Annotated in this window: 47 protein-coding genes and 1 other RNA gene; 26 read left to right on the plus strand and 22 right to left on the minus strand. The window is 69.1% G+C overall.

The window, feature by feature from the left end:
• Positions 1 to 352 precede the first annotated feature (352 nt).
• Entirely contained in the window at positions 353 to 820 is a 468-nt protein-coding gene (locus tag FFS72_RS22380; protein WP_137876007.1) for a hypothetical protein, read from the plus strand.
• A gap of 39 nt (positions 821 to 859) precedes the next feature.
• Here FFS72_RS22380 and FFS72_RS22385 read toward each other — a convergent pair whose 3' ends face one another.
• Both FFS72_RS22385 and FFS72_RS22390 read right to left on the minus strand, forming a co-directional pair.
• Positions 860 to 1,336 (minus strand): SRPBCC domain-containing protein, encoded by a 477-nt coding sequence (locus FFS72_RS22385; protein WP_137876008.1) that lies wholly within the window; start codon positions 1,334 to 1,336, stop codon positions 860 to 862.
• A 58-nt stretch (positions 1,337 to 1,394) separates the two neighbouring features.
• Positions 1,395 to 2,348, minus strand: coding sequence for a GlxA family transcriptional regulator (locus FFS72_RS22390; protein WP_137876009.1), 954 nt, complete (start codon positions 2,346 to 2,348; stop codon positions 1,395 to 1,397).
• A 71-nt stretch (positions 2,349 to 2,419) separates the two neighbouring features.
• Here FFS72_RS22390 and FFS72_RS22395 point away from each other — a divergent pair, with 71 nt between their 5' ends.
• Positions 2,420 to 3,721, plus strand: coding sequence for an MFS transporter (locus tag FFS72_RS22395; RefSeq protein WP_171018787.1), 1,302 nt, complete (start codon positions 2,420 to 2,422; stop codon positions 3,719 to 3,721).
• A 3-nt stretch (positions 3,722 to 3,724) separates the two neighbouring features.
• Here the strand turns inward: FFS72_RS22395 and FFS72_RS22400 are convergent, their stop codons facing one another.
• Together FFS72_RS22400 and FFS72_RS22405 are read right to left on the minus strand one after the other, a co-directional pair.
• Positions 3,725 to 4,324 carry a CueP family metal-binding protein gene (locus tag FFS72_RS22400; RefSeq protein WP_137876011.1) on the minus strand — a complete coding sequence of 200 codons (600 nt, stop codon included), beginning with the start codon at positions 4,322 to 4,324 and terminating at the stop codon, positions 3,725 to 3,727.
• Positions 4,325 to 4,764: 440 nt separating this feature from the next.
• The gene (locus FFS72_RS22405) at positions 4,765 to 5,577 is read right to left on the minus strand and encodes an alpha/beta hydrolase (protein WP_137876012.1); all 813 of its coding nucleotides are present in this window, start codon (positions 5,575 to 5,577) and stop codon (positions 4,765 to 4,767) included.
• Between the two features lie 62 nt (positions 5,578 to 5,639).
• On the opposite strand from FFS72_RS22405, the gene FFS72_RS22410 reads away from it, so the two are divergent.
• Positions 5,640 to 6,125, plus strand: coding sequence for an acyltransferase (locus FFS72_RS22410; protein WP_137876013.1), 486 nt, complete (start codon positions 5,640 to 5,642; stop codon positions 6,123 to 6,125).
• 7 nt (positions 6,126 to 6,132) lie between these two features.
• Here FFS72_RS22410 and FFS72_RS22415 read toward each other — a convergent pair whose 3' ends face one another.
• On the minus strand, positions 6,133 to 6,471 hold the full coding sequence (locus tag FFS72_RS22415) for a type II toxin-antitoxin system Phd/YefM family antitoxin (protein ID WP_249353466.1): 339 nt from the start codon (positions 6,469 to 6,471) through the stop codon (positions 6,133 to 6,135).
• 127 nt (positions 6,472 to 6,598) lie between these two features.
• Between FFS72_RS22415 and FFS72_RS22420 the strand changes: the two genes are divergently transcribed.
• The gene (locus FFS72_RS22420) at positions 6,599 to 7,558 is read left to right on the plus strand and encodes a cobalamin biosynthesis protein (protein ID WP_137876015.1); all 960 of its coding nucleotides are present in this window, start codon (positions 6,599 to 6,601) and stop codon (positions 7,556 to 7,558) included.
• On the opposite strand, the gene FFS72_RS22425 is transcribed toward FFS72_RS22420, so the two are convergent.
• The 3 genes from FFS72_RS22425 to FFS72_RS22435 form a co-directional block, all read right to left on the minus strand.
• Positions 7,540 to 8,466, minus strand: coding sequence for an SURF1 family cytochrome oxidase biogenesis protein (locus FFS72_RS22425; protein WP_137876016.1), 927 nt, complete (start codon positions 8,464 to 8,466; stop codon positions 7,540 to 7,542). The genes FFS72_RS22420 and FFS72_RS22425 overlap by 19 nt on opposite strands.
• 66 nt (positions 8,467 to 8,532) lie before the next feature.
• Positions 8,533 to 9,006, minus strand: coding sequence for a low molecular weight protein-tyrosine-phosphatase (locus FFS72_RS22430; RefSeq protein WP_137876017.1), 474 nt, complete (start codon positions 9,004 to 9,006; stop codon positions 8,533 to 8,535).
• Entirely contained in the window at positions 8,996 to 9,655 is a 660-nt protein-coding gene (locus FFS72_RS22435; RefSeq protein WP_249353467.1) for an HAD-IA family hydrolase, read from the minus strand. Before FFS72_RS22435 ends, FFS72_RS22430 begins: the two co-directional genes overlap by 11 nt.
• Positions 9,656 to 9,711: 56 nt before the next feature.
• On the opposite strand from FFS72_RS22435, the gene cobC reads away from it, so the two are divergent.
• The 6 genes from cobC to FFS72_RS22465 all read left to right on the plus strand — a co-directional run bounded on the left by cobC (position 9,712) and on the right by FFS72_RS22465 (position 16,575).
• Positions 9,712 to 10,773, plus strand: a complete 1,062-nt coding sequence (cobC, locus tag FFS72_RS22440; protein ID WP_137876019.1) for an Rv2231c family histidinol phosphate aminotransferase CobC — start codon at positions 9,712 to 9,714, stop codon at positions 10,771 to 10,773.
• Positions 10,770 to 11,897 carry a Nif3-like dinuclear metal center hexameric protein gene (locus FFS72_RS22445; protein WP_137876020.1) on the plus strand — a complete coding sequence of 376 codons (1,128 nt, stop codon included), beginning with the start codon at positions 10,770 to 10,772 and terminating at the stop codon, positions 11,895 to 11,897. The genes cobC and FFS72_RS22445 overlap by 4 nt, the downstream gene beginning before the upstream one ends.
• A gap of 142 nt (positions 11,898 to 12,039) precedes the next feature.
• A complete protein-coding gene (locus tag FFS72_RS22450; RefSeq protein WP_050064945.1) occupies positions 12,040 to 12,777 on the plus strand; it encodes a zinc ribbon domain-containing protein in 738 nt (245 codons plus the stop codon).
• Positions 12,774 to 13,982, plus strand: coding sequence for a bifunctional RNase H/acid phosphatase (locus FFS72_RS22455; RefSeq protein WP_249353468.1), 1,209 nt, complete (start codon positions 12,774 to 12,776; stop codon positions 13,980 to 13,982). Before FFS72_RS22450 ends, FFS72_RS22455 begins: the two co-directional genes overlap by 4 nt.
• Before the next feature lie 177 nt (positions 13,983 to 14,159).
• A complete protein-coding gene (locus FFS72_RS22460) occupies positions 14,160 to 14,897 on the plus strand; it encodes an SDR family oxidoreductase (RefSeq protein WP_137876047.1) in 738 nt (245 codons plus the stop codon).
• Positions 14,898 to 15,174: 277 nt separating this feature from the next.
• On the plus strand, positions 15,175 to 16,575 hold the full coding sequence (locus tag FFS72_RS22465) for a dicarboxylate/amino acid:cation symporter (protein WP_137876022.1): 1,401 nt from the start codon (positions 15,175 to 15,177) through the stop codon (positions 16,573 to 16,575).
• Between the two features lie 43 nt (positions 16,576 to 16,618).
• Here FFS72_RS22465 and FFS72_RS22470 read toward each other — a convergent pair whose 3' ends face one another.
• A complete protein-coding gene (locus FFS72_RS22470) occupies positions 16,619 to 17,149 on the minus strand; it encodes a DUF1697 domain-containing protein (protein WP_137876023.1) in 531 nt (176 codons plus the stop codon).
• Between the two features lie 37 nt (positions 17,150 to 17,186).
• Between FFS72_RS22470 and rnpB the strand changes: the two genes are divergently transcribed.
• The 3 genes from rnpB (at position 17,187) to FFS72_RS22485 (ending at position 19,627) form a co-directional block, all read left to right on the plus strand.
• Positions 17,187 to 17,597, plus strand: an RNA gene (gene rnpB, locus FFS72_RS22475) — RNase P RNA component class A.
• A 395-nt stretch (positions 17,598 to 17,992) separates the two neighbouring features.
• The gene (locus FFS72_RS22480; protein ID WP_137876024.1) at positions 17,993 to 18,175 is read left to right on the plus strand and encodes a hypothetical protein; all 183 of its coding nucleotides are present in this window, start codon (positions 17,993 to 17,995) and stop codon (positions 18,173 to 18,175) included.
• 48 nt (positions 18,176 to 18,223) lie between these two features.
• Positions 18,224 to 19,627, plus strand: a complete 1,404-nt coding sequence (locus tag FFS72_RS22485) for an RNB domain-containing ribonuclease (protein WP_249353469.1) — start codon at positions 18,224 to 18,226, stop codon at positions 19,625 to 19,627.
• Between the two features lie 3 nt (positions 19,628 to 19,630).
• Here the strand turns inward: FFS72_RS22485 and FFS72_RS22490 are convergent, their stop codons facing one another.
• The 4 genes from FFS72_RS22490 to panB all read right to left on the minus strand — a co-directional run bounded on the left by FFS72_RS22490 (position 19,631) and on the right by panB (position 23,000).
• Positions 19,631 to 20,458: a CHAD domain-containing protein gene (locus FFS72_RS22490; protein WP_171018788.1), complete on the minus strand. Its 828-nt coding sequence runs from the start codon at positions 20,456 to 20,458 to the stop codon at positions 19,631 to 19,633.
• 75 nt (positions 20,459 to 20,533) lie between these two features.
• Positions 20,534 to 21,499 carry a prolyl aminopeptidase gene (gene pip / locus FFS72_RS22495; protein ID WP_137876026.1) on the minus strand — a complete coding sequence of 322 codons (966 nt, stop codon included), beginning with the start codon at positions 21,497 to 21,499 and terminating at the stop codon, positions 20,534 to 20,536.
• On the minus strand, positions 21,500 to 21,949 hold the full coding sequence (locus tag FFS72_RS22500) for a hypothetical protein (RefSeq protein ID WP_137876027.1): 450 nt from the start codon (positions 21,947 to 21,949) through the stop codon (positions 21,500 to 21,502).
• A gap of 169 nt (positions 21,950 to 22,118) precedes the next feature.
• Positions 22,119 to 23,000 carry a 3-methyl-2-oxobutanoate hydroxymethyltransferase gene (gene panB / locus FFS72_RS22505; protein ID WP_137876028.1) on the minus strand — a complete coding sequence of 294 codons (882 nt, stop codon included), beginning with the start codon at positions 22,998 to 23,000 and terminating at the stop codon, positions 22,119 to 22,121.
• A 203-nt stretch (positions 23,001 to 23,203) separates the two neighbouring features.
• On the opposite strand from panB, the gene FFS72_RS22510 reads away from it, so the two are divergent.
• From FFS72_RS22510 to FFS72_RS22530, 5 genes are all read left to right on the plus strand, one after another.
• Positions 23,204 to 24,754: an alpha/beta hydrolase gene (locus FFS72_RS22510; protein WP_137876029.1), complete on the plus strand. Its 1,551-nt coding sequence runs from the start codon at positions 23,204 to 23,206 to the stop codon at positions 24,752 to 24,754.
• 52 nt (positions 24,755 to 24,806) lie between these two features.
• Positions 24,807 to 26,147 carry a type I glutamate--ammonia ligase gene (gene glnA / locus FFS72_RS22515; RefSeq protein WP_137876030.1) on the plus strand — a complete coding sequence of 447 codons (1,341 nt, stop codon included), beginning with the start codon at positions 24,807 to 24,809 and terminating at the stop codon, positions 26,145 to 26,147.
• Between the two features lie 7 nt (positions 26,148 to 26,154).
• Positions 26,155 to 29,172 carry a bifunctional [glutamine synthetase] adenylyltransferase/[glutamine synthetase]-adenylyl-L-tyrosine phosphorylase gene (locus FFS72_RS22520; protein ID WP_137876031.1) on the plus strand — a complete coding sequence of 1,006 codons (3,018 nt, stop codon included), beginning with the start codon at positions 26,155 to 26,157 and terminating at the stop codon, positions 29,170 to 29,172.
• A gap of 169 nt (positions 29,173 to 29,341) precedes the next feature.
• The gene (locus tag FFS72_RS22525; RefSeq protein WP_137876032.1) at positions 29,342 to 29,881 is read left to right on the plus strand and encodes a C40 family peptidase; all 540 of its coding nucleotides are present in this window, start codon (positions 29,342 to 29,344) and stop codon (positions 29,879 to 29,881) included.
• A 62-nt stretch (positions 29,882 to 29,943) separates the two neighbouring features.
• A complete protein-coding gene (locus FFS72_RS22530; RefSeq protein WP_050064959.1) occupies positions 29,944 to 30,378 on the plus strand; it encodes a nitroreductase/quinone reductase family protein in 435 nt (144 codons plus the stop codon).
• Here the strand turns inward: FFS72_RS22530 and FFS72_RS22535 are convergent.
• Positions 30,375 to 31,055, minus strand: coding sequence for a GntR family transcriptional regulator (locus FFS72_RS22535; protein WP_137876033.1), 681 nt, complete (start codon positions 31,053 to 31,055; stop codon positions 30,375 to 30,377). The genes FFS72_RS22530 and FFS72_RS22535 overlap by 4 nt on opposite strands.
• Before the next feature lie 127 nt (positions 31,056 to 31,182).
• Between FFS72_RS22535 and FFS72_RS22540 the strand changes: the two genes are divergently transcribed.
• From FFS72_RS22540 to FFS72_RS22550, 3 genes are all read left to right on the plus strand, one after another.
• Positions 31,183 to 32,070: a sulfurtransferase gene (locus tag FFS72_RS22540; protein ID WP_249353470.1), complete on the plus strand. Its 888-nt coding sequence runs from the start codon at positions 31,183 to 31,185 to the stop codon at positions 32,068 to 32,070.
• A gap of 63 nt (positions 32,071 to 32,133) precedes the next feature.
• Positions 32,134 to 32,967 carry a hydroxyethylthiazole kinase gene (gene thiM / locus FFS72_RS22545; RefSeq protein WP_137876035.1) on the plus strand — a complete coding sequence of 278 codons (834 nt, stop codon included), beginning with the start codon at positions 32,134 to 32,136 and terminating at the stop codon, positions 32,965 to 32,967.
• Complete coding sequence (locus FFS72_RS22550; RefSeq protein WP_137876036.1) at positions 32,964 to 34,064, plus strand: LLM class flavin-dependent oxidoreductase; 1,101 nt, start codon at positions 32,964 to 32,966, stop codon at positions 34,062 to 34,064. The genes thiM and FFS72_RS22550 overlap by 4 nt, the downstream gene beginning before the upstream one ends.
• A gap of 68 nt (positions 34,065 to 34,132) precedes the next feature.
• Here the strand turns inward: FFS72_RS22550 and FFS72_RS22555 are convergent, their stop codons facing one another.
• The gene (locus FFS72_RS22555) at positions 34,133 to 36,259 is read right to left on the minus strand and encodes an oxidoreductase (protein WP_137876037.1); all 2,127 of its coding nucleotides are present in this window, start codon (positions 36,257 to 36,259) and stop codon (positions 34,133 to 34,135) included.
• A 235-nt stretch (positions 36,260 to 36,494) separates the two neighbouring features.
• On the opposite strand from FFS72_RS22555, the gene FFS72_RS22560 reads away from it, so the two are divergent.
• The gene (locus tag FFS72_RS22560; RefSeq protein ID WP_137876038.1) at positions 36,495 to 37,478 is read left to right on the plus strand and encodes an exonuclease/endonuclease/phosphatase family protein; all 984 of its coding nucleotides are present in this window, start codon (positions 36,495 to 36,497) and stop codon (positions 37,476 to 37,478) included.
• Between the two features lie 46 nt (positions 37,479 to 37,524).
• Here the strand turns inward: FFS72_RS22560 and FFS72_RS22565 are convergent, their stop codons facing one another.
• Positions 37,525 to 38,541, minus strand: a complete 1,017-nt coding sequence (locus tag FFS72_RS22565) for a helix-turn-helix transcriptional regulator (protein ID WP_171018789.1) — start codon at positions 38,539 to 38,541, stop codon at positions 37,525 to 37,527.
• Positions 38,542 to 38,681: 140 nt separating this feature from the next.
• On the opposite strand from FFS72_RS22565, the gene FFS72_RS22570 reads away from it, so the two are divergent.
• Together FFS72_RS22570 and FFS72_RS22575 are read left to right on the plus strand one after the other, a co-directional pair.
• Positions 38,682 to 40,115: an amidase gene (locus FFS72_RS22570; protein WP_137876040.1), complete on the plus strand. Its 1,434-nt coding sequence runs from the start codon at positions 38,682 to 38,684 to the stop codon at positions 40,113 to 40,115.
• A gap of 305 nt (positions 40,116 to 40,420) precedes the next feature.
• Positions 40,421 to 40,711, plus strand: a complete 291-nt coding sequence (locus FFS72_RS22575) for an excisionase family DNA-binding protein (RefSeq protein ID WP_137876041.1) — start codon at positions 40,421 to 40,423, stop codon at positions 40,709 to 40,711.
• A 220-nt stretch (positions 40,712 to 40,931) separates the two neighbouring features.
• Here the strand turns inward: FFS72_RS22575 and FFS72_RS22580 are convergent, their stop codons facing one another.
• Complete coding sequence (locus FFS72_RS22580; protein ID WP_137876042.1) at positions 40,932 to 41,627, minus strand: hypothetical protein; 696 nt, start codon at positions 41,625 to 41,627, stop codon at positions 40,932 to 40,934.
• A 409-nt stretch (positions 41,628 to 42,036) separates the two neighbouring features.
• Between FFS72_RS22580 and FFS72_RS22585 the strand changes: the two genes are divergently transcribed.
• Positions 42,037 to 42,276, plus strand: a complete 240-nt coding sequence (locus FFS72_RS22585) for a tyrosine-type recombinase/integrase (protein ID WP_502704147.1) — start codon at positions 42,037 to 42,039, stop codon at positions 42,274 to 42,276.
• 57 nt (positions 42,277 to 42,333) lie between these two features.
• Here the strand turns inward: FFS72_RS22585 and glnA (FFS72_RS22590) are convergent, their stop codons facing one another.
• Positions 42,334 to 43,770 carry a type I glutamate--ammonia ligase gene (gene glnA / locus FFS72_RS22590; protein ID WP_050064968.1) on the minus strand — a complete coding sequence of 479 codons (1,437 nt, stop codon included), beginning with the start codon at positions 43,768 to 43,770 and terminating at the stop codon, positions 42,334 to 42,336.
• A gap of 190 nt (positions 43,771 to 43,960) precedes the next feature.
• Between glnA (FFS72_RS22590) and FFS72_RS22595 the strand changes: the two genes are divergently transcribed.
• Complete coding sequence (locus tag FFS72_RS22595) at positions 43,961 to 44,434, plus strand: RDD family protein (RefSeq protein WP_137876043.1); 474 nt, start codon at positions 43,961 to 43,963, stop codon at positions 44,432 to 44,434.
• A gap of 183 nt (positions 44,435 to 44,617) precedes the next feature.
• Here FFS72_RS22595 and FFS72_RS22600 read toward each other — a convergent pair whose 3' ends face one another.
• The 4 genes from FFS72_RS22600 to sucB form a co-directional block, all read right to left on the minus strand.
• Positions 44,618 to 45,373, minus strand: coding sequence for a DUF4191 domain-containing protein (locus tag FFS72_RS22600; protein ID WP_137876044.1), 756 nt, complete (start codon positions 45,371 to 45,373; stop codon positions 44,618 to 44,620).
• A 56-nt stretch (positions 45,374 to 45,429) separates the two neighbouring features.
• A complete protein-coding gene (gene lipA / locus FFS72_RS22605) occupies positions 45,430 to 46,461 on the minus strand; it encodes a lipoyl synthase (protein WP_502704148.1) in 1,032 nt (343 codons plus the stop codon).
• Between the two features lie 44 nt (positions 46,462 to 46,505).
• A complete protein-coding gene (lipB, locus tag FFS72_RS22610; RefSeq protein WP_137876045.1) occupies positions 46,506 to 47,270 on the minus strand; it encodes a lipoyl(octanoyl) transferase LipB in 765 nt (254 codons plus the stop codon).
• Between the two features lie 136 nt (positions 47,271 to 47,406).
• Positions 47,407 to 48,476 (minus strand): 2-oxoglutarate dehydrogenase, E2 component, dihydrolipoamide succinyltransferase (sucB, locus tag FFS72_RS22615; protein WP_137876046.1); only part of this gene is annotated, 1,070 nt, incomplete at its 5' end.

A 48,476-nucleotide genomic window follows, 5' to 3' on the forward strand; every position in this document is an offset into this window, starting at 1 on the left:
GGGCCGGGGGGTGCCGCTCGATGGGACCGCGGATGGCGGTTCGGGCCAACGTCGCGGGGTCGCGGGAGCGTCCGCGTCCCGACGCTGGGGGCTCCGGCTGTCGCCGAGTCGTATCCTCATCAGTCCTCGACGGCGGTGGTACAAGGCCAGAAACCGGATCTGGCAGGCTCGCCGTGGCATCGATTTTAGATGGTGTACGAGAGTGCGAATTCCGGTGGCCGGGGGTCGATTCCCTCGTGGATGGAGTGCGACCCGCTCGCGGCCCGATGTCCGTCTCCGGCATGACGCGGCGGGAGAAGAATCATCCTGCCGTGCGACGCGAGTGGCGCACCGTCGCTCGTAGGTTGAGGTAGTGATCAACACCAAGCGAATCAAAGGCAGCATCGCCGCATCGTCCCTGCTCCTCGGCGTGATGCTCGCGGCGACAGCATGCAACGTCGACCGCTTCGACGACAGCAAGGCATACAAGAAGACGGAGACCCACTCCTTCTCCACCGCCACCGACGGACGGCAAGTCCTGCCCGACTGGGTACCCCCCAACGCGACCGCCATCGACGAGATCGTCAGAACCACGGGTGACGAACGGATCCTCAGGATGAAGAGCAGTACCGAGGCCCTGGACCACCCGGGGTGCGCCGAGATCGACGGCTCCGATGTCCGCCCGCCGTCACTGTCGGCAAGTTGGTGGCAGTCCGGAGTCGAATCCGCCAGCACGGTGAAGTGCGGTGACTGGTACGTCGCACAGGCAGGTGAGTACCTGTTCGCCCACAAGCCGGAGGCGGTTCAGTTCATCCTGGACCAGCTCGAGGCGGACCAGTAAGCGCCTGCGGCCCTTCGTCGTTCCACCCTTCGGCCGGGTTCACTTGTAGAAGCCGTCCCGCAGGTTGATGCCGTGCTCGACCCACACCTTGAGTGCGGCGAGCATCCCGGTCCATCCCTGGCAGTTGCCGAAGGCGCTCGTCGCGCCCTCGTTGGTCGGCTGCCAGGACGACTCGGTGATGGTGACCCGGGTCCGGGTGTCATCGTCGACGGGCTCGAACTCGAACGTGGTGGTGGTCGTGCCGGACTCGGATGTGGTTGCGGTTCCCGCCCATTCGATGACGATGCGGTGCGGCTGTTCCGCGGCGACCACCGTCACGGGGAAGGCGCCCGGGAAGTCCGCGAAGTCCCAGGTGACGTCCGCGCCCGATTCGAGGCGTCCGCGCGCGCCGCCGGTGGTGAAGTACTGCGACAACTGATCGGGGTCGGCGACCGCCTCGTAGGTCTCTGCTGTGGGTCGCGAAACGTGGCCCGAGACGGTGAACGAGAGCTCGGTGAGGGTGCTGTGGTCCGACATGGTTCCAGGATTCACCTCCGAGGGCGCGGTGACCAGCCCCGTCCGACCGTGTCTCACGTCAGGCGCGAAAGGTCTTGCGGTAGGCGGACGGCGGCACACCGAGCTGCGTCGCCATGTGCTGCCGCAGGGAGGTCGCCGTGCCGAAACCGACATCGGCGGCGATGATGTCGATGGACAGGTCGGTGGTCTCGAGGAGTTGCCGGGCGCGGTCGACGCGGCGAGTGATGAGCCACTGGGTCGGCGTCGTCCCGACCTCGTCGGCGAACCGGCGCGTGAACGTCCGCACACTCATGTTGGCATGTCGGGCGAGACGGGAAAGCTGCAGCGGCTCGTCGAGTCGCTGCAGTGCCCAGTCGCGGGTCGCCGCAGTCGAATCCGAGGCATGTACCGGGACCGGGCGTTCGATGAACTGCGCCTGCCCGCCGTCCCGCCACGCCGGGACGACCGACCGCTTGGCGACCCGGGTCGCGACGTCGGCGCCGTGGTCACGGCGGACGAGGTGCAGGCAGAGGTCGAGTCCGGCGGCGACGCCCGCCGAGGTGACGACGTGACCCTCGTCGACGAACAACACGTCCGGGTCGACCTGCACCGCAGGGAACGTGCGCTGGAAGTGGTCGGTGTGCCGCCAGTGCGTGGTGGCGCGCAGCCCGTCGAGCAGGCCCGCGGCCGCGAGCACGTACGACGCGATGCAGATCGAGACGTAGCGGGCGCCGGGGCGGACGAACCCCAGAGCCTTCTCCATCTCCGGGGGCAGGTGCCCGTCCCGGGTGGAGCCGAGTTGGTATGTCGCGGGGATGACCACGGTGTCCGCGGTGGCGAGCAGTTCGGGGCCGTGGTCGACCGAGATCGTGAAGTCGGCTTCCGTGCGGACCGGTCCGCCGTCGACGGTGCAGGTCAGCACCTCGTACAGGGGCTCACCCGCCGTGTCCTCGGCCATGCCGAAGATGCGAGACGGAATGCCGAGTTCGAAGGGCACCACCCCGTCGAGTGCCAGGACCACCACACGATGCATGGCTCGATTCTTTCACACATTGACATTCAAGCCATTGGTTCGCGTCGGTCACGACCCACACACTGATTCCCGTGACCTCCGAGCTCGTGCCTCCACGCCCCACCTTCGCCCCGACTTCCCGGCGCCCGCACCCCGCCTGGTCGGTCGCCGCGGTCGCGTTCCTCGCGCTCGTCGGCGCGGCCGGATTCCGTGCGGCCCCGTCGATCCTCATCGACCCGCTGCACCAGGACTTCGGCTGGTCGCGGGCATCGATCTCCTCGGCGGTGTCGATCAACCTCGTCCTGTACGGCCTCACGTCGCCCTTCGCGGCGGCCCTGATGGAACGCTTCGGTATGCGCCGGGTCGTGACCGCGGCGCTGCTCCTGGTGTCGGCGGGCAGCGGGCTGACGGTGTTCATGACCGCGCAGTGGCAGCTGGTGCTGCTGTGGGGTGTCCTCGTCGGTCTCGGCACCGGATCCATGGCACTGGCATTCGTCGCGACCGTCGTCGACCGCTGGTTCGTCGCCCGGAAGGGTCTCGTCACCGGAATCCTCACCGCGGGTGGCGCGGCCGGACAGCTGGTGTTCCTGCCCGTGCTCGCAATGATCTCCGAGAGGCACTCGTGGCAGGTGGTGGCGTTGACCGTCGCATTCGCTGCACTCGCGGTGGTCCCGCTGGTGTTGCTGTTCCTGCGGAACCGGCCCTCCGACATCGGCGCCGTCCCGTACGGCGCCGGCCCCGACTTCGTCGCGCCCGAGGTGCAAGCGGCGTCCGGCGGCGCGGTGCGTCGCGCGTTGTCGGTGCTGGCGTCGGCGGCGCGGACCCGGGTGTTCTGGCTGCTGGCAGGCACATTCGCGATCTGCGGCGCCAGCACCAACGGACTCGTCGGCACCCACTTCGTGCCCGCCGCCCACGACCACGGCATGCCCACCACCGCCGCGGCGAGCCTGCTCGCGGTGATCGGCATCTTCGACGTGCTCGGGACCATCGCGTCGGGCTGGTTCACCGACCGCTTCGACGCGCGCAAGCTTCTCGGGACCTACTACCTGCTCCGCGGGATCTCGCTGGTGTTCCTGCCGATCCTGTTCGCGGAGTCGGTGCACCCGCCGATGATCGCGTTCGTCATCTTCTACGGCCTCGACTGGGTGGCCACCGTGCCGCCGACGGTTGCGCTGTGCCGTCAGCACTTCGGTGCCGACAGCCCGATCGTGTTCGGGTGGGTCCTGGCGTCGCACCAGATCGGTGCGGGCATCGTCGCGTTCCTCGCGGGTCTGGTCCGGGACCGGTTCGGCGGCTACGACGCCGCGTTCTTCGTCGCGGGTGGACTGTGTGCGATCGCGGCGGTGATGTCTCTCGCGATCGTCGGCCGAAGGCGGGAAGCCGTCGCGCAGTGAGGCTTACGCGAGGGCGACGGTGGTGATGCAGGTCGGGTCGTCCGGGCCGGTGCCGACGGTGGTCCGGCCGGTGCGCCCCTCGTACTCGACCACCACGTCGGCCTCGATGCCGCGGGGCAGCCACAGGCCGACGAAGCCGTTGTCGTAGGTGCGACTCGTCAGGTCCGCCAGCAGGGCACCGTCGGCAACGTTCGTGGCGGTCACCCGGATCGGCTGGTCCCGCAGTTCACCGAGACAGGTGGTGAGGCTGTGGAAGTAGCAGTCGTGGGTGTCGTTCACGTAGGGGGCGATCGAGAGGTAGAACTCGTCGTCGGGGAGCGCGACGGACGTTTCGGGGCCGTCGTTCTCGGAGAGGAGGACCTCGTCCGGCCGCACCGACGCGACGAGGCCGTCGGGCCGCTCCGCCACGGGAAGGGTGTCGAGTCGTTCGATCAACTCCTTTCCGCTCAGGTCGTCGAGTCTATTCGCCGCAAGCACATTCGTGGCCGGCGAGGTGGAGGCGGGCGAATCCGCAGGGGTGGACGAGCATGCCGTCAGAGCCAGTGCGCCGACGGTGGCGACAGCAGCGATCAGGGCCTTCGAGCGCAACGGTGAACGAGCCATGACCACACGCTAGCCGCGTGTCCGCTTTGTCTGTTGTCGGGGTGTGCCGCGAACTCCGCCTCGGGCCCGCGGATCATCTCGAACGAGACGTGGATCACTTGTGACCTGGGAGAAGTGCGGGATGTCACAAGATCAGTTCACGCTGCATTCACCGGCGGCGGCCCTCGATTCACTACCTTCGTGTGAAGGGGGTTCGCAGAGCAGCAGCCGCCCGAGGCTCCGGCCGACCCGTCCGAGATCGTCCGTCTTCTGCCCATGGAGGTGCCCATGACGCTCCTCGCAGTACTGACGTTGATCTTTGCCCCGGTGTGTGTGCTCGCTGCCTACGCGACCGTGTGCGCCGTGTTCCTGGTGGAACTGCGCCGCCGCGACCGTGAGCAACAGACCGAGCAGGCCCCGATCCGGACGACGCAGGACATCTCGCTGCGGTCGCGTCGCCGTCAGCCCTTCTCGGCTCCCAGGTCGTGGCGCTCCAGGAAGTCCAGCGCCAGGTCCGCGACCTCGCGCCACCCGTCGTCCGCGGCCAGCGAATGCCCGCGGTCCGGCAGCACCGAGTACTCGGTCGCGCCGGTGTTGCGCCTCTGAATGTTGTACTGGGACGCGACGATCGACTCCGGCGTCATGCGGTCGGCCCCGCCCGCGACCAGCAGCAGCGGACCCCGTGCGGTGCGGGTGTCGATCTTGGCGGGACTGCCGACCGCGACGTTGGCCAACGCGGCTTGGAACAGCGGCCGGGCAGGCGCCGGGATCGTGTGGGCGTCGAAGATCCGGTCCGACTCCTCGCGGGAGATCGCGTTCGCGAACGTGCGGTGATACGACTCCGGTGTGTGCGTCCAGGTCTTCTTCCGCAGCAGCGGATTCCGCAGGATCGGCATCACACTGCGCACCTGGTCGGGCGGGAGGCGGAGCACACCCTTGAACTGTGCGGGGGCGATCGCGACCGCTCCACGGGCCAGGCCGTCGCCGAGGAGCTTCTGCGCGATCAGCCCGCCGAAGGAATGACCGACCAGGATGGGAAGCGTCGGCAGCGCTTCGACGACGGTCCGGTAGTGCCGAGCGACCTCCGCGATGCCGACGCCGTTCAACTTGTCGGGATTCTCGCGCGTCGCCTCGGCCGTCTCCCCGTCCCCGGGCCAGCCGGGAGCGATCGGGATGTACCCGCGCGACGCGAACACTTCCGTCCACGGCTGCCAACTGCTCGCGTGCATCCACAGTCCGTGCACGAACACGACAGGGATCGGGTCGGACGCCATTTTCGTCTCCTCGGTCTCGGTGCCTGTCGAGCCTAGAGTGCCGACGTCGCTATCGTGACGCAGTGCGCTTCATCACGATCGTCCAGTCGTCCCCGTTCGTGCCGGTGTGGCTACGGATCCTGCTCCTGCTCGCCGCCGGAGCGCGGGTGTGGGGTGCGGGAATCTACTCCGGCTGCCACTTCGGGGGCAAGGACATTCGGATGGGCGTCGGCACATTCGTCAACCGCGGCGTGCTGTTCGACGGCACCGCGCCCATCACACTCGGCAGGCAGGTCGCAGTGGGCCACGGCGTCAAGTTCATCACCAGCACCCACGACATCGGACCGGAGGACGGCCGCGGCGGACGCGTCCGCAACCTGCCCATCACCGTCGGCGACGGCAGCTGGATCGGCGCGGGGGCCATCGTCCTGCCTGGGGTCACGGTCGGTCCGGGATGCATCGTCGGAGCCGGTGCCGTCGTCACCCGCGACTGCGAACCCAACGGCCTCTACGCGGGCAACCCCGCGCGCCGGGTACGCGACCTGCCGGTCGGGGTCGTGCGGACCTGAGTCGCGCTCAGGCGGATTTCTTCTTCTTCTTCCTTTTCGTACGTTTCTTCCGGGCTTTGGCCTTCGAGCCGCGACGGCACTTGTCCGTCGACGTCGCCGGTTCCCCAGCGGGCGGCTGGTCGGGGACCGCCGGGAGAAGCGAGCGGGCCAATTCGCGGCGCAGACTGGCCATCAGCTCGGGGGACCGGAGCAGGAACGTGGCCTCCTGCAGCGCGGTGTAGTGCGCGAGCGAGATGAGCACTGCACTGTCCGTCTTCCCGGCGATCTCGACGGCGACGGTGCCCGAGTTGACCTCCTGGACGAGGGACGCCAGGCGTTTGCCCGCGGACTTCACCGTGGTCGCCACCGCTGTCGACTCCGTTCGCCTTTCGAATTCTGTCGCCGCGCATCTTCGCATCCCCTGCCTCCGAATCGGGACGAGGACACGACGGTCGGACGAATCGTGAACGGTGCGGGTTGATAGAACTGGTCCCGTGACTCGACCCCGGATCTCGGCCCGCGCGGCAGGCATCGCCCTCGGATACGTGGCCGACCGGGTGTTCGCCGACCCGAGGCGCGGACATCCCGTCGCCGGTTTCGGTCGAGCGGCCGCCGCCCTGGAGCGCACCACCTACCGGGACTCCCGGGCCGCGGGGGCCTGCCACACCGCGCTGCTCGTCGGTGGCGTCGTCGGAGGTGCGGTCGTCGCGTCCCGCGCGGCCCGCCGGCTCGGCTGGGTGGGGGAGACGGCCCTCGTGGCGGCGGCGACATGGACCGCGCTCGGCGGAACGTCGCTCGCGCGGGTCGGCAACGAGATGGCCGATCGTCTGGGCGCCGACGACCTCACGGGTGCGCGCGAACTCGTCCCGTCCCTGTGCGGACGTGACCCGAATTCACTCGACGAAGCCGGGATCGCCCGCGCCACGGTCGAATCGATCGCCGAGAACACGTCCGATGCGACGGTCGGGCCTCTGGTGTGGGCGGCGATCGCCGGGGCGCCCGGCGTACTCGGATACCGCGCCGTCAACACCCTCGACGCGATGATCGGGTACCGGTCACCGCGCTACCTGCGCTTCGGCTGGGCAGCGGCCCGCCTCGACGACGTCGTGAACCTCGCCCCCGCGCGGCTGACCGGACTGCTCGCCGTCGCCTCCGCGCCCGCCGTCGGCGGTTCCCCCGCCGCGTCGGCACGGGCGTGGCGACGTGACGCGTCCGCTCACCCCAGCCCCAATGCGGGCGTCGCGGAGGCGTCGATGGCCGGAGCGCTCGGCGTGCGGCTCGGTGGCCGGACCGAGTACGCGCACGGCGTCGAGGAGCGCCCCACCCTCGGGGACGGTCCGTCCCCCCGGGTGGGGGACATCGCGCGGGTCGCGCGGCTGTCCGAGGTGGTGCAGGCCGGTGCCGCGGTGACCGCGGCCCTCTGTGTGGTGCTCGCTCAGCGGCGCTTGCCGTAGCGGTCGGCGAGCCTGGCCTCGGTCGCCGTCAGCGTGGCCGGCTCCGGCTCCGTCGACCGGCCGAAGCGGCGGCGCGGCAGCACGACGTCGTCCCGCTCGGGGTTCGTCTCGGCCGGCGTCTGTTCCACCTCGGAGGCGTCCGTGTCGGCGACGACGACGGTGTTCGCGCGTTCGCGGCGGCGCTCCCGGATCTCCGCGCGCACGAAGTACGCCAGACCCAGCGGGGCCATGATCCCGAACGCGAGCCACTGCAGTCCGTAGGAGAGGTACGGGCCGGCGTCGAGCTGGGGAAGCGGAATCGGGTTCAGCGCACCCGGCGCACCCGCAGGCAACTGGAACCACGCGTCGACCAGCGGCAGACCGACCACGTCACCGACCTGCCCGGCATCGAGGAAGTACACCTGGGGGACACCGTTCTCGATGATCGGGTCCTTGCCCGCGACGGTGCCCTCGGACACGCGAGCCCGGGCCGTGACGGTGACCTCACCGGACGGTGCGGCCTCGATCGGCGGCGCGAGGGTGCCCTGGACCGGTCGCACGTACCCGCGGTTGATCAGGATGATCTCGCCGCCGGTCAGACGCATCGGCGTGAGCACCTCGTACGCGGGATCGCCCTCGATCGAGCGCAGTCGAACCAGTGCCTCGTGATCCGGCAGATAGGTGCCCGTCGCCGTCACCTGCCGCCACTCGTCGTTGGCGGCGATCGGACCCGACTCGGGCAGGATCGACTCGACCGGAACCGGCTCCGCGTTCACGGACTCCTCGATCAGCGCGTTGCGGTGCTCGGTGCTGGTGTTCTTGCCCAGCTGCCACGGTGCGAGGACGGTGAAACACATGTAGGCGAAACCCGCCACGACGACGGCGAGCACGAGCCAGCCCGGACGCAGCAGAAATTTCAGCCTTCGCACGCCACCACGGTACTGGGCGTGCCGGGTGAGACCGAAATGTCGGTGTCCGGGATCACCCGACCGCCGTCAGAGTTGTTCGCGAACCCACTCCAGCAGGCCCGGAACGGCGGCCTCGATCTGCTCGCGAACCAGCTCGAAGTCCTCGCTGTCGCCGTAGTACGGATCGGGAACCGAATCGTCGTCGGCGTCCGGGTCGAAGCTGCGCAGCAGGCGCCGCCGTTCGGTCGGCACCCCGAGGTGGGCCAGCGCGCGATCGTGACCGGTGTCGAGCGCGACCACGAGGTCGGCGCCCAGATGATCGCGTCCGACCTGCGCGGCGCGGTGCCCGACCGGGTAGCCGTGCGCCGCCAGCACGGCCGTCGTCCGGTGGTCGGCGTCGTCGCCGACGTGCCAGTCGCCGGTGCCCGCGCTCGACACCCGGACGACGTCCGCGAGACCGGCATCGGTCAGGTGGCCGAGCAGGATCTTCTCCGCCATCGGCGACCGGCAGATGTTGCCGGTGCACACGAACGTGATGTGCAGCGTGGCGTCAGCGGGCATGCAGGATCGCCCCCAACTCGCCGACCGTCCGAGCCGACCACGCGGCGTCGTCGGCCTCCGATTCGGCGCCGTAACCCCAGTGCACGAAGACCGTCGGGATACCCCAGTGCGCGGCTCCGTGCACGTCGTGGACGCGGTCGCCGACCATCACGACATCGGGCGTGCCGCCGGGAACCGGGGTGACACCGAGCCCGCGCAACGCGTGCTCGACGACGTCCGCCTTCGCTCGCCGGGTGCCGTCCGCGGACGCACCCGCGACGACCTCGAAGTGCCCGGACAGGCCGAAGTGATCGAGGATCCGGACTGCGAACCGCTCGGACTTGCTGGTCGCGACCGCCAGCCGCGACCCCGACGCGGACAGTCCGGTCAGTAGGTCCGCGACGCCGGGGAACACTTCGTTCTCTGCCCACCCGATCCGGTCGTAGCGGTCGAAGTAGGCGGCCAGGGCGCGCTCTGCGTCCGCGTCGTCCAGGCCGACCGTGCGCAGGGTGTCCGCCATCGGCGGTCCGAGGATCAACTGCGTCAGGTCGACGTCCGGCTCCGGTGCGCCGACCGTGGCGAGCGCGTGCCGGAACCCGGTGACGATGCCGGGCGCGGAGTCGGTGAGGGTGCCGTCGAGGTCGAAGAGGGTGATCGCGGGAGAACGCACCCGTCCATCCTGCCTGGCTCCCAGGTCCTGCGCTCGACCGCCATACACTGCCGATCGTGGACACCCGAGCATCCGACGCCGTCGACCCGAACAGGTGGGGCGACGTCGACCTGCGCCACCACGGCGACGTCGACGCCGTACCCGGACTGCTCGACTTCGCCGTCAACGTGCGCGGCGATGGACCACCGGACTGGCTCGCGGCACGCCTCGCCTCGGCGGTGCCGACCCTCGGTCGCTACCCGTCCGAGCAGGCCGAGCGCGCCGCCCGCGAGCAGGTCGCGGCGCGTCACGGCCGCGACCCCGACGAGGTGCTGCTGCTCGGCGGTGGCGCGGAGGGATTCGCGATGCTGCCGCGGCTCGGGCCGCGGCTGGCGGCGCTGATCCACCCGTCGTTCACCGAACCCGAGTACGCGCTGCGCGAGGCCAGGGTGCCGGTCACGCAGGTGCTGCTCGCGCCGCCGTACCGCCTGAGCGGCGCCGCTGTCCCCGACGCCGCCGATCTCGTGGTGCTCGGCAACCCGACCAACCCGACGTCGACGCTGCATCCCGCCGCCGACGTCCTCGCCCTCCGCCGACACGGACGCCTCCTGGTCGTGGACGAGGCGTTCGGCGACGCGGTTCCCGGCGAGCCGGAGTCGCTGGCCGGCCGGTCACTGCCCGACGTCCTGGTGCTGCGGTCGCTGACCAAGACGTTCGCGCTCGCGGGCCTGCGGTGCGGGTACGCGCTCGGCGCCCCCGACGTTCTGGCGCGCATGCAGAAGGGTCGCGCGCACTGGCCGCTCGGCAGCCTGCAACTCGAGGCGATCAGGGCGTGCAGCGAAGCGGACGCCGTCGCGTGGGCCGATCGCGAGGCACGACAGATCGAGGTCGAACGGGCCGAGATGCTCCGCCTTCTCGCCGCCGCGGGCGTGGAGGTGGTGGGTCCGGCGCGGGCGCCGTTCCTGCTGCTGCGCGTCCCGGACGGCGAACTCGTCCGAAAGAAGCTGCAGGAGAAGGGGATCGCGGTGCGTCGCGGCGACACCTTCCCCGGGCTCGACCCGAACCACATCCGCGTCGCCGTCCGCGCAGCCGAACCGGCTCGCGCCCTGGTGACCGCACTGACGGAGGTACTGGCATGAGTGTTCCGCTGTCCGAGGTCATCTCGGCGCTCGAGGAGGCGTACCCGCCGCGGCTCGCGCACAGCTGGGATTCCGTCGGCCTCGTCTGCGGCGACCCCGCCGACTCCGTCGACCGGGTGATGATCGCCGTGGACGCGACGGCCGCCGTCGTGGACGAGGCGCTGGCGTGGGGGGCGCAGCTGCTGCTCGTCCACCACCCGCTGCTGCTGCGTGGCGTCGACACCGTCGGTGCCCACACCCCCAAGGGTGCCCTGCTGCACCGGCTGATCCGGGGCGGCTGCGCTCTGTACACGGCGCACACCAACGCCGACTCCGCCGACCCCGGAGTCTCCGACGCGCTCGCGCAGGCACTTGGTTTGACCGTCACCGGACCACTCGACCAGGCGGCGTCGGAACCGCTCGACAAGTGGGTCGTCATGGTCCCGTCCTCCGACAGCGCCTCGGTCCGGGACGCACTGTTCGCGGCGGGCGCGGGCGAGATCGGCGACTACAGCTGCTGCAGCTGGACGGTCACCGGCACCGGCCAGTTCCTCCCCGGCGACGGCGCGACCCCCACGATCGGAGCGGTCGGACGCGTGGAGCAGGTCACCGAGGACCGCGTCGAGGTCGTCGCACGCCGGGCGCTGCGGTCGCGGGTGCTGGCCGCGTTACGCGCCGCGCACCCGTACGAGGAGCCCGCGTTCGACGTCGTCGAACTCGCCGACACCGGGTCGGCACTCGGCATCGGCCGGGTCGGGGAACTGCCGGAACCCGAGACGCTGCGCGAGTTCGCCGCCCGCGTCCGCCGCGCACTGCCCGAAACCGCGTGGGGTGTGCGGGCCGCAGGCGACCCCGACACCGTCGTGCGCACCGTCGCGGTGTGCGGCGGCTCCGGCGATTCCCTGCTCGGCGCGGCACGCGCGCGCGGCGTCGACGTGTACGTGACCGCCGACCTGCGGCACCATCCCGCCGACGAGCATCTGCGCGGTGGTGGTCCGGTGCTGGTCGACGTCGCGCACTGGGCCAGCGAGCAGCCGTGGTGTGCGCAGGCGAGCGGCATCCTCGACGCCCGGTTCGCCGACGTCGACGGCTGGTCCACGGTGGTCTCCGAGGTCCGGACCGATCCCTGGACCCTCGGCCTCTGACCACCGCTCCCGCGGGGCGAGAGGAACCGGACGCGGGTTGGGCAGGGCGAGGGTTCCCCTCGCCCGGGTGGAGGAGAGGGCCGGGGCGGTAACGTATGCGGAACCCTCCACCCCCCGAACCACAAGCAGGAGCGATGCCCGCGTGAACGTCGACCCCCGGATCCAGGCCAAGCTGCTCGACCTCGCTGCGGTCGACACCGAGCTGACCAGGATCGCGCACCGCAGGCGCACCCTCCCCGAGCAGGAGGAGGTCGAGCGGCTCGAAGCCGACCGGGTGGGACGCAAGGACGCCGCCGTCGCCGTGCAGATCGTCCTCGACGACCTCGACCGCGACATCAGCAAGCTCGAAGGCGAGGTCGACGCGGTTCGCAAGCGTGAGGACCGCGACCGGAAACTGCTCGAGAGCGGCACCGTCGGCGCCAAGCAGCTCACCGAACTCGAACACGAACTCGGCAGCCTCACACGCAGGCAGGCCGCGCTCGAAGAGGACCTGCTCGACGTGATGGAGCGGCGCGAGGCCACCCAGGCCGACTACGACCACGCCGGCGGCCAGGTCGACCAGATCGACGACGCCCTCGTCGACGTGACCCGTCGCCGCGACGACGCGCTCGCCGACCTCGACGCCGCCCAGCAGCGCTGCGACGCCGACCGGACCGCTCTCGTCGCCGAATTCCCCGAGGACCTGCTCGCCGTCTACGACCGTCAGCGCAGCGGAGGCGGAGTCGGTGCGGCGCTGCTGCAGGCGCGCCGCTGCGGCGCGTGCCGGATCGAGATCGACCGCGGCGAGTTGACGCGGATCGCGGCGACCGCACCCGACGTCGTCGTCCGATGCCCCGAGTGCAGCGCGATCATGGTGCGCACCAAGGAATCCGGTCTGTGACCGCTGTTTCCCACGTCCGGGTCGAAGCCGACGGTGGATCGCGCGGCAACCCCGGTCCCGCAGGTTACGGCGCAGTCGTGTTCGACGCGGACACCGGTGCCGTGCTCGCGGAACGCCGCGACTTCCTCGGCGTCGTCACGAACAACGTCGCCGAGTACAACGGCCTGATCGCCGGCCTGACCGCGGCATCCGACCTCGGCGCAGGCGTCGTCGAGGTCCGGATGGACTCCAAGCTCGTCGTCGAACAGATGTCGGGACGCTGGAAGGTCAAGCATCCCGACATGATTCCGCTGGCGCAGCGCGCCCGGGAACTCGCGTCCGGGTTCGATCGCGTGACCTACACGTGGATTCCGCGGGCCGAGAACTCGCACGCGGACCGGCTCGCCAACGAGGCGATGGACGGTGCAAATCAGCCCGAGGCTTCGCCCGTGGACGGTGCAAATCAGCCCGAGGCTTCGCCCGTGGACGGTGCAAATCAGCCCGAGGCTTCGCCCGTGGACGGTGCAGCTCAGCCCGAGGATGTCCCCGAGGTCGGCCCGGTGCCCGCCGCGGTCGAGAAGACGCCGACCGCGCCCGGCTGGACCGGCGCCGTCGGGAAACCGACACGCCTGCTGTTGCTGCGACACGGCCAGACCCCACTGTCGGTGGAACGTCGCTACTCCGGACGCGGCAACCCGCAGCTGACCGAGGTCGGGCTGGCGCAGGCCGCTGCCGCCGCCGCACGTCTCGGCGGCCGAGGCGGTGTCGCGGCAGTGGTGTCGTCGCCGCTGGGCAGGGCGAGGCAGACAGCGCAGGCCGCAGCCGACGCACTCGGTCTTCCGCTCACCGTGCACGAGGGCCTGACCGAAACCGACTTCGGCGCGTGGGAAGGGCTGACGTTCCGGGAGGCCTCCGAGCGTGACCCGGACCTGCACCGCGCGTGGCTCGGCGACACGTCGATCCGGCCGCCGGGCGGCGAGAGCTTCGACGAGGTCCGCGTCCGCATCGAGGAGGTCCGGGCCGACCTGATCCGCGAGTACCCGGGTCGGAACGTCCTCGTCGTCTCGCACGTCACCCCGATCAAGACGCTGCTGCAGCTGGCGCTCGACACGGGTCCGTCGCTGCTGTACCGGCTGCACCTGGACCTCGCGTCGCTCTCGATCGCCGAGTTCTATCCCGACGGGGGAGCCTCCGTGCGGCTCGTCAACGACACCTCCCACCTGTGAGGTCGAACGCCGGATCGTGAGGTGTGGCGCGCCGGTGACCCCTGACCGGCTCGGCAGCGCTGGCGCCGCTACGTGGACCGGAGGATCATCACGACGAGGCCGCCCACCGGCCCTGCAGAGGGCCGTAGCGGCCGGTTGGCGGGGACCAGCGGAGTCGTGCGTCCACGGGAGGGAGTGATCGTGTCCACGAGCACCCGGGTGGCTCTCGTGACCGGAGGTTCCGGCGGGATCGGCAGGGCCGTGGTCGAACGGCTCGCCGTGGATCGTTTCGCGGTTGCCGTCCACTACGCGGGGAACAAGGCGCGGGCCGACGAGCTGGTCGAGCAGGTGACCGACAGTGGAGGTCAGGCGCTCGCAGTCGGCGGTGATGTAGCCGACGAGACCGCAATGAAGGCGGTGTTCGACGCCACCGAGCGTGTGTTCGGCGGACTCGACGTCGTGGTCAACACCGCCGGGATCATGGTCCTCGCCCCGATTGCGGACCTGAATCTCGACGACCTGGACCGGATGCACCGCACCAACATCCGCGGCACCTTCGTCGTGTCTCAGCTGGCGGCGCGCACCGTTCGGAAGGGCGGGGCGATCATCAATTTCTCCACGTCGGTCACCCGGACGAAGTTCCCGAACTACGGTGCGTACGCGGCCAGCAAGGCTGCGGTGGAGGCGATGACGCTGACCCTCGCCCGAGAACTGCGGGGCCGGGACATCACGGTGAACGCCGTCGCGCCCGGACCGACGGCCACACCCCTGTTCCTGGACGGCAAGGACGACAGCACGATCGCAGGCCTCGCCGCGGCCGTCCCGCTCGAACGGCTGGGCCGTCCCGAGGACATCGCGGAGACAGTGGCCTTCCTCGCGGGTCCCGCACGGTGGGTCAACGGGCAGGTCCTGTTCGTCAACGGCGGGCTCGCGTAGCGGAACGGGACCCTCCGCGGGAGGACGGACGGGGCACCGCGCGAAACCGCGTCTTTAGCGTGAGTAACATGGTCGGGGTGACCTTGCTGCTGACCAGTCGACGCTTCGTCGACAACTGTCTGCAGTCGAGCGCCGTCTGTATCAGCTGACCCCGGTCGACTCTCGTGTCCCGGGCGGCCGTGTTTCCTCACCGGCCGTAGGAATCTCCTTCCGCATGTCAGCTTTCCCCGCGCACCACGTGTGATTCGTGCTGCGCGTCCTCAGAAAGGTCCGCCGAATGTCGGCCTCCACCAGCGCCCCCGCCGGGCGACGTCTGCCTGCCTGGGCGACGTCCTTCGGTACCCAGATCGTGATCGGCCTCGTCGCAGGCGTCCTGATCGGTCTGATCGCCCGCTCCATGCCCGATGCCGCCGACGGCAACCCGAACTGGCTGGTCGGCACCATCACGACCATCGGATCGAGCTACGTCGCGCTGCTCACCGTCGCGGTGATTCCGCTGGTGTTCACCGCGATCGTCAGCTCCATCGCCAACCTCCGACAGGTCGCCAATGCCGCCCGGCTCGCAGCCCAGACGCTGCTGTGGTTCGCGATCACCGCGCTGATCGCCGTCGTCATCGGCATCGTCGTCGGCCTGCTCGTCCAGCCCGGAGCGAACACCACCGTCGACGCCGCCACCGCCGCCGCGCCGAAGTCGTCCGGCTCGTGGTGGGCTTTCCTGACCGGACTCGTACCCCAGAACTTCCTGGCACTCGGAGCCAAGACCACCGTCACCGATTCCGGGGCAGCGACCACCTCGCTGAGCTTCAACGTGCTGCAGTTGCTCGTCATCGCGATCGCGATCGGCATCGCCGCCCTCAAGGTGGGGGAGAAGGCCAAGCCCTTCCTCGACTTCAACGCCGCGCTCCTCGCGATCGTGCAGAAGGTGCTGTGGTGGATCATCCGGCTCGCGCCGATCGGCACCGCTGCGCTCATCGCCAAGGCCGTCGCCACCTACGGATGGGACGCGCTCGGACAGCTCGGCTGGTTCACCGTCGCCGTCTACGTCGGCCTCGCGCTGGTGTTCTTCGTCGTCTACCCGATCCTGATCCGTGTGCACGGACTGTCGGTGCGCCGGTTCTTCTCCGGCGTGTGGCCGGCCACGCAGTTGGCGTTCGTCTCGCGCTCCTCGATCGGCACCCTCCCGCTCACCGAGCGGGTCACCGAACGCAACCTCGGCGTGCCACGTGAGTACGCCTCGTTCGCGGTGCCGCTCGGCGCGACCACCAAGATGGACGGCTGCGCCGCGATCTACCCGGCGATCGCCGCGATCTTCGTCGCCCAGTTCTACGGCCTCGACCTGACCCTGACCGACTACCTGCTGATCGTCGTGGTCGCGGTGATCGGTTCGGCGGCCACCGCGGGTACCACCGGCGCGACCGTCATGCTGACGCTGACCCTCTCGACGCTCGGCCTGCCCCTCGCGGGTGTGGGTCTGCTGCTGGCGGTCGAGCCGATCGTCGACATGGGCCGCACCGCCGTCAACGTGACAGGTCAGGCGCTGGTCCCGACGATCGTCGCGAAACGGGAGAACATCCTCGACGAGGACCTGTACAACGCCGAACGCAACGGCGACCCGTTCGCGGACGAGGACGTCGAGCCCGCAGCGCCGGTCGAGGCCCGGGAAGCCGTCCACGCCTGACTCTCTCCCGTGAGTCCTTCGGCCCTCGAGTGGGCCGAGGGACTCACGGGCCCAGCAGCTTGCGGAGGGTGCGCAGGTTCCGGTTCGTCGTCGTCGACTTGTACTTCGCCTTCCCCGACAGCTTCCCGAACGGACTCTGCAGGGTCTGGCCGCGTTCGACGTGCCAGTACAGGACGCCGTCGCCCGGTTGCAGCGCCTCGTCGCCGAGGGCGAGACCGTCGGCGGCGGTGAACATGTCGGTGAGTGCGGCCGGGTCGGACGACAGCAACACGTACGGATGCCAGCCGTCGCGGTCGGCGTCGAACGGGAACTCGTCGACGATCCGCGCCAATGTCGGCTGGTCGACCAGCACGATCCACGCGTCGTAGCCGAATCGTTCGCGCAGCGCCGCCTCGATGTCGGTCTTGATCGCCGCGGTGTCCGTGCGGTCGGAGTCGAACAGGACGTTGCCCGACGCCAGAACGGTTGTCACGTCGGTGAACCCGATGGCGGCGATCGTGTCCTTGAGGTCGGCCATCTTGATGTTGATGCCGCCGACGTTCACGCCCCGAAGCAGGGCCACGTACCGTGTCATTCCCCGACCCTAGTGCCGGGTAGTCTGTACGGGCGGACGAGTTGGTCGGACGGCCGCGGCGAAGGGAACCACGCGCGTCGGCGTGCAGGCCCGGCGCCGAGGAAAGTCCGGACTCCACAGAGCAGGGCGGTTGCTAACGGCAACCCGGGGTGACCCGCGGGACAGTGCCACAGAAAACAGACCGCCGGCGCGTGAGCGTCGGTGAGGGTGAAACGGTGCGGTAAGAGCGCACCAGCGCCCCGGGTGACCGGGGCGGCTAGGTAAACCCCGCCCGGAGCAAGGTCGAAGGCCGCACCTCACGGTGCGGCTGCGCAGGTGTTCGAGGGCTGCTCGCCCGAGCCTGCGGGTGGACCGCTCGAGGTACCCGGCAACGGTGTGCCCAGATGGATGGTCGTCGCCCGGCGCCTCGCGCCGGGAACAGGATCCGGCTTACAGACCAACTCGTCCGCTCACACACCTCCGGTCTCCACAGACAACTGTGCCCCCGTCCGTCGACGGGGGCACAGTTGTCTGTGTGGAGCGATCAGATCGGGTTGACGACCAGAAGGGTCGCCCAGTGCTTCGCCTCCTGCTCACCGACATGCGGCAGCAACGTGTCGAAGAGGATGTAGGACATCGGCTCCATGGTTGGTGGTTCTCCGTTCAAGGTTCGTCGCGACACAGCCGATCCAGGACAGATCGAAGGGCACGGTCAGTCGAGGGGGAGTCGACGGACCGTGGACCGCTGCGGCCGTAAGAGTCTCACGGTTGTGACTTCCGCTCAAGGGGACTGGAAGAAATGTTGCCCTCCCGGCCGGAAATTGTTCGTGAGCGGGTCCGCAGGCGATGGAGCACACTGGAGGAATGAGCGACGACGACAAGTGGTACTACTGCGTTTCGGACGGGTCGGTGCGTCAGGGCAAGGACGCTCGCGGGCTGGATCGCATGGGGCCCTATCCGGATCGGGAGACGGCCGCGCGGGCCCTGGAGATCGCCGCGGAGCGGAACCGCGCGGCCGACGACGCCGACCGCGACTGGGAGAACTGACCGGATCGGGCGGCGCTGCGGCGCGCGAATCGGTCGTAGGCTCCGCCCGTGACTCTGCGAATTTCCGCCCCCGGCATCGACTTCGACGCGATCAGATCCGAATTCTCCCTGGACGGCGGATTTCCGGTCGCCGCACTGGCAGAGGCCGACGGCGCAGTGGACCGGTGTGCGCCCGGTCGGGTCGACCGCACCGATCTGCCGTTGGTGACGATCGATCCACCGACCTCGATGGATCTGGACCAGGCACTGCACATCGAGCGCACCGACACCGGATTCGTCCTGCACTATGCGATCGCCGACGTCGCGGCGGTGGTGCGGCCGGGCGGCGCACTCGACACCGAGACCCGGCGGCGCGGCCAGACGTTCTACCTGCCCGACGGCTCGGTTCCCCTGCATCCCCGAGTGCTGTCGGACGGTGCCGCGAGCCTGCTCCCGGATCAGGTGCGGCCCGCGGCGCTGTGGCGGATCGACCTCGACGAGACGGCGGAGCCCGTTGCCGTCGACGTCCGTCGCGCGTCGGTCAGGTCGGTGGCCCGGTTCGATTACGCGGGAGTGCAAGCGGATTCCGATCGCGGGACGCTGCATCCGTCGATTGCCGCGCTCCCCGAGTTCGGTGCGCTGCGGCTCGCGTCGGCCCTGCGACGCGGCGCGATCGAACTCAAACTTCCCGAGCAGGCGGTGGTCGCCGACGGCGGGGGCTGGCGGCTCGACGTCGAGCCCCGGACGGCGGCCGACGACTGGAACGCCGAGGTGTCCCTGCTTACCGGGATGTGTGCCGCCCGCATCATGCTGGACGCCCGCATCGGACTGGTGCGGACACTGCCTCCCGCCCCCGCGGACGCCGTGGCGGCGCTGCGGCGATCCGCGCGGGCGCTCGGACTGAACTGGCGGGCGGACGTGTCGGTGGGGGTGATGCTGGCGGGTCTCGATCCCAACACCCCGGACGCGTTGGCGATGATGAGCGACGCGACGACACTGCTGCGCGGCGCGGACTACGCGGCGTTCGACGGCGCGGTCCCGACCCTGACCGTGCATGCGGGGATCGGTGCCCCCTACGCGCACGTGACCGCGCCGCTGCGGCGCCTGTCGGACCGGTTCGCCACCGAAGTCTGTCTCGCCGTGTGTGCGGGAGACGAGATACCGCAGTGGGTTCGACAGGCGTTGCCGTTGTTGCCCGGCGTGATGCGCGGTTCGGATCAGTTGGCGGGCAAGGTCGACCGGGCGTGCGTCGACCTCACCGAGGTCCGTGTGCTCGCCGGGCGCATCGGCGAGACGTTCGACGCCGTCGTCCTCCGGTCCGCGGACCGCAAACGCGACGCGGAGGTGTTCGTCGCCGATCCGATCGTCATCGCGCGGTGCACGGGAAACCCACCCGAAGGCGAGCGCGTGTCGGTGCGGCTGATCGCGGCGGACGCCGAGTCTCGTCGGGTGCAGTTCGAGTACGCGGCCTGACGATCAGAGCGCCGACGTCAGCCGGCGGACCGTGCGCAGGACGTCCCGTGCCGCCGCAGCCGCCTGGTCGGCCCGGTCGGCTTCGAGGGCGGCGACGACGCCGTAGGTGAAGGTGTCCTCGCCCGCGGCCCGCGCCCGATCGGCTGCGGCGAGGACCTCGCCGCGCGCGACGACCGCGTCCTGATGGGTGCCCAGGACCGTCTGCAGTTCCTCCGCGGCCGACGCCACTCTCTTCGCCCGGGGGCGGGACGCGGTGATCGCCTCGGCCGCGTACCGCAGCGCCTTCGAGCGCTTGCGGGTGCGGTGCAGCGCGCTGTCCGGACCGGGGTCGCCCTTGTGGCCCCGCAACCCGGCCTTGCGGCCCGCCTTGACGACCCGCCGATGAGCGCGGCGTACCTCGTCGCGCGGCCGCCCCGACGATCCCGGCTGCGCGCAGAGCGCGTCCAGGTCCGTGAGGAGCGCGTGGAATCGGGGAGTCGCCAACGTCGCCACCGCCACGTCGTGGGCGCTGCGATAGCGCTCACGGTAGGCGTCGACCAAGCGGTACCGCACCGTGCCCCGGACCAGTTCGGACGGCACGGTGTCCAGCACGTCCGCGAAGTGGTCGGCGAGCACCTCGGCGTCCCGCGCGTCCCCGAGAACCGTCCCGAGCCACCGCAACTCGTCCCGCAGCGCGGCCGAGTCCGGGAACACCGACGCGTACGTCCCGAGCACACTGCGCAGCCTGCGCGCCGCGACCCTCATCTGGTGCACGGAGTCGGGTTCGTCCTCCCGCACGGCGTCGGCCGTGCTGGACAGCCGCGCGCTCAACGCACGTGCGTTGTCGAGCACGGCCGCTCGATCCCTCTGTCTGTGTGAGCCCACACCCCAGGTCTACCGCACCACGGGGCGCGATGCGACCACACGTCAGCGTCCTCGGAATCCGTCCGTCGCCTCGACCAGGTGATGGGTGATACCGGGCTCCGCGGCGGCATGCCCGGCGTCGTCGACGATGTGCAGCCGAGCGGACGGCCATGCCCGGTGCAGTGCCCACGCCGTCGTCACCGGGCACACGACGTCGTACCTGCCCTGCACGATCACGGCGGGGATGTGCGCGATCGTGTCGACCCCGTCCAGCAGCTGGTTCTCGGCGAGGAACCCGTCGTTGACGAAGTAGTGGTTCTCGATCCGCGCGAATGCGAGCGCGAAGCGCTCTTCCGCGCTGCGATCGACGTGTTCCTGCTTCGGGATCAGTTCACTGGTCGAGCCCTCCCACGTCGACCAGGCGACCGCCGCCGCCGTCGCGACGTCCGGATCCGGGTCGTGGAGGAGCCGGTGATAGGCCTCGACGAGGTCGCCGCCCCGATCGGACTCCGGGACCGCGGCGAGGAAACCCTCCCACCGGTCCGGGAAGATCGCACTCGCGCCGCCGTTGTAGTACCAGTCGATTTCGCTGCGCCGCAGCAGGAAGATCCCGCGCAGCACCAGCTCCGTGACTCGATCCGGGTGGGTCTGTGCGTACGCCAGCGCGAGCGTCGAACCCCACGACCCGCCGAACACCTGCCATCGCTCGACCCCGAGGTGTTCGCGCAGCGCCTCGATGTCGGCGATCAGGTGACCGGTCGTGTTCACCGACAGGTCCGCTCCGTCCGCGACGTGCGGCGTCGATCGCCCGCACCCGCGCTGGTCGAACAGGACGATGCGGTAGGCGTCCGGGTCGAAGAACCGGCGATGATCCGGGCTGGTGCCGCCACCCGGTCCGCCGTGCAGGAACACCACCGGCTTGCCGTCCGGATTGCCGCACTGCTCCCAGGCGATCGACTGCCCGTCACCGACGTCGAGCCTGCCCGTCCGGTGCGGCTCGATCGGTGGATACAGCTGTCTGCGGTCCACTCAGAACCCGATCAGACCGGATGCGAGATCCGGGAGCTCGATGGCGTACAGGGCGCCGTCCCGCACGTCGGGGCACTGTGCGGTGGTGATGACATCGATCCGCGCCTTGTGCGTGACCAGGTCGATCATGTTGATGCCGTTCTGCGCCGCCCAGGTGCCGACCACCGAGTTCAGTCCGCCCTTGCCGATGGTCGGCGTGTATGTCCGCCAACTCTGCAGCTGAGCCTCCATGTCCGAGCAGAGCTGCTCCGCCTGCGTCGTCGTCACCCCACCGGAATCACCTGGGATCACACTGCCCGCGGCGCTCGCTCCGCCGGAGTTCGTCGACGGGGCAGGCGCGGGTGCTGCCGTCGAGGCGGGAGCCGGGGTCATGTCGCTCGCGCATCCCGCCGTTCCGGCGAGGAGGGCAGCAACCCCGGCGACGGCGAACGCGTAACGGCGGAAAGGCATGTGGCGACCCCAGACTGTCGGCCCGGCGCGCACGGCCCCGGGTATGCGAAGGACGGTGCCCGCGGCCGGGTGCCGGTCGCGGGCACCGTCGAGTGTGCCATCGATCCGCGCGCAGAATGAGGCATCGCGCGCTGTGACGTTCAGCCCAGCAGAACTGCCGGGGCCACGATCAGAAGCTGTGCTCCTCGGCGGGGAACGTGCCGGTCCGCACCTCGTCGGCGTATGCGGCTGCAGCGCCGCGCAGCGTCTCGCCGATCGCGGCGAACTGCTTGACGAACTTCGCGGTCTTGCCGCTCGTGTACCCGGCCATGTCCTGCCAGACGAGAACCTGCGCGTCGCACTCGACGCCCGCGCCGATTCCGACGGTCGGGATGGTCAGCTTGCGGGTGACCTGCCCGGCGATCTCGGCGGGGACCATCTCCATGACCACGGAGAACGCGCCGGCCTCCTGGACCGCGATCGCGTCCGCGACGAGCTGCTCCGCGCCGTCACCGCGACCCTGGACACGGAAACCGCCCAGGCTGTTCACGGACTGCGGAGTGAAACCGATGTGCGCCTGGACGGGAATGCCTGCGGCGGTCAGTGCCGCGATCTGCGGGGCGACACGTTCGCCGCCCTCGAGCTTCACGGCGTGCGCCTGTCCCTCCTTCATGAAGCGGAAGGCGGTCTCGAGTGCCTGCTGCGGCGATGCCTCATAGCTGCCGAACGGCAGATCGGCGATCACCAGGGCGTGCGGGGCCCCGCGGACCACGCCGCGGACCAGGGGGAGCATCTCGTCCACGGTGACCGGGACGGTGGTGTCGTAGCCGTACACGACGTTGGCGGCGGAATCGCCGACCAGCAGCACCGGGATGCCTGCCTCGTCGAAGATTCGGGCGGTCGAGTAGTCGTAGGCGGTGAGTTCCGCCCAGCGCTGCCCCTCGGCCTTCATGGCCTGCAGGTGGTGGGTGCGGATCTTGGTGCGCCTCGGTGCGGCTGTCGCAGGCGCACCGCCGTACAGGGCGGTGGCGGAATCGGACGCCGGGCTGGTGGACGCGGAGGTGTCGGACATCAGTGTCCCTTTCGTGCCTCGAGGCCCAGTGCGGGTCCCCGGGTTGTGGGTGATGACACCCACAGTCTGCCACCGCCGGGACGGGACCGGACCGTGCAGTTCGTCACACCCGGCCCGTGCACGGTCGGGCAGGATCGGTCCCTCCTACCGGGGCTGATCCTGCGGAAACGGTGCCGGTGGAGTGTCGTGGCACCATCGACGGCATGCGAATGGGGACTGCGGCGGCGCTGGTTGCGACGGTGGCGATGGCGGTGGCGGGCTGCAGTGGAGCCGGTGAGACCGGCGGGCAGGCCGTTCCGTCCGCCGCTCCGGCGACGGCAACGGGGCCGGTGCCTGCGGGACTGGACGCCTTCTACACGCAGACCGTCTCCTGGGGGTCGTGCGCGGACTTCGAGACCGACGGCCCCCTCGCTAGCGCGTTGGAGTGCGCACGGGTGACGGTGCCGGTGGACTACGACGACCCGGACGGTGCGACCGCGCAGATCGCGATCTCGCGGAGCCCGGCGACCGGCGACCGGATCGGGTCGCTGCTGGTGAACCCGGGCGGACCGGGTGCGTCGGGGTTGTCGATGGCGAACGTGGCCGACATGACCGACCTCGCGGAGCGATTCGACGTCGTCGGGTTCGACCCGCGCGGTGTGGGTGCGTCGACGCCGCAGGTCCGGTGCCTGACGGACGCCGAGTTCGACGCCGACCGCGCCGACCCGAAGGTCGACATGAGCCCGGAGGGGGTCGCGCGAGTCGAATCCGTCAACGCCGCCTATGCCGCGAAGTGCGCGGAGCGGACGGGTGCCGATTTCCTCGAGCACGTCGGCACCCACGAGGTGGTCCGCGACATGGACGTCATCCGGTCGGTGCTCGGTGACGAACAGTTGACGTTCCTCGGGTTCTCGTACGGCACCCGCATCGGCGCGGAGTACGCGGAGACGTTCCCGGGCAACGTGCGGGCGATGGTCCTCGACGGTGCCGTCGATCCGGAGCAGGACCCGGTCGAGGAGACGGTGCTGCAGGCGGCGGGCTTCCAGCAGGCGTTCGACGACTTCGCCGCGAACTGCGCCACGGTCGACCGGTGCCCGCTCGGTTCCGATCCGGCGCAGGCGGTCGCGCGGTTCCGGGCGCTGGTCGACCCGCTCGTCGAGCGCCCGGCCGAGACCACCGATCCTCGTGGACTCGGGTACCAGGACGCGATCACGGGGGTGCAGCAGGCGTTGTACTCGCCGCAGTTGTGGGGGGCTCTGCGCAGCGGGCTGACCGCGCTCGCCGACGGCAAGGGCGACTCGCTGCTGATGCTCGCCGATCAGTACCAGGGCCGCGACGACGACGGCGCCTACTCGAACATCAACGACGCGTTCAACGCGATCCGGTGTGTGGACGATCCGCCGGTGACGGATCGGACGGTCGTCGATGCGGGGGACACCGCGTACCGGAAGGCGGCACCGTTCCTGGACGACGGCCGCGGCACGGGTGCGGCGCCTCTCGACGCGTGCGCGTTCTGGCCGGTGCCGTCGTCGGCGAAACCGCATGCGGTGGACGCTCCGGGGCTCGCGCCGGTCGTGGTGGTCTCGACGACGCAGGACCCGGCGACGCCGTACCAGGCGGGGGTCGACCTGGCGAAGCAGCTCGGCGCGTCATTGATCACGTACCGCGGAACGCAGCACACGGTGGTGTTGAACGGGGAGGCGTGCGTGGACGATCCGGTGGTGGCGTACCTGATCGACCTGGCGATTCCGGCTCCTGATCTCACATGTTCATAACCGCCCGAGTTATGTAACACAGATTTAACGCGCGGTGCCTAGTCTCGCGTGCATGGATCGCCAAATGGAATTCGTGCTCCGTACCCTCGAAGAGCGCGACATTCGTTTCGTTCGACTGTGGTTCACCGACGTGCTCGGGTATCTCAAGTCGGTGGCGATCGCTCCGGCCGAGCTCGAGGGGGCGTTCGCGGAGGGCATCGGCTTCGACGGCTCGGCGATCGAGGGCTTCTCCCGGGTCTCGGAGGCGGACACCGTCGCCAAGCCGGACCCGTCGACCTTCCAGATCCTGCCGTGGGAGCACAAGGACGGCAGGCAGCATTCGGCCCGCATGTTCTGCGACATCGCGATGCCGGACGGCACCCCCTCGTGGGCGGACCCGCGCCACGTCCTGCGCCGCCAGCTGAGCAAGGCCAGCGACCTCGGCTTCAGCTGCTACGTGCACCCCGAGATCGAGTTCTTCCTCCTCGAGAACGGCCCGTACGACGGCACGCGCCCGGTCCCGGCCGACTCGGGTGGCTACTTCGACCAGGCGGTGCACGACTCGGCACCGAACTTCCGCAGGCACGCGATCGACGCCCTCGAGCAGATGGGCATCTCGGTCGAGTTCAGCCATCACGAGACGGCGCCCGGGCAGCAGGAGATCGACCTGCGCTACGCGGACGCCCTGTCGATGGCCGACAACGTGATGACGTTCCGGTATGTCGTCAAGGAGGTCGCGCGGAACGAGGGCGTGCGGGCGTCGTTCATGCCGAAGCCGTTCGCGGAGCACGCCGGCTCCGCCATGCACACCCACATGAGTCTGTTCGAGGGCGAGAACAACGCCTTCCACAACCCGGACGACCCGATGCAGCTGTCGGCCACGGGTAAGGCGTTCATCGCCGGAATCCTCGAGCACGCCAACGAGATCAGCGCGGTGACGAACCAGTGGGTGAACTCCTACAAGCGTCTCGTCCACGGCGGCGAGGCGCCCACCGCGGCGTCCTGGGGTCCGTCGAACCGGTCCGCCCTCGTGCGCGTCCCGATGTACACGCCGAACAAGGCGTCGTCGCGTCGCGTCGAGATCCGCAGCCCTGATTCGGCGTGCAACCCGTACCTGTCGTTCGCGGTGCTGCTCGCGGCCGGACTGCGGGGCATCGAGAAGGGTTACGAGCTCCCGCCCGAGGCCGAGGACGACGTGTGGTCGCTGACGTCGGCCGAGCGGCGCGCGATGGGGTACAAGGCGCTGCCCGGAAGTCTCGGGGAGGCACTCGAGGAGATGGAGCGCTCCGAACTGGTCGCGGAAACCCTCGGCGAGCACGTCTTCGACTTCTTCCTCCGCAACAAGCGGCGGGAGTGGGAGGACTACCGCAGTCAGGTGACGCCGTTCGAACTCCAGACCTACCTCGGGCTGTAAACCGACGATGGTCAAGCCTCCCACCGTCCGGTCCACCATCCCCGGCGTCGGTCGACTAGGTCTGGTCGAGCCCTCGGCGCCTGCCGAACTGGCCGCACTGGGCTGGGTGAACGCCGACAGCATCGAGCTGCTGTGGTCGTTGTCGCGCGCCGCGAACGCCGATCTGGCGCTGCGCACCCTGGTGCGGATCAAGGACGGTCTCGGCACGGAGGGCTGGGCGGAACTCGATGCCGCGTTGCGCGTCGACACCGGCCTGCGCGGCAGGCTCTTCGGGGTCATCGGCGCGTCGAGTGCGCTCGGCGATCACCTCGCCTCGGATCCGGGGCAGTGGACGTCGCTCCGCGGGAACGTGGTGCTGCCGACGAAGCAGGAACTCGTCGACGAGCTCCTCGCTGCGGTCGAGGCGGTGCCGGACGGGTCGGCGTCCCCGACGAATCTCGTGTACCGGGCGGCGGTGACAGGCCACGACGCGGTTGCGGCGTTGCGTCGCACCTACCGGAACCAGATGATGCTGCTGGCGTCGATGGACCTGGCCGCGATCGTCGAGAACGAGCCGGTGATTCCGTATCAGGTCGTCGGGCATCAGCTTTCGGACATGGCCGATGCGGCGTTGACAGCGGCGCTCGCGGTCGCCGTCGCGACGATCCACCCGGACGGACCGTGTCCCGCCCGCCTCGCGGTGATCGCGATGGGCAAGTGCGGCGCGCGGGAACTGAACTACGTCAGCGACGTCGACATCGTGTTCGTCGCGGAGCCGGCGGACTCGTCCGCCAGCCGGCTCGCGGGCGAGATGATGCGAATCGGGACGTCCGCGTTCTTCGAGGTCGACGCCGCGCTCAGGCCGGAAGGCAAACGCGGAGAACTGGTCCGGACCCTCGACTCGCACGTCGCCTACTACAAGCGCTGGGCCAAGACGTGGGAGTTCCAGGCGTTGCTCAAGGCGCGCCCCGCCACGGGCGACCTCGCGCTCGGTCAGGACTACTTCGACGCGCTGAACCCGATGGTCTGGACCGCGGCCGAACGTGAGGACTTCGTGCCCGAGGTGCAGGCGATGCGCCGCCGGGTCGAGGAGATGGTGCCTCCGGAGCTGCGTGAGCGTGAGATCAAGCTCGGCCGCGGGAGCCTGCGGGATGTCGAGTTCGCCGTCCAGCTCCTGCAATTGGTGCACGGGCGCGCCGACGAGTCGCTGCGCGTGCAGAGCACGATCGACGCCCTGACCGCGCTCGCGGCCGGGGGCTACGTCGGCCGCGACGACGCCGCCAACCTCACCGCGTCGTACGAGTTCCTGCGCCTCATCGAGCACCGGCTGCAGCTGCAGAAGCTCAAGCGCACCCACACCCTGCCCCCCGCGGAGGACGAGGAGGGCCTGCGGTGGCTGGCGCGGGCCGCGCACATGCGCCCCGACGGTCGCCTCGACTCGCTCGGTGTACTCAACGCCGAGGTCAAGCGGAACGCGCACCGGATCCGCCGGTTGCACGCGAAGCTCTTCTATCGTCCGCTGCTCGACTCCGTCGCCCGACTGGACAAGGAGGCGTTGGGCCTGTCGCCCGACGCCGCGGTCCGTCAGCTCGCGGCGCTCGGCTACGTCGCCCCGGAGAACGCCCTCGGTCACCTCAAGGCGCTGACCTCCGGCGCCTCGCGCAAGGGTCGAATCCAGGCGCTGCTGCTCCCGACACTGCTCGAATGGCTCAGTGACACACCGGATCCCGATGCCGGACTGCTCGCCTATCGGCGGCTGTCGGATGCGATGATGGACGCCGAGTGGTACCTGCGCCTCCTCCGCGACGAGGGCGCGGTCGCGCAGCGGCTGATGATCCTGCTCGGTTCCTCCGCCTACCTGCCGGACCTGCTGATCAAGGCGCCGGACGTGCTGCGGACGTTCGCCGACGGACCCAACGGTCCGCGGCTGCTCGACGTGGATCCTCACGACGTGGCCCGCGGAATCCTGGCATCGTCGGCGCGCTACGACGACCCGGTCCGGGCGGTCGGCGCGGCGCGGTCGTTGCGCAGGCACGAGTTGGCGCGGGTGGCGTCGGCAGACGTGCTCGGGATGCTCGACGTCCCGCAGGTGTGCCAGGCGTTGTCGTCGGTGTGGACGGCCGTGCTCGGTGCCGCGCTCGCCGCGGTGGTGCGGGCGTCGGAGGCGGAACTGGGTGAGGCGGCGCCCGCGACCATCGCCGTGATCGGGATGGGCAGGCTCGGGGGCAACGAACTCGGGTACGGCTCCGACGCGGACGTGCTGTTCGTCTGCGAGCCGCGTCCGGGCGCCGACGAGACGCGAGCGGTCAAGTGGGCCAACATGGTTGCCGACCGGGTGCGGACGCTGCTCGGCGCACCGAGCACCGACCCGCCGCTCGAGGTCGACACGGGCCTGCGTCCCGAGGGGCGCAACGGCCCGGTGGTACGGACACTCGCGTCGTATCAGGCGTATTACCGCCAGTGGGCGCAGGCATGGGAGATCCAGGCGCTGCTGCGTGCGCACGCGGTGGCCGGCGACACCGACCTGGGCCTGCGGTTCCTGACGATGATCGACGAGTTCCGGTACCCGGACGGCGGTGTCACCGACACCGCGGTGCGCGAGATCCGCCGGATCAAGGCACGGGTCGACTCGGAGCGACTGCCGCGCGGCGCCGACCCCGCCACCCACACCAAGCTCGGACGCGGCGGCCTCGCCGACATCGAGTGGACGGTTCAGCTGATCCAGCTGCGGCACGCTCACGAGGTGCCCGCGCTGCACAACACGTCGACCCTCGAGACGCTCGACGCGATCGGTGCGGCGGAACTGCTCGCCGAGACCGACGTCGAACTGCTCCGCGAATCGTGGCTGACCGCGACCAAGGCACGCAACGCGCTGGTGCTGGTCCGCGGAAAGCCGACCGATCAGCTGCCCGGTCCGGGTCGGGTGCTGTCCGCCGTCGCGCAGGTGGCGGGCTGGCCGGGCGGCGACGCCAACGAGTTCCTCGACAACTACATGCGGGTCACTCGGCGGGCGAAGGCCGTGGTCGAGCGCGTGTTCGGTGCCTGAGGCCGCAGTTCGTACGGCGTAAGACGAAATCCGCTGCGTACCCCCGTTTTTCGGGGAGCAGGTACGTCGGTGGGTGTTTTCCCGGCTGTTCTCGCGGGCGGTTCACGGGATTCTTCGATGCGTTGCCGACGATCGCCGTCGGCCGGAGAATCGTGGAGGAATCCGCTCGATGTCGAAGCACCGCAAATCCCACACCACCCGAGCCACGCGAACGGTGTGCGGCCTCGCCGTCGCCGCTGCGATCACCGGGGGAGTGCTGGCCCTGCCTGCCGCCCGCGCGTCCGCGCAACCGCTCGCCGTCCCGGGTATCGGAATCCTCGACGTCCCCGGGGGTGCCCCGATGACGCAGGTGCCGACTCCGCTGCCGACCCACGGGCAGCAGGCACTCGACGCCGCGCTCTCGAAGCTGGGCGCGCCGTACGTGTGGGGGGCGACCGGCCCCAACGCCTTCGACTGCTCGGGTCTGGTCCAATGGGCGTACCGGCAGGCGGGCGTTTCCGTTCCACGCACCACGTACGACCAGGTCAACGGAGGCAGTCCGGTCGGTCGCGGCGATCTGGAACCCGGTGACGTGGTGCTGTTCAACGGCGCGGAGCACGTCGGTCTCTACGCGGGTGGCGGTACCGTCGTCCACGCGCCGACCAGTGGTCAGCCGGTCAAGCGCGCGCCGCTGGATTCGATGCCGTTCTTCGCGGCGCGCCGTTACTGAACCCGCGGGCGAGGACGACGATCACCGTAGACTCGTTCTCGTACCCGAGGGAAGGACCGCACGTGAACGCTCCCGACCCCAACGACTGGAATGCGAAGATCGTCGCCGAGTTCCGGGCCAACGAGGGCCGGGTGGGTGGTCAGTTCGAGGGTGCTCCACTGATCCTGCTGCACCATCGGGGCCGAAAGTCGGGGCGTGAGTTCGTCTCCCCGATGATGTACCTGCCCGACGACAGTGACCCGGACCGGATCTTCGTGTTCGCGTCGAAGGCGGGTGCGCCGACCAACCCGGCCTGGTACCACAACCTCGTCGCGGCCGACACGGCCACGGTCGAGCGGGGCACCGACACCTACACCGTGGCCGTCGAGGAGATCACCGGCGATGAACGGGACGTCGTCTTCGCCGAACAGGCCTCCCGCTACCCGGGTTTCGCCGGGTACGCGGTGAAGACCGCCGGGGTCCGCGTGATCCCGGTCGTGGCGCTCACGCGCGTCTAGCTGCCCGCGAACAGCCGGATCCGCTGCTCACGACTGCGCTCGAGGTGTGAGCGCATGTGCTCGCGGGCCGCTCGTTCGTCGCGGGCGCGCAGCGCGTCGAGGATGAGGTCGTGCTCGGAGTTCAGCAGGTCCGGCTCGCCGTAGTTCGACGGCGGTCCGCTGTCGTAGATGCGCAACTGGGTCGTGAGCCGGATGAGCAGGGCAGTGATGGTCGTGTTGTGGGCGGCCTGCCAGAGGGCCTCGTGGAAACGGAAGTTGCCCGAGCGCACCTCGGCGTCCTCGGTCGCGTCGCAACAGACGCGGTGCAGGCTTTCGAGTCGGGCCATGTCGAGGTCGGTGTGGCGTAGTGCTGCGGCCCCGGCGGCCTCGGATTCGAGCGCGACCCGAGCCGCGTAGATCTCGATGACGTCTTCTGGCGTGCCGGAGCGGACTCGGAAGCCGCGGGCGGCGCGTTCGAGCAGGCCGTCGTGGGCGAGCCAGTTGAGCGCCTCGCGGATGGGGGTGCGGGACGCGCCGTAGGTCTCGCTGAGCTGCGTCTCGTGCAGGGGAGACCCCTGCGGGAACTTGCCGTCGAGGATGTCGGCCCGCAGGCGGAGGTACTGCTTCGACGTCTGGTCGGAACGGCCGGCCGCGCCCGTCGTCATCAGCGTTCCCAGGTCGTCGTCCTCGCGCGCCATCGTGTCCCCTCCGTCGATTCGTTGCGGTCCGCGCCGCGTCGATGATTATGCCAGGGGCGACAGCCGGATACTTGCGTATACGCTCGTCCTCGCTTACGTTCGAGTTGTTCGAGTCCTCCAGGAAGGTGTGTCGGTGCAACCAGTGATCCAGGCGCAGGAGTTGGCCGCGCTGCTCGGCCGCCCCGACGCGCCCGTCGTCCTCGACGTCACCGTCCTCCTCGCACCCGCCCGATTCGACGGCGACTACCGACCCGAGTCGGGCGAGTCGCTCTGGCGCGAGGCACACCTGCCCGGATCCCGGCACGTCGACCTCCTGACGACCCTGTCCGACACCTCGGGCTCGCTGCACTTCACCCGCCCGTCGGCCGACGGACTCGCCGCCGACCTGGGCAGGCTCGGCATCACGCCGGACAGTTCCGTCGTGCTCTACGACCAGGGCGGCGCGACCTGGGCGTCGCGGGTGTGGTGGCTGCTGCGCGGAGTCGGAGTCGACGCCAGGATTCTCGACGGCGGACTCGCCAGGTGGACCGCGCTCGGGTTGCCCGTGGAATCCGGTGAGCCCACCGCGGCCGAGCCGGTCCAGGTTCCGTCGTCCGCACTCGCCGACCGCGGACTCTGGGTCGATCGTGGCGAGGTCGCGGACATCGCCGCAGGCCGAGCACCAGGAACGCTGGTGTGCGCGCTCGCGCCCGCACAGTTCACGGGCGCCGAGAACACCCGCTACAGCAGGCGCGGCCACATCCCCGGCAGTCGCAACCTGTCCGCGAAGAGCATGCTCGACGACCGCGGACTGCTCCGCGAAGCCGACGAACTGGCCGGGCTCGCCGCAGCGGCGCTCGCGGACGTCGACCGGCCCCTGGTGATCTATTGCGGCGGTGGCATCTCGGCGTGCCTGACCGCACTCGGGCTCGTCCTCGCCGGACACGACACGGTCCAGGTCTACGACGGGTCGATCGAGGAGTGGTCGGCCGACCCGACCCTGCCGATGGTGACGACGACAGGTGGTGACGAGTGAAGCGATGTCGCCCTCGGCCCTGACCTCGACACCCACGACAATGTCTACCCCACAGGAAATTCCATGACGATCACCCCCGCCGATCTCGGTACCGCACTCGACTCCCTTCGCGCCCGCGTCCCGCTCGTCCACTCGCTCACCAACGTCGTGTCGGCGAACTTCCTCACCAATGTCCTTCTCGCCGCGGGCGCCAGCAACGCGCACATCGACAACGCCCACGAGGCAGGCGATTTCGCCCGCATCGCGGGTGGCGTCCTCGTGAACCTCGGAACCCCCGACGACGGCACCGCGGCCGCGTTCACCGCCGCCGCCGAGTCCGCTCACGATGCGGGTACCCCGTGGGTGCTGGACCCGGTCGGGGTCGGTGGTCTCGCCTGGCGCAGCGGCCTCGCCCTCGACCTGCTCAAGTACCGGCCGACCGCGATCCGCGGCAACGCGTCCGAGGTCATCGCACTCGCCGGGCTCGGCGGCGACACCCGGGGCGTCGACAGCTCCGACGATCCGGCAGCCGCGGTCCCCGCCGCCGTCGCGCTGTTGCAGCACGCCGACGTCGTGTCCGCGTCCGGCCCGGTCGACCACCTCGTCGGACGCGACGCGGACGGCGCGGTCGTCGGGGTCCGGATCGGCGGCGGCAGTGCGCTGCTGCCACGGGTGACGTCCACCGGCTGCTCGCTCGGCGCACTCGTCGCCGCCTACCTGGCCGTCGCGGAGACGCCGCTGATCGGTCTCGCCGCCGCGCACGCCCACGTCGCGGTCGCGTCGGAGATCGCGGAGGCGAACTCCTCGGGGCCGGGTTCGTTCGCCGTCGCCTACCTCGACGCGCTGTACACCCTCGACGCCGCCACCCTCGCGGAGCGCGTCGTCCTCGACACCTTCGAGGTGGCCGAGAACCGATGAGCATCAAGACCTTCTGGTATCTCACGCAGGCCGACGGCGACTTCCCCTGGAGCCCGGGTGGGCTCTATCCGGTCGACGGGCAGCGGCAGATCGAGCTGGCGAAGACGATCGACGACGGCGGATTCGACGGCGCACTGGTCGCCACGTGGTCCAACGACCCGTTCCTGTCCGCGACCTGGGCGGCCTCGCACACGTCGAGGATGAAGTTCCTCGTCGCGGTGTACGCCAACATGATGCCCGCGCGGCTGCTCGCCGAGAAGGCGTTGACGTTCGACGCGTTCAGTGGCGGCAGGCTGATGATCAACTCCGTCAACGGCCGCGACAACATCCTCACCAAGTACGACATGAACGTCGAGCACGACCGGCGGTACGAACTGGGCGAACAGTACTGGGCGGACTTCCGCCGCTACTACCGCGAGGGTACGGAGTCGAACTTCCCGAACACGCCGCTGCGCGTCGACTCCGCGGACGGACACACGGTCCCGCTGTGGGGGACCGGCGACTCGCCTGCGGGACTGGAGAACTCGGGCAAGGTCCTCGACGCCTACCTGGTGATGTCCCGCGAAACGTCCTTCGTCAAGGAGAAGTTCGACGGCGCCCGCGCCGCCGCGGCCGCCGCGGGCCGCGAGTTCAGCGACTTCGGTGCCCTGTCGGGGGTCATCGTCCGGCCGAACCGCGGCGAGGCGATCGACCGGTTCCGGTCCCTGTTCGAGAAGGCAGGCATCGACCAGATCGCCGACGTCCTCGACAACGCGGTCCGGCGCCGCACCGGCGGCAAGCAGGATCTGGCCACCTTCACGGCCCGTGACGCGCAACGGCAGGGCTGGGTCGACACCCTCGTCGGGGGCAAGCTTCCCGAACCCGAGGACCTGTACATCGGCGACGGCCTCTACGCGGGTATCACCGCGTGGTCGCCGCTCGACATCTTCGGCACCGGATCGTCGGCGGTGTACTACGTCGGCGACCCCGACGAGATCACCGGTCACGTGCACGACCTGCAGGCCCGAACCGGCTTGACGTCCCTGATCCTCGCCGGCTGGCCGCTGATCGACGAGGCGAAACAGGTTGCCGAGCACCTGATTCCCCGCCTGGCGTAGGCGCTTCGCACCTGTGCGTGAGGTCGGTGGCTCTGACCACCGACCTCACGCACGGGTGCCGCAGGCGCCTACAGCGCCGTCGCGACCTTCCACGCCGAGTGCATGGCGCCCTCGATGTAGTCGACGCTCCCGGCGTCGCCGACGACGCGGGTGTTCACCCCGGCTCGCTCCAGCTCGTCGGCGAGCGGTGCGGCCGGGGTCACGCCTGCCGCCATCACGACCATGTTCGCGGGCGCCGACAGCGACTTTCCGTCGACGGTGAATTCGACCGTCGTACGTGTGATCCGGTCCACCGTCGCCTTCCGGTGGACCGTCACACCCACCTCACGGGCGTGCTTGACCGCGGTCCAGCGGCGCGGCATCGCCATCGGCACGCCGAGCTGCCCGCCCTCCGCGAGGAGGGTGACGTTGCTGCCGCGTTCGGCGAGGAACTCCGCCAGTTCGAGTCCGACGAGCGAACCACCGATGACGACGACGTTCCTGCTCATCGGGAGGAACTTGAGGTACTTGCGGCTGAGGTCGCGGATCCTGCCGGGGCTCTTCGTGATTCCGGTCAATCCGGCCAGTTTGCCCGCGATGCGGAAGAGCAGGGGCTGGTCGGAGACGTCGCCCGATCCGGTCATCAGGGCGCGCATGGTGTCGCCGGTCTGCACGTGCGGAAGGTTCCCGCCCGGCACACTCGGACGGTTGCGGACCGCACCGGTCGCCACGACGACCTCGTCCGGGTTCAAGGCACGCACCGAGGTGACGGTGGCCTCGGTGTCGACGCGGATCTCGACGCCGAGCCGCGTGACTTCGCCCGTCAGCCAGGTCAGCAGTCGCTCGTTGTCCGGGGTGGTCAGGGTCGAGAACCACAGGGTGCCGCCGATGCGGTCGGACTTCTCCAGCACCGTGACGCGGTGGCCGCGTTCGGCGGCGACACGGGCCGATTCGAGACCGCCCGGGCCGGAGCCCACGACGACGACGTGCTTACGCGCCTTCACCGCGGGGAACGGCAGGAGCTTCTCGTTGCCGAGCGTCGGGTTGACCGCGCAGAGCGGGGTCGCGTCCCAGAAGTTCTCCTGGACACAGACGTAGCAGTTGATGCAGGGGCGGACCTGCTCGGAGCGTCCCGCCTTGAGCTTGTTCACCAGGCCGGGATCGGCCAGGAGCTGACGACCCATCGCGACGAAATCGGTTCGGCCGTCGGCGATCATCTCCTCGCCGACCTCGGGGAGCATGCGGCCGACGGTGATGACGGGAATCGAGACCGCACGCTTGATGGCCGACGCGTTGTCGGTGTAGTAGCCGACCGTGTTCGGCAGCGGCCCGTCGGTGAAGTTCGCGAACGCGTTGAGCGCGGTGCCGGTGACGTGGATGGCGTCCGCACCCGCCTTTTCGAAAAGTTCTGCTGCAGCTACCGACTCGTCGCTGCTCAAGCCGTCGGACTCCCCGTACTCCTGCCCCGCGAGCCGCACGATCACCGCTAGGCCGTCGCCGACGGCGTCCTTGACCGCGCGGATCACCTCGCACGTCAGGCGCGCCCGGTTCTCCAGGGCGCCGCCGTACTCGTCGGTGCGCTGGTTCGAATAGCGGCTCAGGAACGTGCCGAGCACGTAGTTGTGGGCGCAGTGGATCTCGACGGCGTCGCCACCGGCCGTCTGCACGCGCACTGCCGCTTCGGCGAACATGCGAACCAACCAGTCGAGGTCCTCCTGGGTGGCCTCGTGGTAGGTGGCCCGCTTGCCCTCCTGGATGGCGGCCATCTTCCCGAGTTCCTCGGGAGTGCAGTCGAGCATTGCGCTCATGTCACCCGGAGGCTTCGGCATCGAGGGCACCAGCTGCGGGCGACCGTCGAGGGTGTCGATCCGTGCGACCTTGCCGTGGTGCGTCATCTGCACGCAGAGCTTGCTGCCCGCGTCGTGCACGGCGTCCGCGAGGGCCTTGAGGCCGGGAATGAACCGGTCCTCGGACAGGCCCGGCTCCTTCCGGCTGGTGCAGCCGATCGGGTACGCGACCGCGCAGCACCCTGTGATGATCAGCCCGGTACCGCCGTCGGCGCGAGCGACGAAATGGTCGATGTCGCCCTGGTGGATCTCGCCGTCCTCGCAGAGGTTCATGTCCATCGCGGGCAACACGACCCGGTTGGGGAGGGTCATCGGCCCGATGGTGCCGGGAGCGAGGAGATGCGGAAACGTCTGCTGTCGGATCGTCACCGTCGGAAGCTACGTCGCGCCTGTCCACCGCGTTGCGGCCTTCTCGCTGAACGGGACCGAATCGTGAGCAGCGTCCCGGCGGTCGCCGTGGTTCCCCGGCGGTTCCGCCGGTTCGGACATGGGGTCGACGCTCGGCGCGATATAAGGGTGCGTGCCGACAACTTCTGCCAGACACGCGACAGGGATCCGAACAGACGCACGGAACCGATGGCGACGACGAGTCGGGTGGCTGGCGGTGGCGGCGCTGTGGCCGCTGATCGGCGTTCCAGCCGCGACGGGCGCCCTCGCCAACGCCACCGCACCCGAGCCGAGCGCGACCGTGTCGGCCGAGGGAACGCTGCGGGCACTGACCTACAACATCGCGGGACTGCCGGAGGTCCTGTCGAGCGCGGAGACGGACCGACAGACCAGCACGACGGCGATCGGCGCGGGACTGAATTCGTACGACCTCGTGAATGTTCAGGAGGACTTCAACTATCACGCCGCCCTGTACTCGGCGGCGGTACACCCGTATCGGACACCGACCAGTGGCGGAGCCGGGATCGGCAGCGGTTTGAACACGCTGTCCACCTACCCGTTGGAGGGGCCGGAGCGGGTGACCTGGGAACGCTGCTGGATCGGCACCGGGGACTGCCTGACGCCCAAGGGCTTCACCTTCACCCGAGTTCGTCCGGCCGACGGGGTCGTCATCGACGTGTACAACCTGCACACCGATGCCGGCTCCGAGTCCAACGACCTGACCGCCCGCGCGGCCAATCTGGATCAACTCACTCGTTTCATCGCCGCTCGGTCGTCGGGCAACGCGGTGATCGTCATGGGGGACACCAACAGCCGGTACACCCGAGCAGGGGACGAGATCGCCGAGTTCGTCGCGGCGAACAACCTCCGCGATCCTTGGGTGGACCTGGTCCGGAACGGCGACGTCCCGGTCAAGGGTGCCCCCGCGCTCTCCTGTGCCGAGACCAACCCGACCGACGACTGCGAGATCGTGGACAAGGTGCTCTACCGCAGCGGCGACCGGGTGAGCCTCGAGGCGACCGGCTATCGCAACGACCACTCCCGCTTCGCCACCGACGACGGCGCCCCGCTGTCGGATCACTTCCCGATCGCGGTTGACCTCGACTGGTCCTGTGCCGGCGACTGTGTCGACGACATCGAGGATCCGCTGCGGTCCGACGGTGTCGGCTCGGTGGACCGTGGCGGCTCGCTGGGCCGGTGATGCCGCAGCGGTCCGCGAGAAGGTGAGTCACCCCGGATCCCGCCTGTCAGTTGTCCACGCGGGACCGTTCGGGGAATCGCGTCGCCTCCACTGCGCACCGCAGCGCATCGAGGCTGTCGAGGTCGTGCTCGATCGCGGCGCGGGCCAGCGCGGTGCGGTTGGGCACCTGGACCTTGCCCAACGCCGACTCGACGTGGCTGCGCGCGGTGCGAACCGAGATGCCGAGCGCTTCGGAGATCTGTTCGTTCGACCAGCCTCGGGCCACCAGACCGACGACGTCGAGTTCTCGCGCGGTGAGACCCCCGACGATGTCGGCTCGACCGATCCGAATCAGTGCGGCGCCGGATCGGACGACGAGACGAACGTGCCGCCACCGTCCGTCGGTACCACGCCTGCGAAGGCCGGCGCGTCCTGTTCCGTCGGCCACGGTCAGGTGAGCCAGTCGGCGCAGATCCGTGCTCGAGAACCCCGTGGAGTCCAGCGCGCCGATCCGGACGTCGACCGAATCTCCCCTCACCCAGGCGACGAGGTCTGCAGGGGGGTCGCCGGCTGATGCCCCCGGATCGATCAGTCCGGCGATCTCGTGCGAGAGCATCGTCAGCGCCAGGCGCGCGTCGTCGTCGAGCGGTCGCGCGTGGGTCGAGCTCATCGCGACGAAGCCGGGGCGCACCACCCCACCCGAGTCGACGGCCAACGGCAACGTCAATCCCTCGTGAAATCCGTTCGGCTGCAGCGCTTGTCTGAACGTCCGAGTCGAATGAAAGTCGAAGGGTAGGTCGATGAACCTCATCGCGGAGGGGTGCCGCAGGGCGTAGTCGTGCCCGGGACAGCTGTGGGCGTAGGTCGTGGCGATGAACTCCATGACATCACGCGGATAGTCGAGGTTGACGAGCACCGGCTGACCGCGATCGCCGGCGTCGACACCGGTTCCCACGAGGGCCGCGCAGTCGAAACCCAATCCGTCGCGTGCTGTCCGGATGGGGAGATCGACCGGCGCGTCACCGCGCGCTGCCGCGCGCACCTCGGCTGCGAAACGGCTCCACCACTCGATGCTGTTACCCACGTCACCTCCCGAATTGGCCGAAGTGTACCCGCGCCATGCCATCGGCCTTTCGGCCGATGTGGCCTGCGCCACAATCGCGCACCATCGGTGGCGCCATCCCGAGTGGGGTGGTCCCACCACGAGATGGAGGAGAGTCATCCGTGAACATCGATGAATACGCAGCCCTCGACGCGACAGGCATGGCCGAGGTGATCGCTTCCGGCGACGTCACTGCCGACGAGGTTGCGGCTGTCGCCACGAAGGCGCTCGCCGACGTCGACGACAAGCTCAACGCCGTGGCGACGGGGCCCTTCGAGAAGCCCCTGGACTACGCCGGAGACGGTCGATTCGCCGGGGTGCCGTTCGTGATCAAGGACCTGGTGTGTCACGCCGAGGGCGTACCGACGCGGATGGGCACCCGCATGCTCGGCGACGGAATCCGTCCGCCCGCCGACACCCATCTGATGGAGCGCTTCCGCGCCGCCGGCCTCGCCACGCTCGCGGTCTCCACCACGCCCGAGTTCGGTTTCAACGCCAACACCGAAGCCCTCGCCTACGGTTCGACGCGGAATCCGTGGAACCTCGACTACAGCGCGGGAGGATCGAGCGGTGGCTCCGCAGCACTCGTCGCGGCAGGGGCGATCCCGGTCGCCCACGCCAATGACGGCGGCGGCTCGATCCGCATTCCCGCTGCCTGCAACGGGCTGATCGGCCTCAAGCCCAGCCGTGGTCGTGTGCCGCTGGGACCCGACCTCGGTGATGCGTTGAGCGGGTTCGCGATGGAGTTCGCGGTGACCCGCTCGGTCCGCGACACCGCCGCGCTGCTGGACGAGGTGGCGGTGAGCTTCCCCGGCGACCGCTTCGTCATCGCTCCGCCCAGTCGCCCGTGGGCAGACGAGGTCGGTGTCGACCCGGGCCGGCTGCGGATCGCCGTCCACACCGAGTCGTGGGCGGGTACGTTCGTCGATCCCGAGGTTGTCGCGGCCGTCGACTCGGTGGCCGCCACCCTCGAAGCCGCGGGTCACCACGTTGAGCGCGGCACACCGATCTTCGACTGGCAGCAACTGCTCGATGCCCACGTCGTGATCTGGTCCGCATTCCTGGCCGAGTCGGTCGCCGGTGTCGAGGCCATGACGGGCGTTCTCGCCGGCCCCGACAATCTCGAACGAACCACGTGGGAATGCGTCCAGTTCGGTCGACGGGTCACTGCCGTGGAACTGGGCATGGCCAACCTCACGATCAACACGGTGTCACGTGAGGTGGGCCGGTTCTTCACCGAATACGACGTGTTGCTGACCCCGACGACCAACTCACCGTCGATCCCGTTGGGCCGGCTGGATGCGAACGCCGACCTGACCGCCGCGGAATGGACCCGGCAGATCTTCGACACCTGCTCGTTCACGCCGCTGTTCAACGCGACCGGCTCCCCGGCGATCAGCCTGCCGCTCGCGCAGTCGGCGAAGGGCCTGCCGATCGGCGTCCAGTTCGCCGGACCCATGTGTTCCGAGGCAATGTTGCTGCGCGTTGCAGCGCAGCTCGAGAAGGCGCTGCCGTGGGCCGATCGACGTCCCGGAGTCCACGTGACCACGCTCTGACCCGTGCAACGCAGACGAGTCGGCCCGTCCGGCGATCATTCGGTGATCGCCGGACGCAGGACCTGGTTCCGGTGCCGGATTACACGTCGTAGTAGAGCTGGAAGTGCGACCTGGCAGTTTGGACTTCCGAGCAGAGTGGCTGCGTCGCTCTACCTGCACGTTTTCCGTTTGCAGGGTTGGCTGCGACGGGGGCGTTTCGGATCTGCTGCGTACCGACTGCGTACCGAATCTCGCCCGAAAAGTGATGGGGGGTAAGGGGACCGCGATGTCTAGCGCGTTCTGTAACCTCCCTCTATGGTGCTGCAGTGAGCGAAGACGAGACCGACATCCCGGCGCCAACCGAGACCGAGCAGCCCGCCCCCCTCACTTTCTCGGTCGCCGAAGGTCCCGAGCGGCTGGGAGTCACTGAAGCCTGGTATCTCCGCCACCTCCGGGCCAGGAAGCTCCCCGGCCACAGGATCGGACGTCAGTGGCGACTAGCCGAATCGGATCTACAGGGCGCTCTGGAGCTGACCGCCGTTCCTGCCATCGTGGCGCCGGTCGACATCGCCACCCCCACCACCCGGCGCCGCTATGAGCGACGGCTGCGCAGATAGGCGGTCCCGCTCACCGTGGCGATCGAGCCTCGCGGACCTGGTCGTCATCGTCAGACGATTGGCGCAGTGCCCAGGTCGTGTCTGAACTCAGCCGCCCGAACAGTTCATTGGCGACGTGGGATCTGCAGATGATGTGCGAGTGGTGATCGGCCCGGCAAGACGAAGTCCCCACCCTTGGGGTCAACGCATCAAGGGTGGGGACTTTCGGTGTCTCGGGAGACTAGTTGTTGGTGATCTGGAATCCCTTGCCCGGGAAGTCAGCGGGCCTGTCGTCCCCGTTCCGGTTCAGGTCATCGAGGATCTTCTTGGCCGAGGTAAAGGCATAGGCGCGAACCATCGGGGCCCCGGGGACGATGACATAATCCAGGTACCAGGACACGATTCCTGCCCACTTGTCGAACTGGCCCAACACCCAAACGGGCCCACCGGAATCTCCACCCTGGCTACCGCTATCCGTGTACATGACCTCATCCTGGGTCTTGTGGATCCCCCCGCAACGAGACACCTTAGGCTGGTCTGCCTGTGCATACTCCTGGGTAGTGATCGCGCCCGCATGGCACATTTTCGGATTCCCGAGTGACCCGAGGATGCCAGGCTTGGGGACGGTGGGGTTTCCCGAGGAGTCGCTGTAGACCGAAGTCACCTTCCCCCAAGGCACCGAAGGCGTTACAACGGCGTTGGGTTCCGTACTATCCTGCGGGCTGAACGGATTACCTTCAGCGTCATCCCCGTACTTCGGAACGGTCATCACCTGGCTGGAAAGCTGAACGTGATCAGCGAATTCGATCACCATGTAGTCGATGTTGGCTTTCCAGAATGTCAGATTTTCGTTCGTGGTGTTTCCGTCGGACTTGTCGGCCGACACGTACCGGATCCACGCGATGGGCGCGGCATTCAGGCCGTCCCTCCAGTCCATGACGGGATACTGGTTTGTGGTAATTACCTGGCGCTTCGGTGCGCGTTCCGGCTCCTCTCCGGGGACGGGGCTGGGGTACTTCGGGTTGCAATGACCCGCAGTAATGCCGACATTCTTCCCTCGAGCGTCGGTTCCGACGGCGCCCAGGGTGCAAGACAGGCCCTCTAACCTGAGCCTCATCCCTGCCGAGACAACCTTGGTGGGCGTGACCGGGTCCGCGCCGGCCGTACCGACGGTCAAAGTCAGAAGCATCGTCGCTGCCCCCGCCAAAGCCACGAAACCCCTTGTTAAACGCTTCAATTCAATCCCCTCCATGGAGCACTGCAGTCGTTCAGGTGAACGACTCGAAGGAGAGTAGACCGCCTGGTCCTGTCTGGGCGCCGGATTGAGAGGACCGACCGGGAACTGAATGCCACGGAGCCTCCCGGACGAGTTCACCTTCCACGACCTCCGCCACTACATGGCGTCGCTGCTCATCTCGTCGGGCGCAGACATCAAGACCGTGCAGGCGCGGATGAGGCACGCCAGCGCGAATACGACACTCAACGTCTACGGCCATCTGTGGCCGGATGCAGACGAGTCCACCCGCTCTGCGATCGGTGCTGTGATCGCGAAGCGGGTGGACTCGGTGAAATCTACTGCGTACTGACTGCGTACCGAGGCGGTCTCTCAACCGCCCCGGCGCAGGTCAGATGGGGCGTACGACTTACACGTCGTAGTAGAGCTGGAACTCGTAGGGGTGCGGCCGCAGGTTCACGGGCGCGATCTCCTGCTCACGCTTGATCGAGATCCAGGTCTCGATCAGGTCGGTGGTGAACACGCCACCCTCGGTGAGGTAGTCGTGATCCTGCTCGAGACGGTTGATGACGGCCTCGAGGCTGGTGGGGGCCTGCGGGATGTTGCGGGCCTCCTCCGGCGGGAGCTCGTAGAGGTCCTTGTCGACCGGAGCCATCGGCTCGATCTTGTTCTTGATGCCGTCCAGGCCGGCCATCATCTGAGCCGCGAAGTTCAGGTACGGGTTGCCCGAGGAGTCCGGCGCGCGGAACTCGAGGCGCTTGGCCTTCGGGTTGTTGCCGGTGATCGGGATACGGACCGCAGCCGAACGGTTGCGCTGGCTGTACACGAGGTTGATGGGGGCCTCGTAGCCGGGAACCAGACGGTGGTACGAGTTGATCGTCGGGTTCGTGAACGCCAGCAGCGACGGCGCGTGGTGCAGGATGCCGCCGATGTACCAGCGGGCCAGGTCGGACAGGCCCGCGTAGCCGGACTCGTCGTGGAACAGCGGCTTGCCGTCCTTCCACAGCGACTGGTGCACGTGCATGCCCGAGCCGTTGTCGCCGAAGAGCGGCTTCGGCATGAAGGTGGCGGACTTGCCGTGCTGCCAGCAGGTGTTCTTGACGATGTACTTGAACAGCTGCAGGTCGTCGGCTGCGGCGAGGAGGGTGTTGAACTTGTAGTTGATCTCCTGCTGGCCGCCGGTGCCGACCTCGTGGTGGCCGCGCTCGAGCTCGAAGCCCGCGTTGGTCAGGTTGGTGGAGATCTCGTCACGCAGGTCGACGTAGTGGTCGTACGGGGCGACGGGGAAGTAGCCACCCTTCGCGCGGACCTTGTAGCCGAGGTTCGGGCTGCCGTCGGCGTTGCGCTCGTTGCCGGTGTTCCAGGAGCCGGACACGGCGTCCAGCTTGTAGAACGCGCCGTTCATGTTCGACTCGTAGGAGACGTTGTCGAAGATGTAGAACTCGGCCTCGGCACCGAAGAAGGCGGTGTCGGCGATGCCGGTCGACTTCAGGTACTCCTCGGCCTTGCGCGCGACGTTGCGGGGGTCGCGGCTGTAGGACTCGCGGGTGAAGGGGTCGTGGACGAAGAAGTTGATGTTCAGCGTCTTCGCGGCACGGAACGGGTCGATCTGCGCGGTGGTGACATCCGGGAGCAGCATCATGTCGGACTCGTGGATCGACTGGAAGCCACGGACCGAGGAGCCGTCGAACGCCAGACCGTCCTCGAACACGTCCTTGTTGAACGCGGAGGCCGGGATCGAGAAGTGCTGCTGGACGCCCGGCAGGTCACTGAATCGAATGTCGACGTACTCGACCTGTTCGTCCGCGATGTACTTGATGACCTCTTCGGCCGTGCTGAACGCCACGCTTGTGCTCCTTCAGTTGGGTCCCAGCCAATGTTGATGCGGCGGGTTCGTCGAGGTGACGGTATGGACTCGGTGTTGCCCAACAATCAAGTCCATGTTTCGCCAGTGTTACACGTCGCGTTTTACGACGTAGGTCACATCGGTCGAGCGGCCGCGGTGAGTAGATCCGCGCACCGCCTATCCTGGACGCATGGCGCGCATGACTGGTTCCTGGCTCTCCGGCCCCACGGCCGCACTCCCGATCGATGACGACGGTACGCCGAAGTACCGGGGCGAGCGCATCGGACTTCCCGCGACCGGCCGCGGCTCACTCGTCGGTTCCGGGCACCGGATCGGCGCGCTGATGCTCGACTGGCTGATGGCGGGAGGCGTCGCGATCCTGATCCTCGGCGGCGACGCGCTCGACCCCCGGCTGTCCAGTGTCGTGCTGATCGTGTGGTTCGTCGTCGGCATCGTCACGGTGACGCTCTTCTCGTTCACGCCTGGCCAGTACATCGTGGGACTTCAGGTCGCGCGCATCGACAAGCCCGTCGGCGTCGGAATCGTTCGCGCCCTCGCCAGGCAGGTGTTGCTCGTGTTCATGGTTCCGCCGCTCATCACCGACGTCGACGGTCGCGGCATGCACGATCGCGCGACCGGAACCGCGCTGGTCCGCAGCCGGTAGCCGCCGAGGCCGTGCGGTCAGGGGCCGAAACTCCCACGATGTCAGTGGTGCGCCCGCCGAGACCCTGCCCCTGATCGGTGCGCGTTGTCGGCACCACACAACGCAAAAAGCTCACGACCACGTCACTCGAATCGAGAGATCCGAAGTGACGTGGTCGTGAGCTTTTGCGAAGCGCCTGAGCGCCTACCGGCGGCGGATCGTGCGCTGCACGCCCTTCATCTTGGCGCCGCCGGGGACCGGGCCCTTGGGCATGGCCGGGCCGCCGCGGGTGCCGAGTGCGGTGAGCCGCGATTCGATGGAGTCCATGCGCTTGGTGTCGATGTTGCGCGGCAGCTTCGTCAGGTACTTCTGCAGATCACCGAGCCGCACCTGGCCTTCGTCGTTGCCGACGACGACGTCGTAGATCGGGGTGTCGCCGACGAGACGTGCGATCTTCTTCTTCTCCTGGGCGAGGAGCGGCTTGACCCGCTGCGGCGCGCCCTCGGCGACGAGGATGATGCCGGGGCGGCCGATGACGCGGTGCACCGCGTCGAGCTGGGTCGTGCCCGCGATCGTGTTGGTGACTCGCCAGCCGCCCTGCAGGTTGTCGAGTGCCCACGCGGCAGCTCCGGCCTGACCGTCGGCCTTGCCGTAGACGGTGCGCTGCACGCGGCGACCGAAGATGACGAACGCGGCGAGCACGCCGAGCAGGATGCCGACGGGAAGCAGGAACCACTGGATCCCGAAGGGCAGTCCGATCAGGAACAGCACGACGGTGATGCCGACGAGGGCGCCGATCATCAGCGGCAACAGGAGCTTGTCTTCCTTGCGCTGAAGCTGGAATGCCTGCCACAGCTGAGTGCGTCGCTCCTTCGACGCCGCCTTGCGCGCCGCCTTTGCAGCGGCCTTCGCCTCTTTCGATGCCTTGCCCGCTTTGCCGGACCTACTGCCGTTCGCCATACCTCACAGGATACGACCAGGCCCGGTCGCCGATCACACCCGACCGGGCCGGGATGTCAGGCGCGAGCGAGACGCGCGAGCAACGAACCGGCTTCCTGGGAAGCGCTGCCCTCGTCCGCGAGGTGCGCCTGCCCCTCGGGGAGAGCGCGGCCGTGGTGGGCCATCGCCTGCGCGTAGAGGCGTCCCGCCCGATACGACGACCGGACAAGCGGACCGGCCATGACGCCCGCGAATCCGAGTTCGGTCGCGAAGTCGGAGTGGTCGACGAACTCCTCCGGCTTGACCCAGCGTTCGACGGGATGGTGTCGCGGCGACGGGCGCAGGTACTGGGTGATGGTGATGATGTCGCAGCCGGCCTCGTGCAGGTCGACCATCGCCGCCTGCACCTCCTCCGGCGTCTCGCCCATGCCCAGGATCAGGTTGGACTTGGTGACCAGACCGAAGTCGCGCGCGGCGGTGATCACCGCGAGGGAACGTTCGTAGCGGAACGCGGGACGGATCCGCTTGAAGATCCGCGGCACCGTCTCCAGGTTGTGCGCGAGGACCTCGGGGCGCGCGTCGAAGACCTCGGCGAGCAGGTCCGGGTTCGCGTGGAAGTCGGGGATCAGGTTCTCGACGCCGGTGTTCGGGTTGAGGGCGTGGATCTGGCGGACCGTTTCCGCGTACAGCCAGGCGCCCTCGTCGGGCAGGTCGTCGCGCGCGACGCCGGTGATCGTCGAGTACCGCAGTCCCATCGACCGGACCGACTCGGCGACGCGCCGCGGCTCGTCACGGTCGAGGTCGGCGGGCTTGCCGGTGTCGATCTGGCAGAAGTCGCATCGGCGGGTGCACTGGTCGCCACCGATCAGGAAGGTGGCCTCCCGGTCTTCCCAGCACTCGTAGATGTTGGGGCAACCGGCTTCCTCGCAGACCGTGTGCAGGCCTTCGGACTTCACCAGCGACTTCAGTTCGCTGTACTCCGGCCCCATCTTGGCGCGGGTCTTGATCCAGTTCGGCTTCCGCTCGATCGGGGTCTCGGCGTTACGGACCTCGATGCGGAGCAGCTTGCGCCCTTGTGGGGCGGCGGAGGGTGAGTTCTCGGGTGCCACAGTCACGAAATCGATGCTACGCCGGTCACATTCTCGGTCCGCGATCAGCCGAACCGATGCGTGATGAAAGCCGGTGCGGCGGCCTCACCGGAGGGGAAGACGTTGCGTTCGATGTCGTGATCGGCGACCGGGCGGGTGCCGTCGAACGCCGCGACGACGGCCTCGACCACGGCGGGCACGACGTCGGAAACCGTTATCCTCCTGCCCAATTCGCCGGACAGTGAGGAGACTCCCGCGTCGGTGATACCGCAGGGCACGATGTCGTCGAAGCGGTCGAGAGCGGCGTCGCAGTTGAGGGAGAAGCCGTGCAGCGCGACCCCGCGCTGGACCCGGACACCGATCGCGGCGACCTTGCGTTCCGGCAGCCACACGCCGTCGCGCATACCCGCCGCCAGCCACACCCCGGACCGGCCCTCCACCCGACCGCAGTCGAGGCCGAGATCGGTGCAGACCGCGATCAGAGCCTCCTCGAGGCGGCGCACGTAGTTCACGACGTCGACCGGTTCGGCGAGTTTGACGATCGGGTAGCCGACGAGCTGACCGGGACCGTGCCAGGTGATCTTTCCGCCCCGGTCGACGTCGATGACGGGGGTTCCGTCCGTCGGGCGGTCCTCCGGTTGGGTGCGCCGGCCCGCGGTGTAGACGGAGGGATGCTCGAGGAGCAGCAGGGTGTCGCGGCCGAGGTCGTTGGCGCGGTCGTCCGCGAGGCGACGTTGCAGTTCCCAGGCCTCGAGATAGTCGACCAGGCCGAGTTCGCGGATGTCGAGAGGCTCGCTGTCGGTACGGACGGAAGAGGTGACCCTGGTCATTGTCGACACGCTACGCCTGGTGCCCGATCGCGGATCGCGGGCCTGTCGCGCGGCCGTGAGATGAACCGGCCGGACGCGCGAATCGGGGTGTCGCCGACGGTACGGCGACACCCCGATTCGGTGGAGCGAGAAATCCCTACAGGCCGAGGTCCGCGTCGAACGCGGCTTCCTCGAGACGCTGCTTGATCGTCGTCAGGAACCGACCGGCGTCGGCTCCGTCGATCAGGCGGTGGTCGTAGGTCAGCGGCAGGTAGCACATCGACCGGACGCCGATGGACTCGTTGCCGTTGTCGTCGGTGACCACCATCGGACGCTTGACGATGGCGCCGGTGCCCAGCATCGCCGCCTGCGGCGGAACCAGGATCGGGGTGTCGAACAGTGCACCCTGGCTGCCGATGTTGGTGATGGTGAAGGTGCCACCGGCCAACTCGTCCGGCTTGAGGCCGCCGGTGCGGGCGCGCTTGGCGATGTCCGCGATCGCGCGAGCCAGACCGGCGAGCGACAGGTCTCCGGCGTTGTGGATGACCGGGGAGAGCAGACCCTGCTCGGTGTCCACGGCGATGCCGAGGTGGACGGCCGCGTGGTACGTGATCTCCTTGGCATCCTCGTTGTAGCTGGCGTTGACGTTCGGGTGCGCGCCGAGTGCCTCGATGACGGCCTTCGCGAAGAACGGCAGGAACGTCAGGTTGACCCCCTCACGATCCGAGAAGCCGGCCTTGGCCTGCTTGCGGAGCGCCGCGATCGTGGTGACGTCGACCTCGAAGGTCTGGGTCAGCTGCGCGGTGGTCTGCAGCGACTCCCGGGTCTTGACCGCGGTGATCTGGCGGATCCGGTTGACCTTCTGCGTGGTGCCACGAAGGTGTGCGAGTTCCGGACGCACACCCGCTGCCGCGGCGGCCGGTGCCGATGCTGCCGGAGCTGCCGCGGCGGGCGCAGCGGCCGGAGCCTTCTTCGCCTCGGCGGCGGCCAGGACGTCCTGCTTGCGGATGCGGCCACCGACGCCGGTGCCGGTGACGGACGCGAGGTCGACACCGTTCTCGGTGGCGAGCTTGCGCACGAGCGGGGTCACGTACGGCGTCGAGTCGCTGCTCGGAGCGGCAGCGGGCGCCGGGGCAGCGGCGGCAGGCGCGGGAGCCGGTGCGGCAGGCGCGGGTGCCGGAGCCGGTGCGGCGGGCGCGGGCGCCGGGGCAGGCGCAGCTGCTGCGG

It is taken from the genome of Rhodococcus sp. Q, assembly GCF_005503035.1.
Taxonomy (GTDB): Bacteria; Actinomycetota; Actinomycetes; order Mycobacteriales; family Mycobacteriaceae; genus Rhodococcus_G.

Bases quoted from the DNA above. Each gene is read 5' to 3' on its own strand.
- FFS72_RS22445 (WP_137876020.1), top strand. From the start codon at position 10,770: ATGAGTGTTCCGCTGTCCGAGGTCATCTCGGCGCTCGAGGAGGCGTAC.
- FFS72_RS22500 (WP_137876027.1), bottom strand. From the start codon at position 21,949: ATGCCTTTCCGCCGTTACGCGTTCGCCGTCGCCGGGGTTGCTGCCCTC.
- FFS72_RS22580 (WP_137876042.1), bottom strand. From the start codon at position 41,627: ATGGACTGGAGGGACGGCCTGAATGCCGCGCCCATCGCGTGGATCCGG.
- FFS72_RS22595 (WP_137876043.1), top strand. From the start codon at position 43,961: ATGGCGCGCATGACTGGTTCCTGGCTCTCCGGCCCCACGGCCGCACTC.
- FFS72_RS22600 (WP_137876044.1), bottom strand. From the start codon at position 45,373: ATGGCGAACGGCAGTAGGTCCGGCAAAGCGGGCAAGGCATCGAAAGAG.
- FFS72_RS22520 (WP_137876031.1), top strand. From the start codon at position 26,155: ATGGTCAAGCCTCCCACCGTCCGGTCCACCATCCCCGGCGTCGGTCGA.
- lipB (WP_137876045.1), bottom strand. From the start codon at position 47,270: ATGACCAGGGTCACCTCTTCCGTCCGTACCGACAGCGAGCCTCTCGAC.
- FFS72_RS22510 (WP_137876029.1), top strand. From the start codon at position 23,204: ATGCGAATGGGGACTGCGGCGGCGCTGGTTGCGACGGTGGCGATGGCG.
- FFS72_RS22405 (WP_137876012.1), bottom strand. From the start codon at position 5,577: ATGGCGTCCGACCCGATCCCTGTCGTGTTCGTGCACGGACTGTGGATG.
- FFS72_RS22430 (WP_137876017.1), bottom strand. From the start codon at position 9,006: ATGCCCGCTGACGCCACGCTGCACATCACGTTCGTGTGCACCGGCAAC.
- FFS72_RS22390 (WP_137876009.1), bottom strand. From the start codon at position 2,348: ATGCATCGTGTGGTGGTCCTGGCACTCGACGGGGTGGTGCCCTTCGAA.
- glnA (WP_137876030.1), top strand. From the start codon at position 24,807: ATGGATCGCCAAATGGAATTCGTGCTCCGTACCCTCGAAGAGCGCGAC.
- FFS72_RS22550 (WP_137876036.1), top strand. From the start codon at position 32,964: ATGAGCATCAAGACCTTCTGGTATCTCACGCAGGCCGACGGCGACTTC.
- FFS72_RS22480 (WP_137876024.1), top strand. From the start codon at position 17,993: ATGAGCGACGACGACAAGTGGTACTACTGCGTTTCGGACGGGTCGGTG.
- FFS72_RS22535 (WP_137876033.1), bottom strand. From the start codon at position 31,055: ATGGCGCGCGAGGACGACGACCTGGGAACGCTGATGACGACGGGCGCG.
- panB (WP_137876028.1), bottom strand. From the start codon at position 23,000: ATGTCCGACACCTCCGCGTCCACCAGCCCGGCGTCCGATTCCGCCACC.
- FFS72_RS22400 (WP_137876011.1), bottom strand. From the start codon at position 4,324: ATGGCTCGTTCACCGTTGCGCTCGAAGGCCCTGATCGCTGCTGTCGCC.
- FFS72_RS22585 (WP_502704147.1), top strand. From the start codon at position 42,037: ATGCCACGGAGCCTCCCGGACGAGTTCACCTTCCACGACCTCCGCCAC.
- FFS72_RS22385 (WP_137876008.1), bottom strand. From the start codon at position 1,336: ATGTCGGACCACAGCACCCTCACCGAGCTCTCGTTCACCGTCTCGGGC.
- FFS72_RS22525 (WP_137876032.1), top strand. From the start codon at position 29,342: ATGTCGAAGCACCGCAAATCCCACACCACCCGAGCCACGCGAACGGTG.
- FFS72_RS22470 (WP_137876023.1), bottom strand. From the start codon at position 17,149: ATGACACGGTACGTGGCCCTGCTTCGGGGCGTGAACGTCGGCGGCATC.
- FFS72_RS22465 (WP_137876022.1), top strand. From the start codon at position 15,175: ATGTCGGCCTCCACCAGCGCCCCCGCCGGGCGACGTCTGCCTGCCTGG.
- thiM (WP_137876035.1), top strand. From the start codon at position 32,134: ATGACGATCACCCCCGCCGATCTCGGTACCGCACTCGACTCCCTTCGC.